Annotated in this window: 43 protein-coding genes, 3 tRNA genes and 1 pseudogene; 20 read left to right on the plus strand and 27 right to left on the minus strand. The window is 56.2% G+C overall.

Annotation, left to right across the window (positions count from 1 at the left end; translation table 11 throughout):
• Nucleotides 1-1,863: beta strand repeat-containing protein (locus tag B9A24_RS01620; protein WP_200813846.1), on the minus strand; the 1,863-nt coding region annotated here is incomplete at its 3' end.
• Between the two features lie 2,071 nt (nucleotides 1,864-3,934).
• Between B9A24_RS01620 and B9A24_RS01625 the strand changes: the two genes are divergently transcribed.
• Nucleotides 3,935-4,261: a dihydrofolate reductase family protein gene (locus B9A24_RS01625; RefSeq protein ID WP_084443388.1), complete on the plus strand. Its 327-nt coding sequence runs from the start codon at nucleotides 3,935-3,937 to the stop codon at nucleotides 4,259-4,261.
• A gap of 3 nt (nucleotides 4,262-4,264) precedes the next feature.
• Nucleotides 4,265-4,465 carry a dihydrofolate reductase family protein gene (locus B9A24_RS01630; protein ID WP_262490575.1) on the plus strand — a complete coding sequence of 67 codons (201 nt, stop codon included), beginning with the start codon at nucleotides 4,265-4,267 and terminating at the stop codon, nucleotides 4,463-4,465.
• Between the two features lie 97 nt (nucleotides 4,466-4,562).
• On the opposite strand, the gene B9A24_RS01635 is transcribed toward B9A24_RS01630, so the two are convergent.
• From B9A24_RS01635 to B9A24_RS01650, 4 genes are all read right to left on the minus strand, one after another.
• The gene (locus B9A24_RS01635; protein ID WP_084443390.1) at nucleotides 4,563-5,243 is read right to left on the minus strand and encodes a phosphatidylserine decarboxylase family protein; all 681 of its coding nucleotides are present in this window, start codon (nucleotides 5,241-5,243) and stop codon (nucleotides 4,563-4,565) included.
• 256 nt (nucleotides 5,244-5,499) lie between these two features.
• A complete protein-coding gene (locus B9A24_RS01640) occupies nucleotides 5,500-6,786 on the minus strand; it encodes a Glu/Leu/Phe/Val family dehydrogenase (RefSeq protein WP_084443391.1) in 1,287 nt (428 codons plus the stop codon).
• 313 nt (nucleotides 6,787-7,099) lie between these two features.
• Nucleotides 7,100-8,071: a phosphatidate cytidylyltransferase gene (locus B9A24_RS01645; RefSeq protein WP_143434699.1), complete on the minus strand. Its 972-nt coding sequence runs from the start codon at nucleotides 8,069-8,071 to the stop codon at nucleotides 7,100-7,102.
• 33 nt (nucleotides 8,072-8,104) lie between these two features.
• Nucleotides 8,105-9,157 (minus strand): CPBP family intramembrane glutamic endopeptidase, encoded by a 1,053-nt coding sequence (locus B9A24_RS01650; RefSeq protein ID WP_084443393.1) that lies wholly within the window; start codon nucleotides 9,155-9,157, stop codon nucleotides 8,105-8,107.
• A gap of 159 nt (nucleotides 9,158-9,316) precedes the next feature.
• Between B9A24_RS01650 and dusB the strand changes: the two genes are divergently transcribed.
• Entirely contained in the window at nucleotides 9,317-10,309 is a 993-nt protein-coding gene (dusB, locus tag B9A24_RS01655) for a tRNA dihydrouridine synthase DusB (RefSeq protein WP_084443394.1), read from the plus strand.
• Nucleotides 10,310-10,471: 162 nt separating this feature from the next.
• Nucleotides 10,472-11,410, plus strand: a complete 939-nt coding sequence (locus tag B9A24_RS01660; protein WP_084443395.1) for a DMT family transporter — start codon at nucleotides 10,472-10,474, stop codon at nucleotides 11,408-11,410.
• A 267-nt stretch (nucleotides 11,411-11,677) separates the two neighbouring features.
• Here B9A24_RS01660 and B9A24_RS01665 read toward each other — a convergent pair whose 3' ends face one another.
• Together B9A24_RS01665 and B9A24_RS01670 are read right to left on the minus strand one after the other, a co-directional pair.
• Nucleotides 11,678-12,658 (minus strand): lipid A deacylase LpxR family protein, encoded by a 981-nt coding sequence (locus tag B9A24_RS01665; RefSeq protein WP_084443396.1) that lies wholly within the window; start codon nucleotides 12,656-12,658, stop codon nucleotides 11,678-11,680.
• Between the two features lie 60 nt (nucleotides 12,659-12,718).
• Nucleotides 12,719-13,009 (minus strand): transposase, encoded by a 291-nt coding sequence (locus B9A24_RS01670; protein WP_159451914.1) that lies wholly within the window; start codon nucleotides 13,007-13,009, stop codon nucleotides 12,719-12,721.
• On the opposite strand from B9A24_RS01670, the gene B9A24_RS21955 reads away from it, so the two are divergent.
• Nucleotides 12,995-13,312, plus strand: coding sequence for a hypothetical protein (locus B9A24_RS21955; RefSeq protein ID WP_159451915.1), 318 nt, complete (start codon nucleotides 12,995-12,997; stop codon nucleotides 13,310-13,312). The genes B9A24_RS01670 and B9A24_RS21955 overlap by 15 nt on opposite strands.
• A gap of 29 nt (nucleotides 13,313-13,341) precedes the next feature.
• Here the strand turns inward: B9A24_RS21955 and B9A24_RS01675 are convergent, their stop codons facing one another.
• A complete protein-coding gene (locus B9A24_RS01675; RefSeq protein WP_084443398.1) occupies nucleotides 13,342-15,087 on the minus strand; it encodes an amino acid permease in 1,746 nt (581 codons plus the stop codon).
• Between the two features lie 226 nt (nucleotides 15,088-15,313).
• Here B9A24_RS01675 and B9A24_RS01680 point away from each other — a divergent pair, with 226 nt between their 5' ends.
• Both B9A24_RS01680 and B9A24_RS01685 read left to right on the plus strand, forming a co-directional pair.
• The gene (locus B9A24_RS01680) at nucleotides 15,314-16,081 is read left to right on the plus strand and encodes a carboxypeptidase-like regulatory domain-containing protein (RefSeq protein WP_084443399.1); all 768 of its coding nucleotides are present in this window, start codon (nucleotides 15,314-15,316) and stop codon (nucleotides 16,079-16,081) included.
• Between the two features lie 48 nt (nucleotides 16,082-16,129).
• Nucleotides 16,130-17,248, plus strand: a complete 1,119-nt coding sequence (locus tag B9A24_RS01685) for a lipocalin family protein (protein WP_084443400.1) — start codon at nucleotides 16,130-16,132, stop codon at nucleotides 17,246-17,248.
• Between the two features lie 73 nt (nucleotides 17,249-17,321).
• Here the strand turns inward: B9A24_RS01685 and B9A24_RS01690 are convergent, their stop codons facing one another.
• The gene (locus B9A24_RS01690; protein WP_084443401.1) at nucleotides 17,322-18,506 is read right to left on the minus strand and encodes an ATP-binding protein; all 1,185 of its coding nucleotides are present in this window, start codon (nucleotides 18,504-18,506) and stop codon (nucleotides 17,322-17,324) included.
• 315 nt (nucleotides 18,507-18,821) lie between these two features.
• Here B9A24_RS01690 and hemA point away from each other — a divergent pair, with 315 nt between their 5' ends.
• Nucleotides 18,822-20,093, plus strand: coding sequence for a glutamyl-tRNA reductase (hemA, locus tag B9A24_RS01695; protein ID WP_084443402.1), 1,272 nt, complete (start codon nucleotides 18,822-18,824; stop codon nucleotides 20,091-20,093).
• 200 nt (nucleotides 20,094-20,293) lie between these two features.
• On the opposite strand, the gene B9A24_RS01700 is transcribed toward hemA, so the two are convergent.
• A complete protein-coding gene (locus tag B9A24_RS01700) occupies nucleotides 20,294-20,602 on the minus strand; it encodes an ArsR/SmtB family transcription factor (RefSeq protein WP_084443403.1) in 309 nt (102 codons plus the stop codon).
• Nucleotides 20,603-20,833: 231 nt separating this feature from the next.
• Here B9A24_RS01700 and B9A24_RS01705 point away from each other — a divergent pair.
• Nucleotides 20,834-22,062 (plus strand): annotated as a pseudogene (locus B9A24_RS01705) (Glu/Leu/Phe/Val dehydrogenase dimerization domain-containing protein).
• A 44-nt stretch (nucleotides 22,063-22,106) separates the two neighbouring features.
• Entirely contained in the window at nucleotides 22,107-23,252 is a 1,146-nt protein-coding gene (locus tag B9A24_RS01710; RefSeq protein ID WP_084443404.1) for a mechanosensitive ion channel family protein, read from the plus strand.
• Nucleotides 23,253-23,384: 132 nt separating this feature from the next.
• Here the strand turns inward: B9A24_RS01710 and B9A24_RS22905 are convergent, their stop codons facing one another.
• Together B9A24_RS22905 and B9A24_RS01720 are read right to left on the minus strand one after the other, a co-directional pair.
• Nucleotides 23,385-24,305: a TerB family tellurite resistance protein gene (locus B9A24_RS22905; RefSeq protein ID WP_084443405.1), complete on the minus strand. Its 921-nt coding sequence runs from the start codon at nucleotides 24,303-24,305 to the stop codon at nucleotides 23,385-23,387.
• A gap of 134 nt (nucleotides 24,306-24,439) precedes the next feature.
• On the minus strand, nucleotides 24,440-27,028 hold the full coding sequence (locus tag B9A24_RS01720; RefSeq protein WP_143434700.1) for an AsmA-like C-terminal region-containing protein: 2,589 nt from the start codon (nucleotides 27,026-27,028) through the stop codon (nucleotides 24,440-24,442).
• Between the two features lie 138 nt (nucleotides 27,029-27,166).
• Here B9A24_RS01720 and B9A24_RS01725 point away from each other — a divergent pair.
• From B9A24_RS01725 to B9A24_RS01740, 4 genes are all read left to right on the plus strand, one after another.
• Nucleotides 27,167-27,244, plus strand: a tRNA-Val gene (locus tag B9A24_RS01725).
• A gap of 225 nt (nucleotides 27,245-27,469) precedes the next feature.
• Nucleotides 27,470-27,955, plus strand: a complete 486-nt coding sequence (locus tag B9A24_RS01730) for a hypothetical protein (protein WP_084443407.1) — start codon at nucleotides 27,470-27,472, stop codon at nucleotides 27,953-27,955.
• Between the two features lie 161 nt (nucleotides 27,956-28,116).
• Nucleotides 28,117-29,739 carry an ArnT family glycosyltransferase gene (locus B9A24_RS01735; RefSeq protein ID WP_084443408.1) on the plus strand — a complete coding sequence of 541 codons (1,623 nt, stop codon included), beginning with the start codon at nucleotides 28,117-28,119 and terminating at the stop codon, nucleotides 29,737-29,739.
• 83 nt (nucleotides 29,740-29,822) lie between these two features.
• Complete coding sequence (locus tag B9A24_RS01740; RefSeq protein ID WP_143434701.1) at nucleotides 29,823-30,515, plus strand: GNAT family N-acetyltransferase; 693 nt, start codon at nucleotides 29,823-29,825, stop codon at nucleotides 30,513-30,515.
• On the opposite strand, the gene coaE is transcribed toward B9A24_RS01740, so the two are convergent.
• From coaE to B9A24_RS01780, 8 genes are all read right to left on the minus strand, one after another.
• Nucleotides 30,512-31,117, minus strand: coding sequence for a dephospho-CoA kinase (gene coaE / locus B9A24_RS01745; RefSeq protein ID WP_317044210.1), 606 nt, complete (start codon nucleotides 31,115-31,117; stop codon nucleotides 30,512-30,514). The two genes, B9A24_RS01740 and coaE, sit on opposite strands and share 4 nt — an antisense overlap.
• Nucleotides 31,114-32,079 carry a YbbR-like domain-containing protein gene (locus B9A24_RS01750; RefSeq protein ID WP_084443410.1) on the minus strand — a complete coding sequence of 322 codons (966 nt, stop codon included), beginning with the start codon at nucleotides 32,077-32,079 and terminating at the stop codon, nucleotides 31,114-31,116. Before B9A24_RS01750 ends, coaE begins: the two co-directional genes overlap by 4 nt.
• Nucleotides 32,080-32,098: 19 nt before the next feature.
• A complete protein-coding gene (yajC, locus tag B9A24_RS01755; RefSeq protein ID WP_317044211.1) occupies nucleotides 32,099-32,449 on the minus strand; it encodes a preprotein translocase subunit YajC in 351 nt (116 codons plus the stop codon).
• A gap of 77 nt (nucleotides 32,450-32,526) precedes the next feature.
• Nucleotides 32,527-33,051: a DUF1573 domain-containing protein gene (locus B9A24_RS01760; RefSeq protein WP_084443412.1), complete on the minus strand. Its 525-nt coding sequence runs from the start codon at nucleotides 33,049-33,051 to the stop codon at nucleotides 32,527-32,529.
• A gap of 153 nt (nucleotides 33,052-33,204) precedes the next feature.
• Nucleotides 33,205-34,206, minus strand: a complete 1,002-nt coding sequence (locus B9A24_RS01765) for an isocitrate/isopropylmalate dehydrogenase family protein (protein WP_084443413.1) — start codon at nucleotides 34,204-34,206, stop codon at nucleotides 33,205-33,207.
• 118 nt (nucleotides 34,207-34,324) lie between these two features.
• On the minus strand, nucleotides 34,325-34,636 hold the full coding sequence (locus B9A24_RS01770; protein ID WP_084443414.1) for a YtxH domain-containing protein: 312 nt from the start codon (nucleotides 34,634-34,636) through the stop codon (nucleotides 34,325-34,327).
• Nucleotides 34,637-34,788: 152 nt separating this feature from the next.
• Nucleotides 34,789-35,973: a transcription antitermination factor NusB gene (gene nusB / locus B9A24_RS01775; protein WP_084443415.1), complete on the minus strand. Its 1,185-nt coding sequence runs from the start codon at nucleotides 35,971-35,973 to the stop codon at nucleotides 34,789-34,791.
• Between the two features lie 100 nt (nucleotides 35,974-36,073).
• Complete coding sequence (locus B9A24_RS01780) at nucleotides 36,074-37,165, minus strand: Glu/Leu/Phe/Val dehydrogenase dimerization domain-containing protein (protein WP_084443416.1); 1,092 nt, start codon at nucleotides 37,163-37,165, stop codon at nucleotides 36,074-36,076.
• A gap of 272 nt (nucleotides 37,166-37,437) precedes the next feature.
• Here B9A24_RS01780 and B9A24_RS01785 point away from each other — a divergent pair, with 272 nt between their 5' ends.
• Nucleotides 37,438-39,222 carry an ABC transporter ATP-binding protein gene (locus tag B9A24_RS01785; RefSeq protein WP_084443417.1) on the plus strand — a complete coding sequence of 595 codons (1,785 nt, stop codon included), beginning with the start codon at nucleotides 37,438-37,440 and terminating at the stop codon, nucleotides 39,220-39,222.
• 71 nt (nucleotides 39,223-39,293) lie between these two features.
• Here the strand turns inward: B9A24_RS01785 and B9A24_RS01790 are convergent, their stop codons facing one another.
• A complete protein-coding gene (locus B9A24_RS01790) occupies nucleotides 39,294-39,791 on the minus strand; it encodes a T9SS type A sorting domain-containing protein (protein ID WP_143434702.1) in 498 nt (165 codons plus the stop codon).
• Nucleotides 39,792-40,046: 255 nt separating this feature from the next.
• Here B9A24_RS01790 and B9A24_RS01795 point away from each other — a divergent pair.
• Together B9A24_RS01795 and B9A24_RS01800 are read left to right on the plus strand one after the other, a co-directional pair.
• Nucleotides 40,047-40,120, plus strand: a tRNA-Pro gene (locus B9A24_RS01795).
• A gap of 98 nt (nucleotides 40,121-40,218) precedes the next feature.
• A tRNA-Pro gene (locus B9A24_RS01800) sits at nucleotides 40,219-40,292 on the plus strand.
• Nucleotides 40,293-40,364: 72 nt separating this feature from the next.
• Here the strand turns inward: B9A24_RS01800 and B9A24_RS01805 are convergent.
• Nucleotides 40,365-40,886, minus strand: coding sequence for a hypothetical protein (locus B9A24_RS01805; RefSeq protein WP_084443419.1), 522 nt, complete (start codon nucleotides 40,884-40,886; stop codon nucleotides 40,365-40,367).
• Between the two features lie 423 nt (nucleotides 40,887-41,309).
• Here B9A24_RS01805 and B9A24_RS01810 point away from each other — a divergent pair, with 423 nt between their 5' ends.
• Nucleotides 41,310-42,812 carry a sensor histidine kinase gene (locus B9A24_RS01810; RefSeq protein ID WP_084443420.1) on the plus strand — a complete coding sequence of 501 codons (1,503 nt, stop codon included), beginning with the start codon at nucleotides 41,310-41,312 and terminating at the stop codon, nucleotides 42,810-42,812.
• Between the two features lie 55 nt (nucleotides 42,813-42,867).
• Complete coding sequence (locus B9A24_RS01815; protein ID WP_159451916.1) at nucleotides 42,868-43,290, plus strand: response regulator; 423 nt, start codon at nucleotides 42,868-42,870, stop codon at nucleotides 43,288-43,290.
• Nucleotides 43,291-43,464: 174 nt separating this feature from the next.
• Here the strand turns inward: B9A24_RS01815 and B9A24_RS01820 are convergent, their stop codons facing one another.
• From B9A24_RS01820 to B9A24_RS01835, 4 genes are all read right to left on the minus strand, one after another.
• Nucleotides 43,465-45,183: an ABC transporter ATP-binding protein gene (locus B9A24_RS01820; protein ID WP_084443427.1), complete on the minus strand. Its 1,719-nt coding sequence runs from the start codon at nucleotides 45,181-45,183 to the stop codon at nucleotides 43,465-43,467.
• Nucleotides 45,184-45,371: 188 nt separating this feature from the next.
• Entirely contained in the window at nucleotides 45,372-46,163 is a 792-nt protein-coding gene (truA, locus tag B9A24_RS01825) for a tRNA pseudouridine(38-40) synthase TruA (RefSeq protein ID WP_084443422.1), read from the minus strand.
• Nucleotides 46,164-46,174: 11 nt separating this feature from the next.
• Nucleotides 46,175-46,717 carry a GNAT family N-acetyltransferase gene (locus B9A24_RS01830; protein WP_084443423.1) on the minus strand — a complete coding sequence of 181 codons (543 nt, stop codon included), beginning with the start codon at nucleotides 46,715-46,717 and terminating at the stop codon, nucleotides 46,175-46,177.
• Nucleotides 46,718-46,733: 16 nt separating this feature from the next.
• Complete coding sequence (locus B9A24_RS01835) at nucleotides 46,734-47,936, minus strand: thiolase family protein (RefSeq protein WP_084443424.1); 1,203 nt, start codon at nucleotides 47,934-47,936, stop codon at nucleotides 46,734-46,736.
• Between the two features lie 91 nt (nucleotides 47,937-48,027).
• Here B9A24_RS01835 and B9A24_RS01840 point away from each other — a divergent pair, with 91 nt between their 5' ends.
• A complete protein-coding gene (locus B9A24_RS01840) occupies nucleotides 48,028-48,504 on the plus strand; it encodes a DUF4293 domain-containing protein (protein WP_084443425.1) in 477 nt (158 codons plus the stop codon).
• Between the two features lie 77 nt (nucleotides 48,505-48,581).
• Here B9A24_RS01840 and B9A24_RS01845 read toward each other — a convergent pair whose 3' ends face one another.
• Nucleotides 48,582-49,367 (minus strand): proline and serine-rich protein 1 family protein, encoded by a 786-nt coding sequence (locus B9A24_RS01845; protein ID WP_084443426.1) that lies wholly within the window; start codon nucleotides 49,365-49,367, stop codon nucleotides 48,582-48,584.
• Nucleotides 49,368-49,597: the final 230 nt, after the last annotated feature.

Here is a 49,597-nt window from a genome sequence, read left to right on the forward strand (position 1 = left end):
ACTTATACTCTTGTAGTTACCCGTAACGACTACTGCAATATTCAGGGTAGCGGCGGTACCACTAATGCTGTATTGCACATTAGCAGCAGCAGTTCCTACCGTCAAATCGCCAGGATTAACCACGCCAACCGGCAGATTCTGAGCGCCATTGATAGGGGTAAGTGAGGTGCCGTTACGAACGAAGAACGATACTTTAGCAGTTGTGATATTGCCAGTAAAGTTGGCGTTGTTCTTCACGGTGGCCACCAGGTTCAAAGTAGCCGTGTTGCTGCTCGTGCCCGACGTCCAGAAGTAGCTAGAGCCCGTGTAGTAGGTATCAGCAACTGGGCTAGCTGTTTGTGGTGTGATAGTAAGTGCCACCGGGTTACTAGAGGCAGACTTATAGTTATCATTTCCAGCAAATGAAGCTATTACTGTGTAGTTGCCTGCATTGGTCGGAGCTGTAGCACTTGGACCGTAAGCAACGCCACCATTGCTGGTACCACTATAGCTTAGGGTTACGGACGATAAGACCTCAGCTGGTGTTCCAACCCCTGTCGCTGAACCGCTGCCATTATGCATTTCGCCATCATATATGAAGGTTCCGCCAGTAGCTGTTACAGTTGGAGTAGCCTGCGTGATGTTAGCCGAGGTTGAGACAGTAGTATTGATTGCCAAGCTATAGTTGCTGGCCTGTGTACCGCCCAAACTTAGGTTACTGGCTGTGACAGTGCGGGTGCCAACATTGGCGTTATCGAAACTCTTGGCCCCGACTACCAGCGTCACCGCCGTTTCTCCGGTTACCATACCTGTCAGCGACTGGCTGCTTAGAGTAGCGGCCGTGGTACCATCATACACTTTGTTGCTGGCAGTAATCATTGGCGTGAGCTGCTTGGCCGTTATGTTGGCCGTCAGCCCGGTGGGCTGAGTCAAGGTATAATTGCTCGAGGACACGCCCAAGCCCGTCACGTTTACAGCTTTGCCGTTGGCCACTGCCGCCGTGGCAAATGTGGCGGGGGCAGTCGTCGAAGTCAGCGTTACCGTTTCGCCTGTCACCACTCCCGACAAGGTCGCGCCAGTGGTGGTGAGGGTCGCAGCAGTCTTGCCATCGTACACTTTGTTGTCAGCCGTTACCCCAGCTACCGTCAACGCTTTGGCCGTGATGTCGGCCGTGGTGGTTACCGCCGGCGTCGTGTTCAGCGAGTAGTTGCCTCGGGCATCCCCGCCCAGCACAGCACCGGTCAAGGTCACCGTCTTGCCGGTGGCTACGCTCGCCGTGGCAAACGTGGCCGTGCCCCCCGTCAGGCTGACCTTGTCCGCATCGGCCGACAACACCCCGCTTAAGCTATGGGTCAGGATCGTGGCGCTGGTATTGCCGTCATACACCTTGTTATCAGCCGTGAAAGAGGCCGTCAACGCTTTGGCCGTGATCACCAGGTTAGCGCCCGCATACGTCAGCTCGTAGTTGGTACCGGCGGAGAACGTGCCTTGCGTGATAGCATACGTGCCCACCGAGTTGCCCGGCTCGCGCGTTAGCGCGCCGGAGAAGCTGTCGCCCGTAACTAAGCTACCGCTGGTCACCTTGTAGGTCAGGCTCGGCTCCGTGCCGCCGTAGGTCTTGCTTTGTGCATCGGCCGTCACCGTAATCGGACGAGCGCCGATCACCAGGTTAGCGCCCGCATACGTCAGCTCGTAGTTGGTACCGGCCGTCAAGGCACCCGTGGTGCGGGTGTTGGTGATGGCGTAGGTGCCCACGCTCTCCCCCGGCGCACGCGTCAGGCTACCCGTGAACGAGTCCCCGCTCACCAGGCTACCGCTGGTCACCTTGTAGGTCAGGCTCGGCTCCGTGCCGCCGTAGGTCTTGCTTTGTGCATCGGCCGTCACCGTAATCGGACGAGCGCCGATAGTTAAAGCTTTAGTAGCATCACTAACACCCTGAAAGCTAGTGTTACCTGCGTAAGAGTAAGTTATAGACAGAGGTGAAGACCCTACGCCAAGAGAACCTGTGTTAAAATCAGATGTAAAGCCCCCCGTAGAATTGATAGAGGCATTCTGTGTAACACCATTTAATGTTATAGCTACATTACCCGTTGGGACTGCGCCTGTACTAGAAGTGATAGTACCAGATAAAGCCGTGGTAGCTGTACCGTAGGAGACAGTAGGTGCTGAAAGGGTCAAAAATGACGTTGTCGCTTTAGTAGCAACTACATTGAAAGTCGCTGCAGTTGATGTTCCTCCCCCCGGGGCTGGCGTAAAGACAGTAATGTTGTACGAGCCAGCAGTTGTCAGATCAGTTGCTGGAATGCTTGCCGTGAGAGAAGTAGCACTTACATAAGTAGTAGGCCTGTCTGTCCCATTGAAGCGGACTTTAGATGTCGATAAAAAATTAGTACCTGTTACTGTTAATGTGAATGCTGCATCACCAACATTCTTACTTGTGGGAGAGATACTAGTTATCGTAGGAGCTGCGGGAGCATAGGTAGATGTTATTGTTATTGCACCTGTACCTACATTAGTAGACATGTCATATTGCTTTCTATCTGGACCTGTACCAGGTGTATTGCTGCCTGCAGGTGTAAGCCCGGTTGCTGTATAAGTAACATTACCAACAAGGATACTTGCTGGGAAGGTATAATAAAGCAATGAGCTATTATCTACTGCTATAGCAGAAGAGGTTGGAACAGATATTGATCCGCTATAAATAAGAGTATTAGAACCGCTTTTGTAATTATAAGATGCTGGGACACTAAGTGTCGTGCCTGATGGCAACCCTGACGTAGTTAACGTTACGTTTGCATCTGTGAATACCGTCGTTGCTGTATACCCGCTTTGTTTCCCTACAGCAGTTACTGTAAACTTCACCCCCAAATGCCGCTGCTCAATGGCATAATCAATCTGCCAGGTACCGTCGGCCTTGATAGCTAAATCATAGATGTGGAAATCAGGGTATTCGGGTTCTTCTTTGAACTCGACGTGCACCATCTGATCCTGGCTCCAGCCGGCTCCTCTTATGTGAGCGGTTTCACCCGGAGCATAGTCATCCTTATCAGAGGTGACCGTCTGAGCCATTACGCCTGCGGAGGAAAGCAGGCTTAGTAACAAGAACAGCAAGAACCCGTAGGCCTTGACGTGTATCCTGCTTTTATGGGTGGGTAAGAGTGTAATCATAAAGGTAGTATGAGAGGTAAAAGGTGTGTTAATGCTTATTATTTAAGTACAAAAAACAAAGGCTAAGCAACTAGGTAAAGAGAGCTATAAGTAGTAAAGCGATGAATGCTGGGAATTAGAGCCTATTGGCCAATTTATATGTGAATATCTAATAAAAAATGTAACCGTTCTAACTTTTTCAGAATTTTAACAACAATTTTATAAACTATCAGTAAGTGCTTGATTTTACTCGCCCAACGCCTGAATAGAGTCTACTAATAACAGATAAGTAAAGAAGGTCGAACCCTCCTGAATTTAGCGATTAGCCCAATTGTCGAGCTTGAGAGCTCATAAGAGCTTTAATGACATTTATGATATTAGTGTATTGATATTCAATATGTTAAATCAAAAAGAGGGCTTTGCCTGTGGCGACTTATGTTATTTACTCTATACTCGAATAAGTCAAAATAATAAAGGCTTAATGCCCGGTTGCATATAGCGGAATAACACCTCAGCTTGGATTTGAGCTAAAGCGTTGAATAAGCTGAATCAGGTCGCTTAGATGCTTAAAGGACCTAAGTGGCTCTATTTTCAAGTTGGACCTTTCGAAGAATCTATGATTTGAGTTATACTGATGGCTTCACCCAGTATTTATTGTAGCGAAGGTGGCGCACGGAAGGAAGCGTCGCCTGAAGTGTGAACCTGCTACCTTGAAAATGTTCTGTGTATAAAGTCAGTAACGTAGCTAAGCTTAAGAGACTCAGAAGGTAGCTGACGGTACCATCGTACACTTCCTATAGCCAGCCGGATGCGGAAAGCCGTCTTTTACATAGCCGCCAGTCTCGATGGCTTCATTGCGTCAGCCGATGGCTCGATAGCGTGGCTGCCTACGCCAGCGCCGGGGGAGGATTATGGCTACGCCGACTTTATTGCTACCGTAGATACGGCTTTACTGGGTCGCACAACCTACGAGCAGGTAGTCGGTTTTGGTGAATGGCCCTATCCTACTCTTACTACCTATGTTTTCACGCATAAGCCCCCGGCGGAGGCGGCACATCCGTCGGTCCGGTTTGTGACTTCAGACCCAGCGGAGGCCGTGAGGCAGCTGCGGCAGGAAAGCGGCGGCACTATCTAGCTGATCGGGGGTAGTACGCTCGCCGCTCCATTGCTGGACGCGGAGCTGGTAGATGAACTGATGCTGTTTGTGGTGCCCAGATTGCTGGGCGCCGGCATTCCGCTGTGGCGGCAGGGCCACTCGCGGCCGCTGAAGCTACTGCGCACCCACGCCTGGCCTGATGGCATGGTACTACTGCACTATCAGATAGCTGGCAGTGAATAAACTCAGCACAAAAAAGCCCCCCAGAACTGGTCTGGGGGGCTTTTTTGTGCTGAAGACAATTAGCAGTATCTACGCGGAATCGGTTAACACTGTGATCTTAGAAAAGGCTGGGCGTCTGGGTTTTCAGCTGGGCAATAACGGTTTCGCCACCCTTTACTTTATCCCCAAGCTTCACCTTCAGCTCCGTATCCAGAGGCACATACACGTCGACGCGGGAGCCGAATTTGATGAAGCCGAACTCTTCGCCCTGGCTTACCTCGTCGCCCTCGCTCACGTACCACACAATGCGGCGGGCCATGGCGCCAGCAATCTGGCGGAAGAGCACCATGGGGCCGGCCTCCGACTGCACTACAACCGTGGTGCGCTCGTTTTTGGTGCTGCTTTTGGGGTGCCAGGCTACAAGGTAGTTGCCCGGATGATACTTGAAGTAGCGCACCACGCCCGAAATCGGGTTGCGGGTGATGTGCACGTTGATGGGCGACATGAAGATGCTGATCTGCTTGCGCGTATCGTCGAAATACTCCGGCTCGTGCACGTCTTCAATCACGACTACTTTGCCATCGGCGGGGGCAATGAGCAGGTCTTCGTGGGTAAGCAGATTGCGGTAAGGGCTGCGGAAAAATTGCAACAACAGCAAAAACGCTACTGCCGATACCCCGACGAAAATGATGTTGAAGGTTTCGTTGCGACTATTAAACCGGAACAGCAACAAATTAACGGCTAGCAGAGCCAGCAGCGTAAAGAATAGTATGCGTCGTCCTTCTTTGTGAATCTTCATAAATCGCAGATTAGCTGCGCTGACCTAAGGATGAACCCAACCGGCAACGTGCGCAGCTACAGGTGTTCTACTAAGCAAACAAATAAGAAAACTGATAAAGTTGCCGAGCTTAGCCACGAATGTACAAAAGCCTGACAAAGATAGCCCGGACCAAATGGTCCGGGCTATCAATCTGCAAGTTTTACAACTACTCTGTTTGCATACGCACAACTCAGCTAAATGGTCTAACTGACATTGTGCGTAACATATTCAGGGCTTAGTAGCCACCGCGGAATTTGTAGGTCTGGGCTACTTTGTCAATGGCAACGATATAAGCCGCGATGCGCATCGGCACTTTATACTTCTGGCTGGTGGCGTATACTTTCTCAAAAGCATCGTTCATGATGCGGGCCGCACGCTCAATCACCATGCCCTCGCTCCACTTGTAGCCTAGGCGGTTCTGCACCCACTCGAAGTAGGACACGGTAACGCCGCCGGAGTTAGCCAGAATATCAGGCACTACCATAATGCCCTTACGGTTGATGATGTCGTCGGCGCTGGCCGAGGTAGGGCCGTTGGCACCTTCCACGATCAGCTTAGCCTGAATTCGCTCGGCGTTGTGCTCCGTAATTACATCCTCTACGGCAGCGGGCACCAATACGTCTACGGCGCTGATCAGCAGGTCGTCGGGATCCATGGAGGTGGCACCAGTGTAGCCTTCTAAGCGGCCATTGTGGGCGTTTTTGTAGGCAATGGCCTCGTCAATGTTGATACCCTCTTCGTTCCAGTAGGCACCGCTGATGTCTGATACGCCTTTGATTTTCACGCCTTTCTCGCAGAGCAGCTTGGCCGCCCAGGAGCCTACGTTGCCAAAGCCTTGTACTGCCGCCGACGACTTGGTGGGGTCCATGCCGAGCTTTTTCATAGCGGCAATGGCGGATACCATTACGCCCCGGCCCGTAGCCTCTACCCGGCCCAGTGAGCCGCCCATTACCAGGGGCTTACCCGTCACGACGGCGGGTGAAGTCATACCGGTAGTTTTGGAAAACTCGTCCATGAGCCAGGCCATTTCGCGCGGGCCGGTACCCATGTCAGGGGCCGGGATGTCGCGGTCGGGACCGAACACGTCTTTCAGCGCCAGGGTGTAGCCACGAGTCATGCGCTCAATTTCGCCGGCGCTCATCGTGGTGGGGTCGCAGATGATGCCGCCTTTGGCTCCGCCATAGGGAATATCGACTACGGCGCACTTCCAGGTCATCCAGGCCGCCAGGGCTTTCACCTCGTCTAAGTGAACGTGGATATCATAGCGGATACCGCCTTTCGACGGGCCCAGAATCGTATTGTGCACGACGCGGTAGCCTTCAAACACCCGAATCTGCCCATTGTCCATGGTCACCGGGATGTTGACGATTACCTGCTTGTCAGGCGCTTTCAGCACATTATAAGTTGATTCATCCAAACCCAGAATCTCCGCCGCGATATTAAAGCGCGACATCATTGATTCAAGCGGGTTTTCGCGGTCCACGATAGGGGCCGGTTCTTTGTACACCGTGGTGACAGCCATACAGGAGGGAGGGTTGAAAAAGGGTGGGATTATAAGTTGAGGCGCGGTTGGGCCGGGTGGAGCCATAAACGCGCCCTGTATTTGGGGTAGCCAAAGGTACTAGGTTTGGACATACGCTAACTAAGACCGCCAGGGGCCATGCCGTGCAATAATTGCCCCAATCCTTTATCTACGCTTTGTTGAGAGCCTAGAAACAGGCTTTTGTTTCGTGGCTGCACCTGCTATTTCTGACCGGGGGCTTTTTAGCGAACAGCTCCAAGTGGCGAATAGCGTAGGCCAGGCCAAATGGATAAACAGGCTGTCAGGGCAAGCCTCAACCTACCAGCAGCTGCAACAGCACCAGCACCGGCAGCACCAGCAGCAAGGCATCGAACCTATCCAGCAGCCCGCCGTGGCCGGGCAGAATACGGCCCGAGTCCTTTACGCCCACGCTGCGCTTGAGCATCGACTCGGCCAGGTCGCCGAGCACCCCAAATACGGCCACCACGGCGGCCGCCACCAGACGGTGCACGAGGGGCATATCGGGCAGCAAATAGCCTAAAGCCCAGCCCATTGCCAAGGTGAGCAGAGTGCCACCAATCCAGCCTTCCCAGGTTTTGCCGGGCGAGATGTTGGGGGCCAATTTATGCTTGCCCAGGGTCTTGCCGGCGATGTATGCGCCCGTGTCGGCAGTCCAGACGAGGAATAATAGGGCGAGGACGCGGCGGAAGTCATAGCCATCTTTGGTAAAGGCCAGCACGCTAAGCAAACTCATCGGAATGCTCACGTAAAACAAGCCCAGTAGATTCACACCAATGTTTCCGAAGGGATTTTTAGACCGCGGCCAGAGAATCATTTCCCGTAAAATCAGCAGGACCGGGATAATGACCAAGCTGCTGAGCAGAGCCCGCTGAATTAAGAATCCAAAGGAGTAAAAAGAAAGGGGGCTGCCGGCGGCTGTATCGGCGTTATAAATCTGAATGGCAGAGCTGCTATCGGTATTGTAATGATCTGCTCCCGCAAGGTAGTGTATTCCCAAAAAGAGCAGCACACTCACGCCTACTCCCATAGCCGCTACCGGGGCATAGCCGGTTTGCCGCATCATACGGTAAAACTCCAGTAGCATCTTGGCCTGCACTAGGGCAAAAAACACCGCGAAGCTCCACGCGCTGTACCAGATGCAGCCCAGCAGCAGCACCGCGCCCAAGGCGCCGAATAGCACACGCTGCGCCAGGTTGGACATCGGCTTCCTGCCCGGCGGCTGGTCAGTCAGAGTAGATTCGGCTGGGGCGGGTGTGGGGGGCAAAATGGAGCGTTTTGTTAACGAAAATTTTGAGACTTAGGAAGCTGGCTGGTCACGATCCGCATCAACGCCCCGGCCACTGAGCGTGTGGCGCTCATGTGGGACTGGCGCATCGGCGGAGCGCACGGCTACGCCGGTGCTGCCAATGGTATGAGCTTCAGTGGGCTCGGCGCTGGGGGCCATTTTTTGGTATAAATAATACAGTAAACCAGCCGAGAGCAACGCTGATAGCAAGACCAGCGGCCAGGGAAGGCTCTCGTTCGAGTCGGGGTCGAAGGTGGTGGTAAGAGCGCGCTGCTGCACCAGGTATAGCAGCAAAAGCTGAAAAGCATTCTGGGTGAAGTGCGCCGCCATAGGCACCAGAATATTACCGCTCCAGGCGTAGAGATACCCAAAAACCACACCCAGAGCGAGGCGCGGAATGAAGCCAAAAAACTGAAAGTGAATGGCGCTGAAAATCGCCGCCGCCAGCCAGATGCCGACGTGGTGACTGCCGGTCCACCGCACCAGATTGCGCTGTACCACGCCCCGAAACACTAACTCTTCGCTGATGGCGGGCACTATCGCAATGACCAGCAAAGCCACCAGCAGGCGCGTCACCGAATTAAATTGCGTCAGCGACTTGGTCATGGCCTGCGCTTGGTCTTCCATTTGGCGGGCCCAGGTTTCGAAGCCTTGCATGAAGGCGGGGAAGTGCATGCCGGCATTCCACTCCACCAGACTCGACATGGCCGGCAAACTGATAATAACGAGGACACCAGCCAGCAGCAGCCACTCGGTGCGCGTGGGTCGGCGGGGGGCAAAATAGTCGGCCCAGCGGTAGCCCTGCATCCAGGCCAGCACCAGGGCCGAGCCGGCAAAACCAATAAACAAGGTCAGGCCCTGGCTGAGCATGAGCAACGACCAGCCATTGGGGTCCGAGTCGGGTCGGCGGGTGACGTTACCCATCTCCAGCAAGCCGATGCCGTAGATGCTGCTGGCCAGAATAGCGATGAAGAAAGTAGCCACGCACAGCGCGCCCACCATCAGGCCAACGAGCAAGAGCAGGGTCAGCAACGGGTGCAAGCGGCTGGACACGAAACCTTTCATCGGTGTTGGATTGTAGAGGTGAGAGCTTAGAAGGATGAAGTGAGACCTTATTCTACCTTATTCTACGCAGAACGAAAGTCTCACCTCTCACTTCTCCGCACTCGCTTCTAAAGAAGGGAAGTGTCGTAAATTTGCGCAAATTCCTCTAACCGTCTACTTGTGGTACACATCCGCGACTTAGCTCTGCCCGATTTCCCGTTGCTTTTGGCTCCCATGGAGGACGTATCCGACCCGCCATTCCGGGCCGTGTGCAAAGCCAATGGGGCCGATTTGATGTACACCGAGTTTATTTCCTCAGAAGGTCTGATCCGCGACGCGGCCAAGAGCCGCAAAAAGCTCGACGTGTTCGACTACGAGCGGCCCATCGGCATTCAGCTTTTTGGCTCCGACGTAGCCACGATGGGCGAGTGCGCCGCCATCAGCACCGCCGCCGGCCCCGACCTGATTGATATCAACTACGGCTGCCCCGTGAAGCAGGTAGCCTGCCGGGGTGCCGGGGCGGCTTTGCTGCGCGACATTCCGAAAATGGTAGAAATGACGTCGGCCGTGGTACGCAACACCCACCTGCCCGTGACGGTAAAAACCCGTCTGGGCTGGGACGACGACACCAAAAATGTGGAGGAAGTAGCCGAGCGCCTGCAAGATATTGGCATCGAGGCCCTCACCGTGCATGGCCGCACCCGCGTGCAGCTCTACAAGGGCGAGGCCGACTGGACCCTGATTCACCGCATCAAAAACAACCCGCGCATTCGCATCCCCATCTTCGGCAACGGCGACGTCGACTCGCCCGAGAAGGCCCTGCTCTATAAAGAGCGCTACGGCGTGGATGGTATTATGATAGGCCGGGCCAGCATTGGCTACCCCTGGATTTTCCGTGAAATAAAGCACTACCTGGCCACCGGCGAAAAGCTGGCCCCGCCCACTATTGAGGAGCGCGTAGCGATGTGCCGCATGCACTTTGAAAAAAGCATCGAGTGGAAAGGCCCCCGCGTGGGCGTGTTCGAGATGCGCCGCCACTATGCCCAGTACTTCCGCGGCCTGGAAGGTGCCAAGCAGTGGCGCACCCGCCTCGTGGACGCCGAGCAGCCCGAAATCATTCTGGAAATCCTGGAGGAAATAGCCGCTGCCGAACCAGTAATGGTGGGAATGTAGCGCTAAGCTTCCGCTTGGCGCACGAGCAGGGCGAGTGGTTGGAACCGCGCAATATTGCTTACGCGCAAAACTCGCTTCGCTCATGCACCAAGCTGGAGCTTGGCGTTACACTATTTTCGGTATTTGTTTCTTCTCCAAAAAAAGCCCCCCAGCCTCCCTTCAATGCCTCCTTCTATTACTGCTGCTCCGGCAGCCACCGTTGCGCCTGCCCAACGCATTCCGGCTTCGGCCTGGGTGCTGCTCGTTGTGCTGGCCAGCATCTGGGGCACCTCGTTTATTCTGATGAAAAAGGGGCTGGAGGTGTTTTCGGCCTTGGAGCTGGGCGCGGCGCGGGTGAGCATCGCGGCCCTGGTGATGCTGCCGTTCGGATTGCGCTATGTGCGGCGCGTGGAGCGCAGCCGGTTCAAGTATCTGCTGCTGAGCGGCGTGGTGGGCACGTTTATTCCGGCTTTCCTCTTCGCTTATGCCGAAACCAAGCTGGCCTCGGGGCTGGCCGGCGTGCTCAATGCGCTGACGGTGGTGTTTACGCTGCTCGTGGGAGCTATCTTTTTCCGGCAGCGCATCACGCCTATACGGGCGCTAGGCATCGGACTCGGTTTTGTGGGCACGGTGGTCCTGATGGGCCTGGGCGGCAGTGGTGGCTCAGCTACTCCTACTGGCTTGGGCAATGCCTGGTATGGCCTTTATATTATGCTGGCCACCATGGGCTACGGCATCAGCGTAAACGTGATTAAGCACCACCTGCACGGCATTCCTTCCCTGGCCGTCACCAGCTTACTTTTGCTGCTCATCGGGGGGCCGGCGCTGATTTTTCTTTTCGGCTTCACCGATTTTCCCACCAAGCTCGCCGCCGTGCCCGGTGCCTGGGAGGCTTTGGGCTATATCGCGCTGCTGGCCTTTATGAGCACGGCCGTCGCGATGGTGCTGTTTAATAAGCTCATTCAGGAGTCTACGGCGCTTTTCGCCAGCTCCAGTACCTATCTGGTCCCTATTGTGGCCCTGGGCTGGGGCGTATTGGATGGCGAAACCATCAACCTGCTGCATTGCTTGGGCATGATGATTATTCTGGGGGGCGTTTTTATGGTAAACAGAGCGAAGTAAATCTGCTGGTTTTACCACCTCGCGCAGCACCAGCCACTAGTTCTGGTGGCTATGCCCTACCAGCCGTGGCGCCACACCAGCAAACCCAGCACCGTGAAGGCTGCCAGGGCCAGGCTCCAGGGCCAATTAGCCTTTATAACCCGCCACCATTTGGTCGGCTTGCGACGTCTTTTTCGCCCTGCTTTTGGCATAGAATAATGTCCGTAATAAGCGTCAGGGCCGGATTTTTCGCCTCTGACCCGTGTACTCTGGCACCGGCTCCAACGCCTAAAAAGCCCCCCAGAAGTCGAATTGAAACCAGCGGTGCGTACGTCCGCCCCGAAACTCCGGCGAAACCCAGGTCGCCGACGGCTCGAAGCGCACACCGCCATAGGCGAGCACCAAGCCGCCGCTGCCTTGCACTACACCGCGCTTCAGTTGGCTCGCTTTCAGCGTATAAGGATTTTGACGATTAAGCATTCCGCCCTGCATCGTAGCGTTATATCCTACTACTCGTCCTTCCAGGCGGCTCTGGGCATAAATCTGGAATTTTTGCCCCCCAGCTCGGCCGGCAGCCGAGCTTACACCCAGGTTGTTGAAATACGGGTTCATCTTGCCTACGCGCACCAGCAAGCCAGTGGCAGCCAGCGTGTTCAACGTACCTACGGAGGCCCGCGCCGTACCGACCAGCTCCGCGAATTTGCTCCCTGCGGCCAACTGCTTTTCAACCGCCACCTGGTAGCCCAGCACCAGGTCGTTTTGCACCTGATAGTCCCAGCCGCGGGGCGTGGGCGCATCCAGCAGCTCGTGTACTTTAGTTTGAAAACCCTTAGCCCCGGCGGCCGGCCCCATAAAGCCCAAGTCGAGGCCAGCCGTGAGGCGCTGCCGCCGCTGCCGCTGATTAGCAATGCGATACAGCGAAGCATAGATATAGGAAGCATACGGCCGGTCGCCTACCCGGATAAAAGCATCCTGTATTCGCAGGGGCGTAAATCCGTCATAAAACAGCTTCACGCCATGGTAGCGCACGGCGGCCATTTTGCCCCCCAGCAGCATTTTATTAACCGGCGACCTGGCCAGAATGGGCAGTACCACATTCAAGGTCATGCCTTGGGTGAAATAATAATCGGTGCGAAAAAAGGCATCGTTGGCGAAGGAATAGGCAACGATGCGGTCAGGGCTGACGGTACTGCTATCGGGGGGCATTTTTTGGGCCCGGCCAGTTTCAGTGAGCGTCAGAAGCAGTAGTAAGCTTAGCCAGTAGCGCATAGGCTTTTACCTACGCAGCGCGTGGGCTATTCAGTTTGAAGTCGAGGCTGAGGTACAATGCTAGCGTAACTCCGTGTACAGGTAAGGCCAGTCGTGGAAGCGCTCGGCAAGACGCAGGCGTTGGGGGTGAGCCAGCACGTACTGGCGGATGCGGGCCAGCTCAGCGGCATCGGCCACGGCGTACTCATGGAAGCCGGGCTGCCAGAAATCGGCATCATGGGGCAATTGGCCGTGCAGATGGCGGCGAGCCAATGCGGCCGTACGCTGGTGCAGCAGCTCCAGGGCTTTGTACAGCGACAACCCAGATGACGCGGGCAGGTGCAGCACGGCATGGACGTGGTTGGGCACCATAGCAAAGCACAACACCCGAAAGTCCAGCTCTTCGAGCATGAGCAGCTCACCAGCCACGGCTTCGGCTATTTTCTCTTTGTCCAGCTAGTTCGGCTCTACGGTCGCGCCATCAAGCAAGGCATCAAAGTCGGCAAAAAACCGCTTATCTGCCTGGCGATGAGCAGCCTGAGCAGCGGCGGCAGTGGGCGCAGTACGGGCCGCTTCCTGAGCCGCCACGCGCTGCCCCAGCAACTCCCCCGCCAGCCGCCGCGGCACCGAGCCCGCCAGACGAAGCGTCAGCAGCAGGGTGTCGCCGGGCGGTAGCTGGGGTTCGGTCGTAAGCGTGGGCCGCGTTAGCTCTTCAGGCCCAGCTTACTATGCTTGTAGCCGTAACCGAAGTACACGCCCAAACCTAGCACCAGCCAGGCAAAGAACAACAGCCAATTATTTACTCCAAGCTGGGTCATCAGATACAAATTGATGAGCAGGCCCAGCACCGGCAACAGCGACAGTCGATTGCGGAAGGAAGCAATGCTCAGATACACGCAGAAGCCTAAGAACACCAGCATCGGGATGTAGTGGCGGAAACCTTCGTAGCCGCTGTCGCCGCGCACGGCACGGCCGAACTCTGCCACCTGCTCGCCGTTATACATCAGCAATAAAATGCCCCCCACGATTACCACGAGCGGCACCAGAAACTTGCCATTGAGGTAAGGTACCGTGAAGCGCGCCTCGGAAGTGCCGTGCGGATCAATTACCAGAATGCCGCCGCATACCAGCGCAAAAGCGAACAAGGTACCGATGCTGGTCAGGTCGATTACCAGTTCCATGTTGAGCAGCAAGGCCGGAACCCCCACAAACAGACCCGTGACGATGGTGCTGAACGAGGGCGTGCGGAAGCGCGGGTGTACGCGGGCAAACACGGGGGGCAAAAGTCCATCGCGCGACATCGACATCCAGATGCGCGGCTGCCCGATCTGGAACACGAGCAGCACCGAAGCCATCGCAAAAATGGCACTCACCGCCACTAGACCAGCGAGCTGGGGCAAACCCACTTTGGTGAACACGAAAGCCAGCGGGTCGCCCACGCCTAGCTCCGTGTAGGATACCATGCCCGTAAGCACCAGCGTGACAATAACATAGAGAATGGTGCAGATAATGAGGGCGTAAATCATGGCGCGGGGTAAGTCGCGCTGGGGATTCTTGCACTCTTCGGCCGTGGTACTGATGGCGTCGAAGCCGATGTAGGCGAAGAAGACGGCCGATACGCCCTTGAGCACGCCGCTCACGCCGTTGGGCGCGAAGGGTGTCCAGTTGCCGGTATTCACGTAAAAAATACCCACCAGAATCACCACTGCCACCACAATAAGCTTCAGCAGCACCAGCAGGTTGGAGGCATTCTTGGATTCCTTGATGCCCACGTACACCAGGCAGGTAATCAGGAAGGTGATGCCAAAGGCTGGCAGATCAATAACCAAACGTAGAGAGTCCGTGAGTACGGGGGCGGTGAGCCAGGTTTGATAGCCGGCCAGGTCGGCGGACGAAGCTTCGGACAGCGGCCGGCCGGCCAGCATCAGCTCCAGCACATTATGGTAGCCTTGGTAAGCGCTCTGAAAACCCATACTTAGGTAGGCAGGCACTTCCAGCCCAATGCCCTGCATAAGTCCGGTGAAGTAATCGGACCAGGAAATAGCCACCACGATGTTGCCCACGGTATACTCCATGATCAAAGCCCAGCCAATAATCCAAGCCGTCAGCTCGCCGAAGGAGGCGTAGGCGTAGGTATAAGCCGAGCCGCTGATGGGAATGGTGGCCGCAAACTGCGCGTAGCACAAAGCCGAAAAGGCGCAGGCAATGGCCGTAAATACAAAAAGCAGCGACACGGCCGGGCCACCGTCGTAGCTGGCGTTGCCGATGGTGCTGAAAATGCCGGCTCCAATAACGGCCGCGATGCCCAGGGCCGTAAGGTCGCGCACAGTGAGGTTGCGTTCCAGGGCACCTTCTTCCGTGCTGCCGGGGTGGGTGGCGGTATCGACGGGCGGGTTTTGCAGGATGGCGGAAATGTCTTTACGACGGAACAGGGAGGAGAAAGAACTCATTCGGCAGGGGCGAAGCAGAGGGTTTGGGGGGCAAAAGATAAAGAATATTGCGCCGGGGCTGCATACCCCGCCGGTAGCTTATTGTCAGATGGTGGTACCTGAAAGTAGAAGCAGTCTGTTGAGCGCTTTCTCTTGACTTACCTTTTTGCCCAAAAGTTTTCAGCCATCCCGTGTGGAATCGGGCGCGATGCGGCATCAAACAGGAAACCCGTAACCGCCAGCTGCCATGCCGCACCGCTCTACCATCACTGTTCCGAAGCCCTGCCACGAAGGCTGGGCTCAGATGAAACCCGCCGCCCAAGGCCGCCATTGCGCCGCCTGCGACAAAGTAGTAGTGGATTTCTCCCGCATGACCGATGCCGAAGTGCTCACCTGGATGCAGCGCCAGCAGTCGGGCCGAACTTGTGGGCGGTTTGCGACGCAACAGCTTAACCGACCACTGCTCCTGCCGCCTACCCCAGCGCCGCGTTGGCAGAAATGGGTAGCTGCAACTGCGGCCGTAATCGGGTTAGAGGTGGGAGGAGCGCATGAAGTCCAAGCTCAGCGCGCTATTCCGACTGAGCAGCATGTAATTACGATGGGAATGGTGGCGGTGCCGCGCCGCGTGTTGCCTTTATCACTCAATTTCCCGCCCCTGGTGATTCGGGGTATAGTGTTGGACTCCACTACCCAACAGCCGTTGCCTGGCGTCACCGTACTGATAGCAGATACCAACGTGGGAGTTAGCACTAATACTGATGGGCAATTCGAGCTGATTCTTCCTGACGAGTTTCGCCAAGCGAATGTCGTCAAGTTGCAATTCAACTCAATAGGTTATCTCCGGCAGGAGCATTTTATCAATCCACAAACACCTGATTCAGTTATTGTTACGCTTGCACAAGATACTAGAATGCTTTCAGGCGAACTGATGGTGGTTGGCGGTTACGAAAGCCCACCTTGGTACAGTCCGCGTGGCTTGTGGCAGCGGGCCACCTGGCTATTTCGACGCCACTAACTCAACTTTCAGCAAACCTTTTGCCCCCCAAAGGCATTCTTTCGGGGTATGAGAAATGTATTGCTGCTCGCCTTTTCGCTGTTCTTTGCTACTGCCTGCTCGCTTAAGCCTACCAATCAGCATGACGTGTTCACCGACCGCGCCCAACTGCCTCAGGAAGAAGCGCCCCACCTGCGCAACTCCCTGGAATGGTGGTACTTCACGGGTCATCTGAAAGATAAAGCCACCGGCCAGAGCTACGGGGTGGAGTACGTGTTTTTCCACTTCAACCCCACGGGCAAGCAGGACTATCAGATGGTCAACTTCGCCCTTACCGACCCGCAGACCAAGCAATTTCGCTACGACTATAAGGTGGAGCGGTTGCCCAAGCTCCTGCCCGCCACGCTGCCGCTCAGCCTTACAATGAAGAAAAAGGATGAGCGCTGGACGCTGAGCGGTCAGGAAGGGCGCTACCATCTGCAAGCCCGCATGGCTGCTCATCCGGGCTTGGCTGTGAACCTGACGACAACGCCCGCCAAGCCCATCCTGCTGCACGGCGGCACGGGCTACGAAACCTATGGCCCCACTGCTCAGGCTGGCTATTACAGCTTCCCGCGCCTCGCGGCCACCGGCACTATTGAGGTCGATGGTAAGCCCCGCGAGGTGGAAGGCGAACTGTGGTACGACCGCCAATGGAACTGTAACTCCGTGACCACGAAGGACCTGGGCTGGGATTGGTTTTCCATTCAGCTGGACGAGCCGCGGGAGGAAATCATGGCTTACCAGCTATTCAACAAAGCCACCGGCCAGAGCGTAAGCGGCGGCTCCCACTTTGGCCCCCAGGCCCAGAACACCCACCTCGCCGCCGACGATTTTCAGCTGGAAACCCTCGCTTACTGGACCAGCCCTACTTCCAAGCTGCGCTATCCCAGCCGGTGGCGGCTGCGGGTGCCCAGCCAGGGCTACGACCTTCTGATTGAACCTGTTATCCCCGACCAAGAGCTGACGCTAAAGCTGCTGCCCGGTATTAAAATGCACTATTGGGAAGGCATGTGCCGCGTAACGGGCACCCACAACGGTCAGCCCGTAACCGGCAACAGCTACGTGGAAATTACCAATCGCAAAGAAGTAAAATTGCAGCAGGGAAACCCAGTTCAAACCCCTGCGGCCAGTAGTATTACCCGTTAGTCTGTTCAACGAGGGCCTCATCCCCTAGCCCCTTCTCTTCGGGCGAAGGGGCTAGGGGATGAGGCCCTCGTTGTTATTCACCATTCAATACCACCCGAAACGTAGTTCCCTTTCCCACTTCTGACCATTTCACAAACAGCCGGCCCTGGTGGTAGTTCTCAATAATGCGCTTGGCCAACGCTAGTCCCAGGCCCCAGCCTCGCTTTTTGGTGGTGTAGCCGGGCAGAAAAACCCGGTCGAGCTTGCTTTTGGGGATGCCTTTGCCGGTATCGGTGATGTCGATGGCAATCTGGGACTTATTGCGGGCCGGACGGCGCAGATGAATGGTGATACTGCCGCGGCCATCCATCGCGTCGACGGCATTTTTGCAGATGTTCTCGATTACCCAGTCAAACAGCGGAATATTGAGCTTGGCTGGCGTGTGCGTAGGCAGGCTTGTCTCGATCTTGATCATCACCTTCTTCGATACCCGGCTTTGCAGGTAAGCAATGGCGTTCTGGGTCACTTGCAGGATGTTCTCGTCCTTCAGCACGGGCACGGAGCCGATGTTGGAGAAACGCTCGGTGATAATCTCCAGGCGGCGCACGTCCTTACCCAGCTCATCCACGATGGGCTCATCCCGAAACCGCTCCGACTCCTTCAGGTAGGTGTGCCAGGCCATCAGACTGCTCAGTGGCGTGCCCAGCTGGTGGGCCGTTTCTTTGGCCAGACCTACCCAGACGCGGTTTTGCTCGGCCCGGCGCGAGTAGCTGAAGGCGAAATAAGCAATAACGCCCAGGCAGGCAATAATGGCCAGCTGCACCAGCGGGTAGTAGCGCAGCTGGGTGAGCAGCACCGAGTCCTGGTAATAAATATAATTGCGCAGCCCCGCCGCATACTCTACCACGATGGGCGGGTGCTGGGCCTTCATCTTTTCAATCCGCTCGCGCAAAAACCGAATAGATGCTTCCTCCGAAATGCCCTTGGGCAGGTCGATATTTTTAGTACCCTGAATATTGCCCTGATCGTCGGTGAAGATGATGGGGATGGTGGTGTTGGCATCAATAATCTGCTCTTGCACGAATACCAAGTTGGTTTCTTCTTCCGTGCTGATAATGTAGCGCTGGGCTTTGGCATACAGGTCTATCTGCTGCTGCTCGCGCTCGGAAAGGCGGCCTACCAGAACATTAGTGTAGATAACCGTAGCGGCGGCAATAAGCAGGGCACCAGCCAGCACCACGAGCTTGATACGGGACTTCTGATCGTAAATCGGTAGCAAAGGCAGAAAAGCTGTAAGGCAAAAATGTCCCCCGCAGAAGGCTCGGAGGACTACAAACGTACTGGCAACGAAGATACGTGCCCGCACCCGATGCAGACGCTTTGGCCCTAACTCAGGTTCCACAGCTCTGCTTCCAAACGGTCGCTATACTAATTTTTCAAGTTTATCGATGCCCTAAAAAGCCCCCCAGTCTGGCTATAAGCGTTTTGGCACTATACTTTACATATCCTCGAACCACCATGGAGGATCGGCTGTTTTCACACTAGCGATTTCCGCCGTATTTTTGCCCCCCAGATTCTCGCACTAGCACCAGCTATGCTCCACCCATTCAAAGCTGTCAGCCTGTCTTTCAAGAAAGCCCCCCTAGAAATCCGGGAGCTGATTGCTTTAGATGAAGCTGCTTGCCGCCGCTTCCTGCACTCTCTTCACCACGACCTAGGTCTTAGCGACCTGCTCGTGCTCAGCACCTGCAACCGGACGGAGGTATACTACACCGCCGACCACGACCACAGCACGGCCATCATCACGGCCCTGGGCCAACTCAAGGGCTTGCCCGAGAGCCACGCCTACGCGTCGTATTTCGATGTTCTCGACACTTATGAGACGGCCGTTCAGCACCTTTTCGAGGTAGCCATGGGCCTTGACGCGCAGGTAGTAGGTGACCTACAAATCAGTAATCAGGTAAAGAACGCCTACCAGTGGGCCGCCGACGCGGACGCGGCTGGCCCGTTTTTGCACCGCCTGATGCACACCATCTTCTTCACTAATAAGCGGGTACAGCAGGAAACCAGCTTCCGCGATGGGGCGGCCTCTACTTCCTACGCCACGCTGGAGTTGGTAGAAGAGCTAACAGCCGACGTAGCCAACCCGTGCATTTTGGTAGTAGGCTTAGGGGAAATTGGGGCTGATGTATGCCGCCACCTCGGCGACAGCAGCTTGTTCACCAACGTCAGCATCTGTAACCGCACCCGCGCTAAGGCTGAAGACATTGCCGCTGAGTGTGGCTTACGCGTACTCGATTTTGAAGGCTTGGTAACGGGTCTTAAGGAAGCTGATGTTGTTATTTCCTCAATCAACCGCGATTCGCCCTTCTTCACCACTGACATGGTGGCGCGCCTCGACGTGCTGAACTACAAGTTTTTCATCGACCTCTCGGTGCCCCGCAGCGTAGAGGCAGAGGTGGAAAATGTGCCTGGCGTACTGGTGTATAACATCGACGCTATCCATAGCAAAGCCAGCGCGGCGCTGGAGCGGCGTCTGGCCGCCGTGCCGCAGGTGCGGGCTATTATTACCGAGAGCATTGCCAGCCTCTCCGACTGGACCAAGGAAATGTTGGTGTCGCCCACTATTCAGAAGCTGAAGAATGCCCTGGAGCAGATTCGGCAGGAGGAAATGGACCGCTACCAGAAGAAAATGGCCCCCGAAGAAGCCAAGCGCATGGACGAAATTACCCGTTCTCTGATGCAGAAGTTTCTCAAGCAGCCCGTGCTTCAGCTCAAAGCTGCCTGCAAGCGCGGCGAAGCTGATCAGGTTATCGACATCATCACGGAACTCTTCGACCTAGAAAACCAGCCGGCCACGGTGTAACGCGAAGCTCCAGCTTGGCGATCCGTCGCGGTCGTTATTTCAAAAAAGCCCCCCCCCGCGAGTCGTGCTGTAACAAGCCAATTGAACGTTCGCTTGCAAATAACGACCGCACCGGTTCAACAGCCTGAAGCTTGGTGTTACACGAAAAAAGACCGCCATGAGCGGTCTTTTTCATTTGGTTTCATCAAAGAACCAGATGATTACATCGATTCGCAGCAGTCTTCGAGTGAGTCGATCACATCGAGCAGCTTGGGAATCGATAGGGAGTAGTAAATCTTGGTACCTACTTTAAACGACGAGAGGATACCCCGGTCTTTCAAAGTAATAAGATGCTGAGAGGCAATGGCCTGGGGCAAGTCGAGCGAACGGTAGATCTCCGTTACGGTCATCTTGTCCTCCTTACCCAGCAAATCCACGATTGCGAGGCGTTTGGGATGGGCCAACACCTTGAGCATTGCGGCAGCCTTGTCTACTTTTTTGGATTCTACACGCGCCAGCAGAGGTTTCATATACTAGTACAAAGGTGGAAAACTTAGGGAGAGAATAAGGATCATACGATATTCTAGCCCTGCAAAGTTCCTTTGAAACGAACATAGCGCTGAAAAGATTTGGTACTAGCTAGGTTTAGTTAGGTTTTGCTTGTAAAAAATTATGTTCTAAAAGCTTATTCCAAAGCGCTAGCAAGGCTCTACTTACCTTTGCGTTACTTTTTCCCGCCCTATCATTTTTTGCTATTTATAATGAAAGACCTGCTGGCCAAATTTGAAAATAAGCGTCCCGAAATTTTTTTTTTGAATGGAAGGATGCCGAAACCGAGGCCGAAGGTTGGGTGGTCATTAACTCGCTCCGGGGTGGAGCCGCCGCCGGCGGCACCCGCATGCGCCAGGGCCTGGATAAGCGAGAGGTGGAAAGCCTGGCCAAGACCATGGAAGTGAAATTCACCGTGCCGGGGCCGGCCATCGGGGGGGCAAAATCGGGCATCAACTTCGACCCTCATGACCCGCGCAAGCGCGGCGTGCTGGAGCGCTGGTACAAGGCGGTTATTCCACTGCTCAAAAAATACTACGGCACCGGCGGCGACCTGAATGTGGACGAAATTCATGATGTAATCCCCATCACGGAAGATTACGGCCTCTGGCACCCCCAGGAAGGCATCGTGAACGGCCACTACCACGCCACCGAGCCCCAGAAGATTCAGAAGCTGGGTCAGTTACGCCAGGGCGTGGTGAAGGTGATTGAGGATGCCACGTTTACGCCCAGCCTGGCCCGCAAATACACCGTCGCCGACCTTATAACGGGCTACGGCGTGGCCGAGGCCGTGCGCCACTACTATGAGCTGTGGGGCGGAGAGCTGGCCGGTAAGCGTGCCCTGATTCAGGGCTGGGGCAATGTGGGCGCGGCGGCGGCCTATTACTTAGCCAGCCAGGGCGTGCGCGTCACCGGCATCATCGACCGGGCGGGTGGCTTGCTAAGCGAAGATGGGTTTTCACTTGAAGACATTCGGCAGCTGTTTCTGGATCGAAAGAACAATACGCTCACGACCAGCGACTTGCTTTCTTTCGAGGAAATTAGCCAGCGCATCTGGTCTTCGGGGGCTGAAATCTTTATTCCAGCTGCGTCGTCCCGCCTCGTTACCCGTGGGCAGGTAGAGCAAATGCTGGCTGGCGGCCTTGAAGTTATTTCCTGCGGAGCCAACGTGCCCTTCCAAGACCCCGAAATTTTCTTCGGGCCTACCGGCGAGTATGCCGACCAACACGCTTCCGTTATTCCCGATTTCATTGCTAACTGTGGCATGGCTCGGGTATTTGCCTACCTGATGGAAACCAACGTTGAAATCACCGACCAAGCCATCTTCGGCGACACGTCGCGCGTTATTCGTCGGGCCCTGGAGCGTACCCGTCAACAAGGCAACGACCGCACGGGATTAGCCCAGAAGTCGTTTGAGATGGCCTTGCGGGAGCTGGTATAGTTTGTTGATTGCCTTCCTTAAGGCCAATCATATTTTGCATTACAATGACTGTCAACCAATTTCTTCAGTACCGATTTTTCGGCAATAATATCGGCACTTACCTCGTGTGCGGGGCTATTCTGCTGGTTGGGTACGCCTTTAAAACCTTGTTGTCGCGCTTTTTGTCGCACCTGCTGTTTCGTTTCCTGCGCAAGCAGACCGAAGACGTAAGCGAACGGCAGTTTCAGGCCCTGCTCATCAAGCCTATCGCGGTGGTCGTGTTTCTGATTACCGTTTTTCTGGCGTTCAAAGTGCTTGATTATCCGGTTCGCAGCTCCGAGCTGGACAAAAGCGACCACTGGGTGGAGCTGGTTATTTTTCGGATTTACCAGATTGGCTTCATCACGGCCATTTGCTGGATTATACTGCGCCTCATCGATTTTTTCGTATTGGTGTTCAGCCGCCGCGCTGAGATACTGCCCTCCCGGCTGAATAATCAGCTCATTCCTTTTGCCAAGGATCTACTGAAGGTGTTTGTGATGATTATCGCCTTTCTGGTCATCCTGGGTAAAGGTTTTGGCGTGAACGTCACGGCCCTTATTGGTGGCCTGGGTATTGGCGGCCTGGCCGTGGCCTTCGCTGCCAAGGAAAGCCTCGAAAACCTGATTGCCTCCTTCACCATCTTCCTCGACCGTCCCTTTAATGTAGGCGACCTAGTGACCGTGGGCGGCGTAACCGGAACCGTTGAAAAAGTAGGCTTCCGCAGCACGCGTCTGCGCACGGTAGAGAAAAGCTACGTCACGGTGCCCAATAAGTCCATGATTGACAAGCCTTTGGACAATCTGTCGCTGCGCACGGCCCGGCGCGTCAACTTCACGCTCACCATCAGCCACGAAACGACCAGCGACCAGCTGCGCCGCATTATCGCTGATGCCACGGCCACCATTCGGGCACACCCACTTACCACCAACGAGGTGCAGCTTCAGTTTACGGCCCTCACGCCTACGGCCAAAGAAGCCGCCGTGCAGTACTTTGTCGAAACCAACGATTACAACGAGTATCTGGCCGTAAAGGAGGAACTGAACTACGGCATTGTGGAGGCCGTGGAGCGCCACGGGGGCAAGTTTGCCAACGTGTTGGCCAGTTCTCAGCTTCCTGCTGAACGCTTGCAAGGCTTGGAATCAGTAGAGCAGCCTGTTTTGGGAAAGTGAGAGGAGAAAGTAAAGCTGATAGCAAAATCTTTTCAAGGCTCATATAACTTTTCACAATACAGAAAAAGCCCCCCAGAACATATTCTGGGGGGCTTTTTCTGTATACAATGCTTATTAGCGTGCAAACCTGGCTTAGCGTCCGCCGAGCAGCCCCCCGAGCAGGCCGCCCATACCGCTGCCACCACCCAGGAGGCTGCCGAGGCCACCGCCGCCAGCTGAGCGAGGCGCAGAATTAGGTCGCCCGCCCAATCCGCCCAGAATGGAGGTGAGCGAGCCAAGGCCGCCACTGCCTACGTGCGAGCCCTGCTGGGGCAGCTGCTGCTGGCCGCCACCGCCACCTAGTACGTTGCCCAGCAAGCCGCCACCGAGCAAACCACCGAGGAGGCCGCCCATGCCGCTGCCGCCCATGCCGCTGCCGCCCATACCACCCATCAGGCCGCCCATGGTGCTGCCGCCCATCAGGCCGCCCATGCCACCGCCGCCCATCATACCACCCCGACTGCCGCCGCCCATCACGCGCGACAACACCATGGGAGCTACTATACCCAGCAGGCCACCCATGAGAGCACCTTTGGGAATGCCAGCACTTGCGAGCTTGTCGGTAATACCACCAAAGAAGCCCTGCTTGGCGGGGTCATTGGCATCGTGGGGCACTTTTTCGGCTTGGTCTACTACCTGCTCCAGCGTATGCTGCTGCTGCTGATTGATGCCCAAGTAGGCCGATATTTTATTGACCATTGCCTCCTCATCGTTGGAATAAGCTCCGTCGGCGCGGGCGAAACTGATCAGGTCAGTAACCAGGGAAAAGCGCAGTTCGCTGCCCCGCAATACATCCAGATTCTGCTGTACAGTGCTATTGTTGGCATCCTGGGCGGCGCTTACCACCTGTTGGGCAGCACCGCTAGAGAGGCCAGCTGCCTGAGACAGCTGCTGCAAAAACTCTATTTCAGCATCCGAAGCTTGCCGGTCGGCCGATGCCAAGCTGGCAATTACGCTGAGGTAAGCCGTTTTTTCCTGCTCGGAGTAGTTCTGCAATACTTCATTGTCGTTCATAGCGGTTGTGTTTGGGAGGAAAGAAAAATACCGCTCTCCTTAACGCGCCACAATCGGAAATGTTGATGCTCACCTGTCGCCCGCAGTAGAACAGGGATCAAATATCTTATAGCTTATGGTTGCTACCAGCTGTACTAGAAATCAAAATATTCACCTGTTTGAGGCTGAGCAGGCTTTTTCGCTGGTTTTTTCGTCTCGAATGGCCTGCGTGTTTCCGCGGGCGGAGTGGCGGGCGATGCGTCAGGATCGGTGGAAGCATCAGGATTTTTCAGCAAGTCGCCCAGGCTGGGTCGGGGGCCAGCGGGAGGCATCGTAGCGGCCCGGTTGGCCTGCACGCGCGCCCGGTCGTAGCTTACCCTGAAGTCGTTTTCATCTCCCTGAATGGCCAGCAGCAGGTTGGGACCGGTAGTACCGCTGCCCCCCACCGACGCCCGATGCAACAGCCCCGGTAGTACCGGAATTGAGAGGTGATAATCCATCTGCTGGTCGAAAGTGTGCGTACCCGTAACGCGGATAATGGAGGCGGTGCGCACATTAGAGCGAATTTCCATTTCCGGCATGTATACCGTTCGGCTCTGAATATAAAAGTTATTGGTGAGCTCCGCGAAGCGCAGCTGCCGCAGCTGCTCGCGGCGCGCTATCATGGAAAGTTTCTGTAAGGGCTCGAAATTATTTAGCTGGCCATCGCGCACCGTGGCTCTTATTTCGGCTTCCATACGGTCAGTAAGCGGCGTCAGACGGCGGTCGAAGTACAGGTCCGACTCGCCCGAGGCCGTAAGGCGGCCGCGCAGGTGCCGAGCCGTGATAAACTTTTGGCCGAAATCTTCAAACACATAAAATAAGCTGTCGAGCGGCAGCTGGGAGCAAGCCATGGTGGTATGCACCTTCAACAAATCGGGCTGGCGCGCATCAATGCTCCCCCGGATGCTGGCTTGCCCCCCAGCCGCCGCCACACTTAGCATGGGCGAGGAAATAACCTGGTCGCGCAGGCGCAGCGCGCCACTCAAGTCGCGCCCCCGAAACCGCCGAAATCGCACCCGCCCCACCTTGGCCTGCACATTCAGCGCGAGGTTAGGGGCCACATGAAACTCGTATTCTGATTGCCGGCCAGGCTTTTTACCCATTGGGGGGCTTTTTTGCGAGGAAGTAGCATCAGCTAGCTGCGCACTCAGCAGCTGGTCGAAATCGAGTAGGCGAGAGGTTACGTCGGCCTCCACCAGCAGCTGCTGGCGTGGTAGCAGCAGCCAGCCCAATGCATTTTTAAACAGGCCATTGAGTTGAAAATCGGAGCGACCAATGCGGCCTTTGAAATCACTAACGGCTACATCGTTACGACGCAAAATAAAGTTGCCACTCATGCCGGTAAATGGCTGCCCGAAGTTCCGTAGCCGCAGGCTCACGCCGCGCAGCGTAAGGTCGCCGCTGGATTGCACCGCTGCCGCCGCCGGCTGGGCCCGAAACGCGCGCAGATTACCGTTGAAACGTAGCGAGAGGCGGGCATCACCGCTAGCCGCGCGCACCGCCGCCACGGGATAGAACCGCAGCGCGCGGGCCACATCGAGGTCGGCCCTCAAATCGAGCTGTACGCTGGGGTCATCGAAGTTATGATAGCGCAAATTGCCCCCCAGTGCCCGCCCGTGTAGTGTACCGCGCACCTGGCTTAAAGCAAGCGTTGAAGTCCGCAGCAGACGCTGGGTTCCGTTATCGAAGGTGCCCGTCAGATAGACGTGCTCCACGGTTTCGCGGTACTCAGGATGATAAAAGGAAGCATCGCGACAGCCAAACTGCATCACTACCCGCGGGTTGCTGTAAGCCGACATAGCACCGCGCACCGTACCCCGAAAGTAGACGTCCCCACGGCTGCGGTATGCGCTAAGGTTGCCGGCCAGACGCGGAGGCAACAACGCCACCAGAGATTGAACATCTGTCTGTCGACCATCGAGCCGCAGATCCAGCACCGTTTCGCCCCCGTAGCCGACTGTACCAGCTACCCCGTAGGTAGCAGGCCCAATGCGCAGGTCAGAGGGCTCAATGGTGATGCGCCGCCCTGGCCGGTCAATAGCAAGCAGCGTTTTAATAATCAGCTCTTTCTCCCGAAAATATTTATCCTCACCCAGCGCAACGGCTTCAATCCGGGCGCTGCCTTCGGCTTTAATGTCAATCAGAGTTTCGGTTACAGAAAGGGCAGCGCGCAAATCGTGGGCCCGCACGGTATGGCGCTGATGCCGGGCCGCATCATTATACACCACCAGTACCCGCCGCAGATTAATTTTCTCCAGGTCAAAAGCGAATGGCTGGTCATCAGGCGTGCCCGTAGAATCTGCGCGGAAAACATCCCAGTTGGGCTGGCTTTGAGCATCGTAGCGCACCTGCACCGTCGCCGAATCCAGCGTCACGGCCCGGATACGGTAACGCCCAGCGACCAAATCCCAGGCATCAAAAGCACAGTAAAGCCGGCGGGCGCGAGCCAGCGCTACGGTATCCTGGGGCAAAGAGCCGCCCACTACCACGTTTTGCAGCGTCACGGAGACCCGTGGAAACTGGTCGATCAACGAAAGATCAATTTTGCCCACTTGCACAGGCGTACGCAGATGCCGGTTAGCCTCCCGCACAAACAGCGCAATGATGCGCTCCTCTCCCAGCCAGATTCCCAAAATGCCCCCCAACAGCAGCAAAATGCCCCCCAGCAACGAGTACAGAAAAATCTTTTTTAAACGAATCAACAACCGAAGTTTTCTGGTAGTGAAACAGTTGGGAGCTTTTATTATCCCTCCCACCGAAAATTATACCCCGAAGGTCGCAGTTTTTTTTGCGTATTCGAAAATGACCTGCCATATTTGCCATCCCAAACGGGAACAAAAGGGAGATTAGCTCAGCTGGTTCAGAGCATCTGCCTTACAAGCAGAGGGTCACTGGTTCGAACCCAGTATCTCCCACCAAAAAGGACAGTCGGCAACGGCTGTCCTTTTTTTGTTTAGTTCCATGGATTTTATAGTCTGTATAGCTAGTTGATTGAACCCTATAAAAATCAATATTTCTATGGGTTTTCGTAGAATATTTATAATAAAGTAACCTGCTGAAGCGTATAGCGTATTTAGCTTGGCATTGCGGCATCCCGGCTGCTATTGAGTTGCTTCATTTCCATTTCCATTCATCTCGTTACCATGAAAAATCTGTTCCATATTACCCTCCTGTTGTTGCTTGCTGGCATTTTTACTGCTTGTCCTAAGAAGAGTGACCCGGAAGCAGCAGATCCTAAAACCACTTTGCTAATCAACAAGGATTGGCGCGCGACGGCCGATGTTAGCGTAACCACCACTAGCGCTGGCGCTAGCACAACGACTGATAACTACGCGGCACTGGCCGCGTGTGGCAAGGATGATTTTATCCGCTTCAACGATAATAACGTCCTGGAGATAAACGAAGGACCCAGCAAATGCTCTCCTGCCGATCAGCAAACCGCGAAGGGTACCTGGAGCTGGAACGCCGACCGCACGGTCATCACTTTTACGGAGCCTTGCTTATGCCCCAACTTCCCGTCTACTCTTAGCGGACCCGCTGATTTGACTTCCTCAACCCTGGTTGTCAAGCAAACATCGACCAACAACGGTTCGACTACCGTGCGTACGGTTACTTACGGTTCTATCTAAGGATAGCTAAGCCACTAAACCATTACCTAAAAAGCCCGCTTCATTCGTGAAGCGGGCTTTTTTGTGGCTGCCAATTACTATGTCAACAACCGATCTGCTCCATACTCTTCATTGGCTAGCTGTTAACTTGCGCAGGCACTGTAGTGGCTGTAAGAGTCTTTATGCCTGACCTGTTTCGTTTTAACTTCTTTAAGTCGAGCAGCCGGTGGATTGTGGGGGGCTTTTTTGGGGTGCTGCTGAGCCTGGGTTTTTGGCTGCATGATGACTACGGCGTATCGTGGGACGAGCCGAACAACCACCTAAATGGGCTGGTAAGCGCGAAGTATCTGACCCAGCTGGTAGCACCCGAATTGGTGGCCCGCCAGCCCAGCAGCCGCCTGATTCCCGACATCCGCACCTTTGCCGATGCCGACCACGGGGTGGCCTTCGAGTTGCCGCTGGCCCTGCTCAGCTTCGTCTTTACTCACGGCGATTCGCGGGCCTTCTACCATCTGCGTCACTTCTGTGTGTTTCTGGTCTTCGTACTTGGGGTTTGGGCGCTTTATCAACTGGCGAAGCAGCGGTTTCAGGACTGGCGTTGGGCCGTGCTGGCAGCAGGGCTACTGGTGCTTTCCCCGCGCTTCTTTGCCGAAGCCTTCTACAACGGCAAGGACATCGTGTATATGGCCTCGTTCACGATAGCCATTTACACGCTCACCCGGCTGCTACAGCGCCCTGCTTACGGGCGAGCCGTAGTTCATGGCCTGGCTACGGCGCTGGCGGTGGACGTGCGGGTGCAGGGCCTACTACTGGTGCCTGTAACGTTGCTCCTGCTGGGCTTGGAAGCCGGCTACCGGGCTCGGATCGAGCGCGGACAGCTGTTGCGGGTGGGGGGAATATATGGGGTAAGCGCGCTGGCCCTCACAGTGCTGGGCTGGCCTTACCTCTGGGCTCACTCCTGGCAAGAGCTACTGGCCGCTACCCAGCGCATTAGCCAGTATCCCTGGGCTGGGCGCGTGGTGTATTTTGGGCAAGTCTTGTCGGGCACGCAGCTTCCCTGGCATTATATCCCGGTTTGGATAAGTATTACCACTCCTTTCCCTTACGTGCTTGCGGCCTTAGCTGGAGTTGGAAGCTGGCTGCGGGAGATGATTCAGCAAGGGCGAGCGAGTCTAGGTACGTTTGCCGGCCGCCTCGATCTACTTTTCGTTAGCTGGCTACTGGTGCCTGTGCTGCTGGTTATTGGATTGCGTCCGGTGGTGTATGATGGGTGGCGGCACTTATATTTTATCTATCCGGCACTGGTGCTTCTGGCAGTACGTGGCGCGCATACACTAACCGCTATGGCGCGGCAGTGGCCTCGATGGCGGCCCCTGGCTCTAGGTGCCGCCCTCATTGGCAGTTGGGGAATGCTGCATGCTGCCTGGCGCATCGCCCGCGACCATCCGCACCAGCAAACGTATTTCAGCATTTTGCCCCCCAGCTTTGCCCAACGCAATTTCGACCTTGACTACTGGGGCCTTTCTTACCGGCAAGGCCTTGAATGGGTGCTCGCTCACGACCAGGCGCCCACCATCAGCGTCCATTCGCCCTGGCCCAGTGGAACCCTGGTTTACACGAACTCGCTAATTTTGCCCCCCACTGACCGCGCCCGCTTACGCTTCACCAACCACCAAAACGCCGATTATATCCTCACCAATTATCGTTATCGGACGCAGTCCTTCCCCGACACTATCGGGCGAGAGGTGCATACTATCCGGGTGAACGGCGTGCGCATCCTATCAGTTTTTCGACGCTCCGGTTAGTAAGCTGGTCATAAGCGTTTTGGCGATTTAGTCCCTTTCATAGCTATATCGCTCGCCTATTCGGTATCGTTCCTTAATGCGTGATGTCACTGCTTGAAGTTTCTACTGTCCGGCACCGGCGGCAATTCCTGGAGCTGCCTGCCCGAATTTACCAAAACCACCCCAACTGGATTTCACCGCTCGACAACGACACTGAGGCCGTCTTCGACGCGCGGCACAACCCAAATTTTCGGCACGGCACGGCTACCCGCTGGATCCTGACTGATGCGCGAGGCACAGCCATTGGCCGCGTCGCCGCCTTTGTGAACGAGGCTACCACACAGGCCGACCCTACGCTGCCGACCAGTGTCATCGGCTTTTTTGTTGCCTATCATCAGTACAAGCCCGTTGCTTTTTTCGTGAGTTTACCCGAATTAAATCAGACTTTTAAGCATGTAGGTCCACGGTTAAATCTGGGGGGCAAATTTCGGTTTGTTTGGGAGAAATGGTGCTACGAGCGACGAAAGCCGCGAAAAATGTTTGGGGTCATCTTCGGAGTAGTGCCTGCTCATCAGGGCAAGGGCGTCGAGTCGGCGATGCTGGTACACGCCCAGCGGGCGCTCGTGGAGGCGGGCCACACGGAGATTGAGATGAATTGGGTCGGCGACTTCAACCCCCGTATGCTGGCTCTTACCCGCGCCATCGGGGCGCGCATTTCCAAAACGCACGTTACGTACCGCAAGCTCTTCGACCCGACCCTTCAAGCGCAGCACGATAATGAGGTAGCGAAGTACTAAGCTTGTTGCCTGTACAGCGTATCAAGCGCCAGCACCTGGGGTATAAGCAGTTGCTGATCATCATTATACACGACATAATCAGCGCGCTGCACCTTCTCCTCCTCGCTCATTTGCTTGCCGACAATAGCCAGAATATCAGCGGCAGTACGGTGAGGGTCGCGGCGCAATACGCGGGCCTGCCGCACGGCCTGGGGGGCAAAAACGGTGATGATGCGGTCGAGCTGCCGGTAAGCACCCGACTCATAAAGCAGAGCCGCTTCTTTCAGCAAGTACGGGTGCCCCGCTTGCTGCTGCTCCGCTGCCCAGGCTTCAAAGTCGCGGCCCACATGCGGATGCACCAAGGCATTGAGCCGGGCCAGCTGAGCGGGGTCGGAGAAGGCTACGCGGGCCAGGTAAGCCCGATCGAGCTGGCCAGCCTCGCTAAATGTCTGGGGGCCAAAAGTGGCCAAAAGTTCAGCCCGCAGCCTCAACTCATTAGCCATGATCCATTTAGCCCGATAGTCAGAGTCGTAAACCGGTGCGCCCAGCAGCTGAAACAACCGGCAGACAATACTCTTTCCTGACCCAATACCTCCGGTAATGCCGATTCGCAGCATACTCATCGAGCCCGCAAAACCCGCACGGCGGGCGTCTTGATAAGCGTGCCGCGGGCCAAAGCAGGAGCTTGTACGAGGATGGGCTCCAGGCTGGAATCGGGAGCAGTCAGCTTGCGATAATTCAGCATTACGCGCAGCTCCTGTAGGTTCAACCGGGCAGTATCTTCGGGGAAACACTGTACTTCCACGGTGACGGTTGCGGGGAAAAATTGAAATTTCTCCCCAACCGGAAAATTATTGAACTCAGGTATTACCTGCACTGGCACGGTTAATAAAGGGCGCGGCTGTAGGCGCACCTGTATTTCCTGCACGTTGGTTTCCACTGAGGCCGGACCGCCGATGGGCACGATGATAGCCCCGTCGCTGCTGCCAGCCGGGGCTTTAGGCAAATGCACGGGGTAAGGACTGGCAAGGCGGTTTACGGTGCGGGCCGGACCCCGGAAAGCAATACTCTCGGGCACAAAGCGCGCCGCGTAAGGCAACGCGGAGCCATCGGCATCCGGGCTGAGCGTCAGCGGTAAGCGGCGCGTTACCAGTGCATCAAACTCTACCCAAAGCGTATCGGTCAGGATGTAGTTGAACTGCATGCCTTCCATGGCCGTCTGCAGGGCCGGCCGCAAGGACCTGCCCGTAACAAAGCGAGTGGCTGTGGGCACGCGGCTTATGGGCACCTCCGCCGGCTTCACGTCCAGCATCAGGCTTTTGCGCAACAGCTTCCACCCGCGACCCGTCACGTTTACCGCTACTTCCGTCGGGAGCGGCTGCACCGGGATAAAGCGCGTGGCGTCGTAGCGCCAGGTCAGGGGATAAGTAATGCGGGTAGAATACGTTTTGTTCAGTGCATTCAGCAGCCAAAACGTGGAAGCCGCCACAAAACAAACGGTAACTGCCCGCCAGTAGCTGCTCTCCTGCCCGTAAAACGGGCTGGTGAACCAGCGAACCAGACGGGCAGCACGAGTGAGCGGCAAAGCAGTATAGTTAAGGCTATTATGGCGTTGTTATGGGCGCTTTTGCGGCTGGAGTTACCTCCCGCGCAATGGCGCTGCGGTCAAATTTGAGGCGGGTGCCCCGATCTACTTCTACAATTACCGATTCCTCATGCACGTCTACGACTTTGCCGTGCAGGCCACCAATAGTAACCACGGTGGCGCCTTTAGTCAATGACTCGCGAAATTTACGCGCCGTAGCCGCCCGCTTCTGCTGGGGCCGGATCATAAAGAAATAAACTACGGCGGCAATAGCCACCGGAAACAGAAACTGGGTAATGCCCCCCGCCGGGGCTTGCAAGAAAAGCGTGAGGAACATCAGAGAGGTGTTGGGTTGAAGATGAGATGCCAAAGCTACCAAGTAGCCAAGCGGCGCACGAGTCAGCAAAAATAGCAAGAGCGGCTTGTGGGCCGCCCTTACTTACTGTTTTATTGCGCTAACGGTCCGTTTTGGCCGTCAGGCAAGATGTTGGTGCGAATGGCAATCTGGGTGATAGTGGGTTGGGTGTTGGCCCGGATAGCTATCTGCTTGTTCTGCAGGCCGGTTTTGCCCTGGCTGTCAAACTGCACGTCGATGGTGCCTTTAGCACCGGGCGCGATGGGCTCCTTGGTCCAGTTCGGCGTGGTGCAGCCGCAGGAAGCCGTTGCGTTTTCAATCAGCAGGGGGCTTTTTCCGGTGTTAATGAAGGAAAATGTGTGCTTTACTACGGCACCGGGCTTAATGTCGCCAAAGTTGTGCTCGGTTTCGGCGAAGGTCATCACCGGCGCATTGGGGTTAGGCGCTTCGGTTTCGCTAGCCACGTTGGGGTTGTCTACTACCGGACTGGCCGTAGCATCAGCGGCGGTAGCGGCGGCGTTCATGCCGGCGGTGCCTACATCAGTGGACTTATCGGAGTTGCAAGCGCCCAGCAACACTGCAAAGGCGAACAAGGAAGGAATCAGGGTACGTTTCATGGAGTTTGTTAGCAGACCATCTTAATTGGACAGCCTAAGTTCTTCGTTTTCAATTAAAAAAACTAAAACAGGTGAATACTATGCAGGGTTCCGACATCTAGTACCCAACTGCCCCTGTTAAAGCACACAGAATTAGGTGCCGGGGGGCATTTTTTACTTTAGATTATCAATTACCGCCTGCGCAAACTCGCTGGTCGAGGCTTTGCCCCCCAGGTCGCCGGTGCACTTCTCTTTTTGCAGCAAGGTAGCATCAAGCGCCGCCTCGAGGCGGTCGGCGTGGCCGTGCTCGCCCAAGTGGTGCAGCATCATCAGGGCCGAGCGCAGCAGCGCCGTGGGATTAGCTTTGCCCTGGCCGGCAATGTCCGGGGCCGAGCCGTGAACGGCTTCAAATATGGCCATATCGTCGCCGATGTTGGCGCCGGCCACTACGCCTAAGCCACCTACGAGACCAGCGCAGAGGTCCGACAGAATATCTCCAAACAGGTTAGTAGTCACGATAACATCAAACTGCTCAGGCTTATTCACCAGCTGCATGCACATGTTATCAATGATTTTATCCTCAAACTGTATCTGCGGAAACTCCGCAGCTGCTTCTTTGCAAGCGTTGAGCATGAGGGTGCCCGCCATCTTTATGATGTTGGCCTTATGCGCCAAGGTTACCTTCTTGCGGTTATGCTTGGCGGCGTAGGCAAAGGCCGCGCGGCAGATTTTGCGCGAGCCGGCCACCGTAATGCGGTTTGTAGAGTCGGCAATGCCCAAGCGCTCATCCCACGTTTCCAGGCCTGAATACAGGCCTTCCGTATTTTCCCGAAACAGCACGATGTCGATGTCCTCGTAGCGCGTCACGATGCCGGCATTGGACTTAGACGGGCGCACGTTCTGATACAAGTCATACTTCTGGCGCAGCGATACGTTTATGCTGCGGAAGCCCTTGCCCACGGGCGTCGTGATGGGACCTTTCAGTGCTACCCGGTTTTTCTCCAGCGAGTCCAGCAACGCCTGCGGAATCAGTTCCCCCGACTGGTCGAAGGTCGTCTGGCCAGCGTTTTGCTTTTCCCACTGCACCGGTACCTGCGCGGCGCTGAAAATATCCGTGACGGCCTTCGTGATTTCGAGCCCGATGCCGTCGCCGGGAATAAGGGTGATAGTATGCATCAATCGTTGAGCGCTAAATGGTTAAATGACTAAATGGTTGAAGGTTAAATGGCTGATCGTTCATTCAAACACAAGAACGATCAGCCATTTAACCTTCAACCATTTGGCCATTCCAAAATTAAACCGTCTTACGGGAGTTGATTTGGTTGATGAGCTGGTCAACATCGCCGAGCAGTTGCTCCGCTTTGTCTTTGGCTTCGCGAATGACCTTCTGGCCTTCCGACTTGGCCGTAGAAGGGCCGGCATCTACCCGGCTCGTCACCAGGCTTTCGGTAAGGTCGGCTAATACCTCGCGGTACTTTTCGAGCTGATAACTAAGCCAGCTGCGGGTTTCGCGGCCTTTTTCAGGCGCGTACAGCAGACCCAAAACGGCTCCGGTAAGGGCACCGCCCGCGAAGCACACAAGGCCGGTAGTGGTTTTGCTACCCATATTTTTAGAGAAATAAAGTTAGAAGTGAGTACAGAGAAGCGAGAAGTGAGACACTAACTATTGCTGAGTACGCAAAGACAGAAAATGAGATATAAAGCCGGCCGGGAACAAAATCAGTCTCGCCTCTCACTTTTCGTTTCTTACTTCTCCAATTATTGATTGTCAAGTAAGCCGCGACCCGACTTACGGATAGCACCGCTAGCCGTCAAATCCTGGGCCAGCTTGTCCAGAATACCGTTAATGAACTGCTTGCTCTTGGGCGTGCTGTACATCTTGCTGATTTCGATGTACTCATTGATGGTCACCTTCACCGGAATGCTGCGGAAGAGATGCATTTCACACAGAGCCATTTTCAGCACGATCTTATCCAGCTGAGCCACGCGCTCCACGTCCCAGTTCTGCACCGATTCGGCAATCAGCTTTTCGTAGCGCTCGTCGTCGGCCAGGGTTTGCTGGTACAGGCTCTGGGCAAACTCCTTATCCTCAGCCCAGTTGGCCGACAGTGCCATCAGCTCCAAGTTCTCGTCGGCTGCCTCGTCGAGCATCTTCAGGGTTTTGACCACCAGATTTTTGACTACCGAGCGGTTTTCTTCCCAGTTCAGGTCGGCCTCATCCAACTGGGTAGCCAGCGCGCCTTCCTTGAACACGAAAGTTTTATACAGATGCTTCAGCGCCTCCTGGTCTTCGGCATAATTGCCCCCCGGCGCGGCCAGGTAGGCCTGAAAGTCGGCGTCCTGCTTTATTTCCTGGCGCCAAGCGGTGCGCAGGGCTTCCATTTCCTGTTCGCCGTTCCACTCCAGTTTGCGCCGGATGGTCAGGTCTTGCAGCTGCTTGTTGGCCACCAGCTTGTCCAGCACCTGGTTCTGCTCAAACCTGATGGTGTCGAGCAAAGCTTCTTTAGAAGGCGTAAAGCGGCGGGCCTCCCGGTCGCGCTCATCTTCCATTACCCGCAGCAAAGCCGTGGGCAGGTTCAGCAGATGAAGGTACTGGTCGTGAATGCTCTCAGCCGCGTGCAGCATCTGACCCTCAAAGAAGGTTCCTTCTTTTTTGACCTGCTTTTCGTAATAGCTGATGGCATCGGCTACGGCCTCATTTACGGCCGCGTCCTCGGTTTTTTCCGGTGCCGCGCCCGTCTTGTGCCACTCCTTAAAGATAACCTCGGCTAGCTTGCGCTGGCCTTGCAGCATCTTGCGGTCCTGCGGCTCGGGCGAAGTCAGGTCGGGCGCGAACTCCTCCGCGATACGGTCATTGGCCAGCAGAAAATCTGACCCTACCGCTTGATGGTAAGCGTATAGGGCCTGCATAACCTTGATGCGAAGCGAGCGACGATTGAGCATTCTGTTGTGGTGTGTGTTGCGAATTGTGAGTTGCCTTATTCCAGTCAGGAAACGAGTTTTCTTCTACTTTTCAAAAGGCAACTCACAACGCACGACGCAATTAATAAGTTGATTTTACTTTGCCTAAGGCAGCAATACGCTGCTCGGCCTGGCGAATGGCGGCTTTCTGGGGGTGAGTACCTTCCTGCTCTGCCTTGTTAAGTACTTCAGTAGTGAAATCGAAGATTTTCTCGGTCTGGCTGAGGGCCGACTTGCGGCTGCCCCCAATTACCTCGGAATACACGTTGATAAGCCCCCCGGCATTGATGAGAAAGTCGGGCGCGTACACGATGCCGCGCTCTACCAGCGCCGGACCATGCACGTTCTCGTCCTGCAGCTGGTTATTGGCGCAGCCCGCAATCACACGGCACTTCAAACGGTCAATCGTGTCATTATTGATGGTAGCGCCCAGAGCGCAAGGCGAGTAGATATCTACCTCCTGATCGTAGATTTCATCCAGGCCCACGGCTACGGCACCATACTTGGCGGCCATTTCCAGCTTGCGGTCCTCGTAGTAGTCGGTCAGCACGATTTTGGCACCTTCCTTCACGAGGTGCTCCAATAAATAGCCCCCCACATGGCCCACGCCCTGCACCGCGATGCGCTTGCCCGCCAGGCTTTCCGATCCGAAGGCTTTTTTGGCCGCCGCTTTCATCCCCATATAGGTACCAAAAGCCGTCACGGGCGACGGGTCGCCGGAACCGCCCATGCTTTCGGGCAGGCCCGCTACGTGCCTGGTTTCCATGCGGATATACTGCATATCCTTGGTCGTCATCCCTACGTCTTCGGCCGTGATATACTTGCCGTTGAGGTTCTGCACGAAGCGGCCAAACTTGCGCAGCAAGGCTTCGGTTTTTTGCGTTTTGGCGTCGCCGATGATGACGGCCTTTCCGCCGCCTAAGTTCAGGCCCGAAATGGCGGCCTTGTAGGTCATGCCGCGCGAGAGGCGCAGCACATCGTTCAGGGCCTCGGCGTCGGAGACGTACTCCCACATGCGGGTACCGCCCAAAGCAGGCCCCAGCACCGTGTTGTGGATGCCGATAATGGCTTTTAGGCCCGTCTCGTGGTCGTGGCAGAAGACCACTTGTTCGTGCTGATGCTCGGCAATCTGACCGAAAACCGATGTATCGGTCAACTCTTGGATTTCAACCATGCGGGACAAAAATGAAAATTTGGGTGGTGGGAAAGGAAAATGGGTGGAAAGCGGTTGTTGTATCTTTGAAGAATGTAACGCCAAGCTCTAGCTTGGTGAATCGTTGCGGTCGTAACCACAGTTAGTACTCAACAACTCACCAAGCTGGAGCTTGGTGTTACACCCCTCAATTTGGGTGCAAAAGTAAACCGATTTTCTGATTTTGCCCCCCGGCTGTCGGGCTTACGTAGCTTGCCGGGCCCTTTCTTCCACCCGCTCCAACCCATTGTACCGTGCGCGCTCTTGCCTCTACCAATAAGTATTTGTACCGCTATAAATGGCACTTTCTGGGCGGCGTGCTGTTCGTGGCGCTCTCGACGCTGCTTGCCATTTTTCCGGCCCAGATCGTGCGTTATGCCTTTGATCTGGTAAATGAGGGCATCGACTTATACCACCTCTTTGCGGGCACGCGGGCCCAGAGCGGCGTGTACGAACTGTTTGGACGCAACGTGCTGCTCTATGGCCTGCTCATCGTGCTTATGGCCTTGCTGCGGGGCATCTTCCTGTTCTTTATGCGTCAGACGCTGATTGTGATGTCGCGGCGGGTGGAGAACGACCAGAAGAACGAGATTTTTCAGCACTACCAGTCCCTACCGCTCAGCTTCTACCGCCGCCACAACACCGGCGATTTGATGTCACGCATCTCTGAGGACGTGGGTCGGGTGCGCATGTACATTGGGCCGGCCATCATGTACTTTATGCAACTCGTGATTCTGTTCGTGCTCATCGTTCCGCTCATGCTGCTGGTGAACGTGAAGCTGACGATTTACACCCTCCTGCCGCTACCTGTTCTCTCCATCAGCATTTTCTACGTCAATAATCTGATCGAGCGCAAGTCCGACGAGATTCAACGTTCCCTGTCCAGCATGACGACCTTCGTGCAGGAAGCGTTTTCGGGCATTCGGGTGCTTAAGTCCTTTGTGCGGGAGGATGATTCGCACCAGCAGTTCACTGCGGCCAGCGACAACTACCGCGAAAAATCTCTGAGTCTGAACTTTGTGAATTCCCTCTTTTTCCCGCTGATTTTATTCCTGGTGGGCCTGAGCACGATTATCACGGTCTGGGTTGGTGGTCAGGAAGTTATCCGGGGCACCATCAGCGTGGGCAGCATCGCCGAGTTCCTGATTTATGTAAACCTGCTCACCTGGCCCGTCACGGCCCTAGGCTGGACCAGCAGCCTCGTGCAGCGGGCCGAAGCCTCGCAGGCCCGCATCAATGAGTTTATGCATCAAAAGACGGATATCATTTCGCGCCAGAATGTAGAGCGCGAGATTCAGGGCGACATCATCTTCGATAACGTGTCCTTCACTTATCCTGATACCGGTATTCAGGCGCTCCAAAAAGTCAGCTTCCGCATCCGGCCCGGTCAGACGCTGGCCGTTATCGGCAACACTGGCTCGGGCAAAAGCACCGTGGCCGCTCTGCTCTGCCGCCTCTATGACGTAAGCGAAGGCCACATTCTGGTGGATGGTACCGACGTGCGCGACTACGCCCTGACTTCTTTGCGCGAGCAAATCGGCTACGTGCCCCAGGATGTATTTCTGTTTTCCGATTCCATTCGCAACAACATCAACTTCGGTCTGGAACACCCCACCGAGGAAAGAATGCTGCAAGCGGCCAAAGACGCCAACGTGTACGACAACATCGTGCAGTTTCCGCTGGGCTTCGATACCAAGCTCGGCGAGCGGGGTATTACGCTTTCCGGGGGGCAAAAACAGCGCGTCAGCATTGCCCGCGCCCTGGTCAAAGAACCCAAAATCCTGATTCTCGACGATTCCCTCTCGGCCGTCGATACCAACACCGAGAACGCCATTTTAGGCAGCCTCCAGCGCATTATGGCCAATCGCACCAGCCTGATTATCTCCCACCGCGTGTCGTCGGTGAAGCTGGCTGATGAGATTCTGGTGCTCGATGATGGCCAGATCGTGCAGCACGGCACCCACGCGGCTCTCATGGCGGATACGAATGGTCTGTACCGCGCCCTCTACGAGCGACAGCTGCAGACGGAAGAAGTGTAGCTACTCCCCACCCGTATCAAACACAAAGCCCCCCAGACGACTCTGGGGGGCTTTCTACATACTCCTGATTCCTACTGACCGAGCATCACCCGGCGCATGCCGCGTCGCTCGCCGGCCGTGCATTGCACGATGTAGTAGCCAGCAGGTAAGCGACTTACGTCGAGGGAAGTAGGCTTATTACCCACCATCATATTGCGGGTCAGCACGGGCCGGCCTTCGCCGTCGTTTATTTCTACGCGGGTGGGGCCGGCGGCGTCAGTGCGTACAATCAGGCTTTTGGTCAGGGGGTTATTATCCAGGCTTACTTTAAGCGCTCCGGAAGTAGCGGCCGGGGCTTCCATCTTGTCGGTTATCAAAGAGGGCGCCCCGGTGGGTTCCGCAGCATCAGCAGGCTTTTCTACGGCCGCCGCAACAGCTGGCGCGGGTGCAACTGACGCGGTGGGCGCTGGGGGCTTCACGGTGGCTTTCGTTTGGGCCTGGGTCGGCACCGTTAGCAAAAAGACCATTCCTAAGCCCAGCAAGACAGTAAGCTTTTTCATGTGCATCCGAAACGAAAGAGAAGAAGTCAATATTCCTGTAAAAGTATAACGTAGCTGGTATTCTTCTATTCTAATTTTCCTCTTTACAACTGCATTCTACTCAGCCTCAACCGATAAGTTAGGGGCTACCCCAGCTGCTGGTAAGCGACTTCCTCTTTTTATCAAACTTTACGGTTCCTGTTTGAGAAGCGCTTGGGCAACTTTATCAGTCCTAACCTCAAATTTTATCCTTCCGAAGATTGTGCCAAACCCAAAACGTATCTTATCTTTGCGACTCAATACCATCGGGGTGTAGCGTAGCCTGGTATCGCGCCAGCATGGGGTGCTGGAGGTCGTAGGTTCGAATCCTGCCACTCCGACGGAACAGCGAGCTGTTCAAAAAAGCCTTCGAATCTTGATTCGGAGGCTTTTTTTGGGCAGTAAAAGGAAGGCTTGGTACCTCGCACGGCACCACTTCCGGGGTGTAGCGCAGCCCGGTAGCGCGCGTCGTTCGGGACGACGAGGCCGTAGGTCCGAATCCTGCCACCCCGATTTACTGCAAACTCTCAAAAAAGCCCCCCAGCGGATAGCTGGAGGGCTTTTTGCTTGACATCAAGTAGCATTCTACTTCACTACTGCCAGCACTTCTACTGGCCCAGTGTCCGGGAATTGCTCCACGTATACCTGACCGAGTCCTAGTTTCTGCTGTTTCGCAAAATCTTTGATGCCGCTGTACAGCTTGCCGGGCGCCAACATATAGCTGGCCTTCAGGCGGGCCTGTACTACGCGCTGCCCACCGCTAAATGTGCTGTAATGGTAGCCGGGGGGCAAATTCTGGGAAACGGTATCCGCTACGATCAGGCCGATAAAGGCTTTCACCGTGTCGCCGGCAGCTTCGGGGTCATTGTAATAGATGTTACCCAGCGTACCCTGGAGATGATTGTTTGCCTTTACCTGTTGCGCCTGACGAAACAGTGTTCCAAACTCATCGCCCCGCACGGGACCATTGTAGTAGCGCCCAGCCAAAAAAATGGGTTTTGCGGTTGTTATCACGGCTACTTCAGGCTGACGAAAGCCGCCGAGGTAGGCATACACACCAGCCAAAATAAGCGCTAAAGCAAAACCGATAAGCCAGAACCAACGCATAGAGGCAGGAGTTAGAAATGAGCGCCGGATACCGAAAACCGGAGGCCGGGCAAGGGCTGCAAAGTAACAGAACGTCAGGCAGAACGCCACGAAGTATAAAGTACACCGGGCTTGGCCGGAACACTTCAAAGACCAAAACGCGCTCCGCAGTCAGGCTTGTGCCTGGTTGCTGAAATTCGATTATTGGTTGGACATCCCCTCCACTCTCTTTCTTTTTGGCTGATAACGCACGCAATTCCAGTCACTTCCCCGGCCAGGCCGTATAGGCTATTGCCGGTTCAGCTTGGACAGCGCTCCGGCCCGCGCTCCAACTTCGGGTGCCCATCCGCCGCCTCAGCGCGGCCGTCGGCTCTTATCTGCCCGCAGTCTCTTCCTCTGCTTTCCCGGCCGCCCCGCTTACCCCTCGCGCCCCGTGCGCTTCTCATGGAGTTCTTTTCTCCCGCCCTTGTCACCGGGCCTACTTTTCCCCTACCTGCCACCGACGAATTACTGCAAAGCGTATTGGACGTTTCGCTGACGCCCATCCAACTCTGGCGGCCCGTGTGCGGGCCGGATAGTGCGGTAACGAATTTTATTCTCGACTACCTCAACCCGGCTAGCCAGCGGATGCCGGCGCGGCCGGGCAGCACTTTGCTCGCCTGCTTTCCGCCCGCGGAGGTCGCCGGTATCTTCGCCTTTTGTCACCGCGTGTTTGTAACCGGCGTGGCCGGCCGCTACGACACTCCCTGTCAGGCCGACGAGCCTACTACCCTCTACCAGCTGGTGGCCCGGCGCAGCGGGGCACTGCTGATCGTCAGCTTCCCGGATACCGCCGACTACACGCGCCCGGCCGCCGAAGAAGCCCTGCGCGACAGCCAGATTCGCGAAGCCGCCGCTTTGGCCAAGGCCCTGCGCCAGCGCCGCCGCCTGTTTTCATTGTTTAAGGAGGCTCCCGGCCTTGTCGCTCGTCTCAGCGGCCCCGACCATGTGATTGAGCTGGCCAACGATGCTTTCCGGCAGGCGTTCGGCTTTCGGGAGCTGGTGGGCAAAACCTACCGCGAGGCGGCCCCGGAGCTGACCAACCAGCGGTTTTTCGACTGGCTCGACGAGGTGTACCGCACCGGCAAGACCTACCACGGCAACGAGGTGCCCGCCCACCTCGACCGGACCAACTCGGGCCAGCTGGAGCCGAGCTACTTCAACTTCACCTACCAGGCTACCCACGACGCCGCGGGGGCCGTGGCGGGCATCCTGGTCTGTGCCTACGACGTGACCGAGCAGGTGGTGGCCCGCCAGCAGCTCCAGCAGCTCAATGAGGCGCTGGAAACCAGCGTGCGGGAGCGTACCCAGGCCGACGTGCTGGCCGCCCCGGAGCTAACCCAGGCGGCCAGCCAGGTGCTGCCCCTGCTCGATATGATGCAGGGGGCCGTGGAGCGCTTCCAGCTGACCCTGGCCCAGCTCACTGACATCGTCCGGCTGCAGGCCGCCCACACCCAGCCCGCCGAAACCGTGGACCTGGCCACCCTTATCGAAGACGTGCGCCTCGACCTGGCCCCACTACTGGCCGCTGCCAAACCCGACATCCGCGTAGACGTGACGGGGTGCCCCAGCGTATCATTTGCCCCCCGCAACCTGCGCAGCATCGTGTACAACCTGCTCAGCAATGCCGTCAAGTACCGCGACCCCGCCCGGCCGCCCGTCGTGCAGCTGCGGTGCCACTCTACTGAAGGGGCCACCGTGCTCGAAGTGCAGGACAACGGCCTGGGCCTCGACGAGACCCAGCAGGCCCGGCTCTTCGGGCTGTTTCAGCGCCTGCACAGCCACGTCGAAGGGTCGGGCGTGGGGCTGTATATGATCAAGAAAATCGTGGGAAACGCCGGTGGCACCATTCGTGTGGAGAGCCAGCGCGGGGTTGGCTCCAGCTTTGTTGTTTCGCTGCCCGGCTAAAACATTCCGACCCTGCTTCGCATTTATGCGGGCAGAAGTCCTTATTCTTATCTCTATGAAAAAGCTCCCCGGTGTGCTGCTGGTCGACGACGACTTTACTACTAACGCACTCAACGAACGGCTCCTGAAAAACCTGGACGTGGCCGACCAGTACTTGACTGCCAGCGACGGCCAGGAGGCCCTGACGGCCCTTGACCGGCTCAGCGCGGTTGCTACTCCTGCCAGTCCTATTCTGGTTCTGCTCGACGTGAAAATGCCCGTACTGGATGGCATGGGCTTTCTCGAAGCGTACCAGCGGTTGCCCCTGGCTCAGCAGAAAGCCGCGGTTATCGTTATGCACACCGCCTCCATGGTTTCGGAAGACTTGGACCGCGTGGAGGAGTTGCCCATCGCCGGCCTGGTCAGCAAGCCCTTGACGAAGGAAAAGGTTAATACCATCCTTAAAATCCACTACCAGCGCCAGTTTCCGGCCAGCTAGTGCCCTGAATTTTGTTTGCCAGCATCTTGCAAAGCAGAACGGGCAGACCATGTGGTCCGCCCGTTCTGCTTTGCAAGATGCCTTGTATGACGTGGTCCGTCTTTAGTTTGGTCAGTTGCTGGCGCTAATTTTCATAACGATGCGTCATTCGACTGCCACCAGAATATCGGCTTTTTACGCCTTCAAATCCAGGCTCACGTCTTTGTACTGCATCTGGTACAGCTGCTGATAAAAGCCGCCGTGGCGCAATAGCTCCTCGTGCGTGCCCGATTCCTTAATCTCGCCCCGGTCGAGGACGATGATGCGGTCGGCCTTCTGAATGGTGCTGAGGCGGTGAGCGATAACCAGCGAGGTGCGGCCCTCCATGAGCTTGTCGATGGCCTCCTGAATCAGCTCCTCGGTTTCGCTGTCTACGGAGGAAGTAGCTTCGTCCAGAATAATAATGCGTGGCTGGTACACCATGGCCCGCACGAAGCTGATGAGCTGGCGCTGACCCACGGAAAGCGTAGCGCCGCGCTCCATCACCGGATAGTGTAGCCCCCCAGGCAGCCGCTCGATAAAGCGCCGGGCACCCACCAGATCGGCGGCTTCCCAGATCTGGGCTTCCGTAATGTCCGTGTTGCCCAGGGTGATATTGTCGGCAATGGTGCCCGCGAACAGGAATACGTCCTGCAAAACCACGCCGATGTGCTTGCGCAACTCCTTCAAATCGAACTCGCGCAGGTCGTGGCCGTCCACGCGGATGGTGCCTTTGTTTATTTCGTAGAAGCGGCTGAGCAGATTGATAATGGACGTTTTGCCTGCCCCGGTCGCGCCCACGAAGGCAATGGTCTGGCCGGCTTTCACTTCGAAGCTGATGTCGCGCAACACGTACTCCTCGTCGTTGTAGGCAAACCAGACATTCTCAAAATTCACGTCGCCACGCACGGCGGTCGGGGCCAGGGTACCCGTGTCGGCAATCAGCTCCTTGCTGTCGAGCAGCTTGAGCAGGCGCTCCGTGCTGACCAGACCGAGCTGCAAGGTATTGAAGCGGTCAGCAATCTGGCGTATTGGCCTGAAAAACAGCGCGTTATATAGAATAAAGGCAATGAGCGCGCCCTTGGAGATGGTACCTTCAATCTGGCCCTGGGCCGCGTACCATACCAGCAGGCCCACGCCCATGGCGGCCAGCACCTCAGCCACCGGAAAGTAGATGGAGTAGTACAGCACCGACTTCACATTAGCGCGGGTGTGTTCCTGGTTGATGGCCTTGAACTTGCGAAATTCGCGCTCCTCGTTATTAAAGATCTGCACTACGTTCATGCCCGTCAGGTGCTCCTGCACGAAGGAGTTGAGGCTGGCCACGGCCGTGCGCACTTCCTGAAACGACTGTTTTACCTTTTCCTTGAATACGTAGGTGCTGATAATCAGGGGCGGAATGACGGACAGGCTCACCAGCGTCAGCCGCCAGTCGATCCAGAACATGAAGCCCATGATGAACAAGAGCTGCAAAATATCGCCAATCATGGCCGCCAGCCCTTCGCTGAACACATCTGAAAGCGTTTCTACGTCGGAAATATTGCGCGTCACCAGCACCCCGATGGGCGTACGGTCAAAGAACTTCAAGCGCAAATTCAAAATATGCTGATATAAATCAACCCGGATATCGCGCACGATGTACTGGCCCAGCCAGCCTCCAAAGTACGTTTGCAGATAGCTGACCAGCGTATGGGCCACCAGCAAGACCAGCAGCAGCGCGAACATCTGGTTTACGCCCGTCAGGTCGCCCTGCTCGATACTACGGTCTACCATTTTCTGAATCAGAAAGGGGCGCAGGGTGCCCAGGGCGGCCGTGGCCACGGTCAGAAAAATCAGGAAATAAAATATCCGCCGGTAGGGCCGCACATACTTCATCAGGCGGCTCAGCACCTGCCAGTCGAAGATATTGCCGGTTTTGGTAGCGGTAGTTGCTTGCTCCACAGAGGATTTGTTAGGCTATAAAGGATACTAAGGACAAGTAACCACGCGCGGGCACCGGAGGTTGCAAATTGCCCATTTTGTCATCCTGAGGAACGAAGGATAACAACGACGGGGAATAACCCCTACGAACCCAGCACAAAGTACGGCATTCCAGTAGGCCCTTCCGCTGTTACCAGTTCTGCCGGATACTCTATTCTGCTCAGAAAAAGCCCCCTGGCCACGGCCGCGCCACTGGCTGCAATGCGGCTTTGCGCGTGCAGGATGCGTTTGAACTCGTCGGGGGTCAGCTTGCCGCGGCCTACGCTCAGCAGCGTGCCCACTACCAGGCGCACCATGCCCCGCACGAAGCGGTTGGCCCGAATCCGAAATACCAGCCCACCTGGCGTCGAGTGCCAGCCGGCCTCGTAGCACACGCAGACATAATGATTCTCGCCGCCTTTCACTTTGGAAAAGCTGGTAAAGTCGCGGGAGCCGAGCAGATGGGCCGCCGCCTCATTCATAGCCGCCACGTCGGGGGCGCGGTCGAGGTAAAGGCTTTGATTGACGCCGAAAGGGTCGGGAATGAGGCGCACGAAATACTCGTAGGTGCGGGCTTCGGCATCGAAGCGGGCGTGGGCCTTATCCGGCACGGGGTGCAGGCGGCGCACGGCAATATCGGGGGGCAACGCGCGGTTGAGGCGATACAAAATCGTGGCCTCATCCAGACTGGGGGGCAAATCGGCATCGAAGTGCGCGACCTGGTGGCTGGCATGCACGCCCGAATCGGTGCGACCGCTGCCCAGCGTGTACACGGGCTGGCGCAATACCTGCGAGAGGCAGCGGTCCAGCTCCTGCTGCACGGTGAGCGTGTTGGGCTGCACCTGCCAACCGTGGAAGCGAGTACCGTCGTAGGCCAGATGAAGAAAATAGCGCATAAGTTGTTGGATTACCTCACCAGGGCGTACAGCAAGGCGTCCAGCGTCTGGCCATCTTTGGTGATGCTTTTACGCAACCGGCCTTCCAACTCAAATCCAGACTTTTCCAACACCCGCGCCGAGGCGATATTGGGCCCAAAGACTTCGGCATAAATCCGAACCAAATCGAAGTGGGCGAAAGCGTAGTCAGCCAAGACCCGCACGGCACTTGTCATGATGCTCCGGCCCCACTGCGGCCGGGCCAGCCAGTAGCCGATTTTGGCGTTGCGCCGATGCACGTCCTCTCCAAATAATACGCTGATGGCCCCAGCCGCCGTACCATTCACCTCTATACACGAGTGTATATCAACTGAGTCAGGATTAGTCACGAAGCCGATGTACCAATCAGCATCTTCCCTCTGATAGGGGTGCGGAAACACGTCGCCCAGATTTTGCCAGATGCCCCGGTCGTTGGCGGCCTCGGCCAAGGCTGGCGCATCGCTTAGCTGCCAGGGCCGCAGCCGCGCCCCAAGTAGAGGCAAATCCAATGTAGGGCGCAGCCGGGCATCTGGCATAAGGCCGGAGGGCAAATCAGACCTTCTCGTAAATAACGGCCGCGCCCTGGCCGACCCCGACGCACATGGTCGCCAGGCCGTAGCGCACGCCTTCGCGGCGCTGCATCTCGTGAAGCAGCGTAGCCGTGATACGCGAGCCGCTGGCTCCCAGCGGGTGGCCAATGGCAATAGAACCGCCATTGACGTTTACTTTTTCAGGATCAAGCTCGAGGTCGCGGATGCAGGCAATGGACTGAGCGGCAAACGCTTCGTTCAACTCAATCAGATCTATGTCATTCATGGTCAGGCCCGCGCGCTGCAATACCTTCTGGCTGGCGGGCACTGGTCCGAGTCCCATATAAGCCGGATCGACGCCAGCTACGGCGGCGGCAACCACTCGGGCCAGGGGCTTGAGGTTGTAGCGCTTCAGCGCTTCTTCGCTTACTATTATCACGCCGGCGGCCCCGTCGTTGATACCCGCTGAGTTGCCGGCCGTCACGGTTCCGTCCTGGGGCTGAAACGCAGGCTTGAGCGTGCCCAGCTTCTCAACAGTAGACAAGCGCGGCGGCTCATCGGTATCAAACAAAGCAGCGTCGCCCTTAGGGTTAGGCACAAATACGGGCACGATTTCGCGGCGAAAACGGCCTTTCTCATTGGCGCGGTGGTATTTGCGCTGGGAGTTAAAGGCAAACTCGTCTTGCTCCAGGCGCGTGATGCCGTACTTGCGGGCTACGTTTTCCGCCGTTTCGCCCATGGCATATGGGTGATGCAGCTTCGAAAGCTTCTGATTGACAAAGCGCCAGCCCAAGGTGGTGTCGTGGGCGGTAAGCTCACGACCGAAGGCGGTTTCCGACTTGGCCATCACGAACGGAGCGCGGGTCATGCTCTCGGCACCGCCGGCCAGGTATACGTCGCCTTCGCCGCAGCGCACAGCCCGCGAGGCATCAATGATGCTTTGCAAACCCGAAGCGCACAGGCGATTTACGGTGTTGCCGGGAACCGTGGCAGGCAAGCCGGCCAGCAGACCAGCCATACGGGCCACGTTGCGGTTGTCTTCGCCGGCCTGGTTAGCGGCTCCGATAATAATGTCTTCTACGGCCGCCTTGTCGAGGGTCGGATTGCGGCGTAATAGCTCGCGCAGGACGTGTGCGGCGAGGTCATCGGGACGGACGCTACTGAGCGCGCCGCCAAACCGTCCGATAGGGGTGCGGACGGCATCTACTATATAAGCACTTAGCATTGGCTTGGAATGCGGTTATTACGGTCGTTGTTGGCTACTTTTGCCGGCCCGTAGGCTTCGGCAACGCGGCGCGAACCGTCAAACCACAAAGATGATACAAAGAATCCAAAGCGTGTTCCTTCTTTTGCTGGCCCTGGCCATGCTCAGTGTATTAGTGCTGCCTATTTGGAGCAAAACTGACCCGATGACCGGGCAGGAAGTGGTGCTATCGGCCTATAAGCTGGCTTTTACGAACCCTCAACCAGGCTCACCCGCGCCGACGCCGACGTATCTCATTGCCATTCTGGCGCTGGCTTCGGCGGCCGTGGCCGTGTACGAGATTTTCCAGTTCAAGAACCGTTTCCGCCAGCTTAAGCTGGGCTTAGTCAACTTTCTGCTGATCGTAGCTACCATCGGGGCGGGCTTCTACTATTCCGGCGTAGGCGAGCAGCTGCTCAATATCAAAGTTCCCGGCGAGTTTGAGGCCGGCTTCTACCTCCCTACCCTGGCCCTGCTGCTCAACGTATTGGCCAACCGCTTCATCCGCCGCGACGAGCAGCTCGTGCGCAGCATGGATCGGCTGCGGTGATGAGCCGCGAGTATCTCTTCAACTCAAAAGGCCCCCGAAATAGCTCTGGGGGGCTTTTTTGTTAAAAACGCTGTTGGCTATCGGCCTCTGCTACGCTCCACGAACTCCTCTAGCTCACGGGCACTGGAACTAAAGCGAAACACGTCATACACCCGGTAGAAATTCTGCCTGTCGGCCACGGCGGGGTAGGCGTATTTGGCTAGCTCCAGCTTGTCTTTATCAAAGTCGAACTGCGTGAGCAGATGCCGCAGGTCATCGGCCCGGATGCTGGTTTCGCTCAACGCCTGGCGGGCCACCAGCAGCTTGTCACTATCAAAGGGGCGAGCCGCCAGCGCCTGCGCCAGCCTGTCCACATCCTGCGGCGTCATCACCTGGTAAGCACCAGGATAGCCCGCCCCGGGGCTGGGCGGATACGGGCCATACGGGTCAGCTGGGGCGGTGGGTCGCCGGTCGGGGTAGCCATCCTCATAGATAATGTCGCCGGACTGGTCAGGATAGCCCCGCCCTGGTCCGCGGCCCAGGCCAAGAGGCACGGCGGCTACTTTGCGCAGGGCGGGGGCGTAGCCGCTACGGGCGATAAGCACGTAGCTGGTTTCCAGGCCAGGGTCGAGGAAAACGCGTGTACGGTAACTGACGGCGCGGCCGTACGGAGTCGGAATTCGAAACTCGGCCCAGTGAAAGCCGGGCGCGAGCCGGTCGATGGACACCTGCCGCACGCCGCCACGGGTTAGCGGCTGCCCATCAAATACCAGGTGAAACGGAATGCCACGCTCGGAGGCAAAGTTGACGATAACCGGCGCGGCACGAAGCTGGGCCGATAACAGCATCAGCAATCCGATGCTCAGAAGTAAGGCCTTTTTCATGTGTGAGAATATGAGAGCAATAGGGATACTCCCGATAGCTACTCTAAGCCAAGTATTATGCCATTTTGAATATAGTAAATCCTATTCACTTTCACAGTAGTGTTGGCGTTTTAATTATCAACTTGTTAGGTTCCGAAGCATTTCTACTTATCTCTGCTACTTGTTCTTATGTGCTTGCTCAGCGTTGTTTACCATTACAATCGGGTATGCGCCAAAAACACAAAAAAGCC

The organism is Hymenobacter roseosalivarius DSM 11622, from assembly GCF_900176135.1.
GTDB classification, from domain to species: Bacteria; Bacteroidota; Bacteroidia; order Cytophagales; family Hymenobacteraceae; genus Hymenobacter; species Hymenobacter roseosalivarius.

Bases quoted from the DNA above. Each gene is read 5' to 3' on its own strand.
- B9A24_RS01625 (WP_084443388.1), top strand. From the start codon at position 3,935: ATGCGGAAAGCCGTCTTTTACATAGCCGCCAGTCTCGATGGCTTCATT.
- B9A24_RS01635 (WP_084443390.1), bottom strand. From the start codon at position 5,243: ATGAAGATTCACAAAGAAGGACGACGCATACTATTCTTTACGCTGCTG.
- B9A24_RS01640 (WP_084443391.1), bottom strand. From the start codon at position 6,786: ATGGCTGTCACCACGGTGTACAAAGAACCGGCCCCTATCGTGGACCGC.
- B9A24_RS01650 (WP_084443393.1), bottom strand. From the start codon at position 9,157: ATGAAAGGTTTCGTGTCCAGCCGCTTGCACCCGTTGCTGACCCTGCTC.
- B9A24_RS01660 (WP_084443395.1), top strand. From the start codon at position 10,472: ATGCCTCCTTCTATTACTGCTGCTCCGGCAGCCACCGTTGCGCCTGCC.
- B9A24_RS01665 (WP_084443396.1), bottom strand. From the start codon at position 12,658: ATGCGCTACTGGCTAAGCTTACTACTGCTTCTGACGCTCACTGAAACT.
- B9A24_RS01670 (WP_159451914.1), bottom strand. From the start codon at position 13,009: ATGGTGCCCAACCACGTCCATGCCGTGCTGCACCTGCCCGCGTCATCT.
- B9A24_RS01675 (WP_084443398.1), bottom strand. From the start codon at position 15,087: ATGAGTTCTTTCTCCTCCCTGTTCCGTCGTAAAGACATTTCCGCCATC.
- B9A24_RS01680 (WP_084443399.1), top strand. From the start codon at position 15,314: ATGCCGCACCGCTCTACCATCACTGTTCCGAAGCCCTGCCACGAAGGC.
- B9A24_RS01685 (WP_084443400.1), top strand. From the start codon at position 16,130: ATGAGAAATGTATTGCTGCTCGCCTTTTCGCTGTTCTTTGCTACTGCC.
- hemA (WP_084443402.1), top strand. From the start codon at position 18,822: ATGCTCCACCCATTCAAAGCTGTCAGCCTGTCTTTCAAGAAAGCCCCC.
- B9A24_RS01700 (WP_084443403.1), bottom strand. From the start codon at position 20,602: ATGAAACCTCTGCTGGCGCGTGTAGAATCCAAAAAAGTAGACAAGGCT.
- B9A24_RS01710 (WP_084443404.1), top strand. From the start codon at position 22,107: ATGACTGTCAACCAATTTCTTCAGTACCGATTTTTCGGCAATAATATC.
- B9A24_RS22905 (WP_084443405.1), bottom strand. From the start codon at position 24,305: ATGAACGACAATGAAGTATTGCAGAACTACTCCGAGCAGGAAAAAACG.
- B9A24_RS01730 (WP_084443407.1), top strand. From the start codon at position 27,470: ATGAAAAATCTGTTCCATATTACCCTCCTGTTGTTGCTTGCTGGCATT.
- B9A24_RS01735 (WP_084443408.1), top strand. From the start codon at position 28,117: ATGCCTGACCTGTTTCGTTTTAACTTCTTTAAGTCGAGCAGCCGGTGG.
- B9A24_RS01740 (WP_143434701.1), top strand. From the start codon at position 29,823: ATGTCACTGCTTGAAGTTTCTACTGTCCGGCACCGGCGGCAATTCCTG.
- coaE (WP_317044210.1), bottom strand. From the start codon at position 31,117: ATGAGTATGCTGCGAATCGGCATTACCGGAGGTATTGGGTCAGGAAAG.
- B9A24_RS01760 (WP_084443412.1), bottom strand. From the start codon at position 33,051: ATGAAACGTACCCTGATTCCTTCCTTGTTCGCCTTTGCAGTGTTGCTG.
- B9A24_RS01765 (WP_084443413.1), bottom strand. From the start codon at position 34,206: ATGCATACTATCACCCTTATTCCCGGCGACGGCATCGGGCTCGAAATC.
- B9A24_RS01770 (WP_084443414.1), bottom strand. From the start codon at position 34,636: ATGGGTAGCAAAACCACTACCGGCCTTGTGTGCTTCGCGGGCGGTGCC.
- nusB (WP_084443415.1), bottom strand. From the start codon at position 35,973: ATGCTCAATCGTCGCTCGCTTCGCATCAAGGTTATGCAGGCCCTATAC.
- B9A24_RS01780 (WP_084443416.1), bottom strand. From the start codon at position 37,165: ATGGTTGAAATCCAAGAGTTGACCGATACATCGGTTTTCGGTCAGATT.
- B9A24_RS01805 (WP_084443419.1), bottom strand. From the start codon at position 40,886: ATGCGTTGGTTCTGGCTTATCGGTTTTGCTTTAGCGCTTATTTTGGCT.
- B9A24_RS01810 (WP_084443420.1), top strand. From the start codon at position 41,310: ATGGAGTTCTTTTCTCCCGCCCTTGTCACCGGGCCTACTTTTCCCCTA.
- B9A24_RS01815 (WP_159451916.1), top strand. From the start codon at position 42,868: ATGAAAAAGCTCCCCGGTGTGCTGCTGGTCGACGACGACTTTACTACT.
- B9A24_RS01820 (WP_084443427.1), bottom strand. From the start codon at position 45,183: ATGAAGTATGTGCGGCCCTACCGGCGGATATTTTATTTCCTGATTTTT.
- truA (WP_084443422.1), bottom strand. From the start codon at position 46,163: ATGCGCTATTTTCTTCATCTGGCCTACGACGGTACTCGCTTCCACGGT.
- B9A24_RS01830 (WP_084443423.1), bottom strand. From the start codon at position 46,717: ATGCCAGATGCCCGGCTGCGCCCTACATTGGATTTGCCTCTACTTGGG.
- B9A24_RS01835 (WP_084443424.1), bottom strand. From the start codon at position 47,936: ATGCTAAGTGCTTATATAGTAGATGCCGTCCGCACCCCTATCGGACGG.
- B9A24_RS01840 (WP_084443425.1), top strand. From the start codon at position 48,028: ATGATACAAAGAATCCAAAGCGTGTTCCTTCTTTTGCTGGCCCTGGCC.
- B9A24_RS01845 (WP_084443426.1), bottom strand. From the start codon at position 49,367: ATGAAAAAGGCCTTACTTCTGAGCATCGGATTGCTGATGCTGTTATCG.